This is a genomic window from Kitasatospora brasiliensis (genome assembly GCF_032654805.1).
Taxonomy (GTDB): Bacteria; Actinomycetota; Actinomycetes; order Streptomycetales; family Streptomycetaceae; genus Kitasatospora; species Kitasatospora brasiliensis.
On sequence record NZ_JAUOOW010000001.1, the window covers coordinates 1,586,062 to 1,643,732 of the forward strand.

Below are 57,671 nucleotides of genomic sequence, written 5' to 3' on the forward strand. Positions count from 1 at the left end.
GGGCTGGGTGACCAGGGTGCCGTCGACCAGCCGGTAGCGCATGTCGATGCCGATCACCCCGCCCCAGGTGCGCACGCCGACCACCGGGCCGATGCCGAGCGCCTGGACGGCGGCGTTGACCACGTCGCCGTCCGAGCCGGTGAACTCGTCGGCGAGCGCGACCACCGGGCCGCGCGGGGCGTCCTGCGGGTAGGGCACCGGGTGGTCGGTGTCCCGGGCGACGGCCCAGCCGACGATCCGGCGGGCCAGCTTCTCGATCACCAGTTGGGAGGTGTGGCCGCCCCGGTTGCCCCGGATGTCGACGACCAGGCCCTCCCGGGCCATCTCGGTGCTCAGGTCGCGGTGCAGCTGCGCCCAGCCGGCCGTCTGCATGTCGGGCACGTGGAGGTAGCCCAGCCGCCCGCCGGACAGCTCGCGCACCGCGGCCCGCCGCCCGGCCACCCAGTCGTGGTAGCGCAGCGGCTCCTCGTCGGCGAGCGGGACGACCACCGGGTGGCGGCGGTCGGTGCCGTCCTTCCCGGCCACGGTGAGCTCGACCGGCTGCCCGGCGGTGCCGGCCAGCAGCGGGGCCGGGCCGCTGACCGGGTCCACCGGGCGGCCGTTGACGGCGAGCACCGCGTCGCCCGGGCGGATCGCGGCGCCGGGCGCGGCCAGCGGCGAGCGGGCCCGGGGGTCGGAGGACTCCCCGGGCAGGATGCGGGCGATCCGCCACCGCTCGCCGTCCCGGACCAGGTCGGCGCCGAGCAGGCCCTGGCGCCGGGCGGGCTCGGTGTACCGGCCGTAGGGCAGCACGTAGGCGTGCGAGGTGCCGAGTTCGCCGTGCACCTCCCAGAGCAGGTCGACCAGTTCGTCGTGCGAGCCGACCCGCTCGACCAGCGGGCGGTAGCGCTCCAGCACCCCGGCCCAGTCGACGCCGGAGAGGTCGGGGCGCCAGTAGTTGTCCCGCATCAGCCGGCCGTTCTCGGCGTACATCTGCCGCCACTCGGCGGCCGGGTCGACGGTCACCCGCAGCCGGGCGAGGTCGACGGTGGTCTCCTCGTCGTCGCCGCCCTTGTGGTCGGCCGGCAGGACCCGCAGCTCGCCCTCGTCCAGCACGGCCACCCGGGTGCCGTCCCCGCTGACCGCGAAGTCGTCCAGACCGTGCACCAGTTGCTCGACCCGGCGCTTGCGCAGGTCGAAGCGCTCCAGCACCGGGCGGGGCCGGTCGTCGTCCAACGAGGCGGCCTCGTCGCCGAGTTCGCCCAGCAGCGGGGCCCTGGTCCAGAGCACGCCGTCCTTGGCGGCGGCCAACTCCTCGAAGCGGCCGCCCTGGACCGGGAAGGGGACGATCCGGTCGGCGATGCCGTCCAGGTCGACCTTGGTGGCCGGCGCGGCGTCGGCGCCCGCCTCCTCGCCGTCCGCCTTCCTGGCCTTCGGCTCGTCCTCCTCGCCGCCGAGCGGGCGCCCGGCCCGCTGCGGGCCGAACGGGGAGGGGGTGTCGGCGGCCAGTGTGACCAGGTAGGGGCGGCAGCCGTTCGGGAAGGCCAGGTCGAAGGCGTGGGCGTCGTAGACCGGATCGAAGTTGCGCACCGACAGGAAGGCCAGGTAGCGGCCGTCCGCGGTGAAGGCGGGCGAGGTGTCCAGGAAGCGCGGCTGGGTGACCTCGCCGACCGTCCGGGTGGCCAGGTTGGCCAGCACGATCTGGCGCAGCGAGAACGGGCCCATCCCGCGCGCCGGGCGCGACCAGGCCAGCCAGGCCGAGTCGGGGCTGAAGGCCAGCCCGGAGACCTCGCCGTCGGCGCTGCGGTCCAGCTCGTGCACGGCGCCGTCGGCCAGCGCGACCAGCAGCACCCGGCCGTCGTGCACGCCGACCGCGGCCTGCTTGCCGTCCGGGGAGACCACCAGCGAGTTGACCCGGCCGAGCTGCCCGGCGGCCAGCCGGCGGCGCTCGGCGCCGTGCGGGTCGGGGGCGAACTCCAGGGCGTCCTCGCCCTCGGCGTCGGACACCCAGAGCACGCCCTGGGCGCCGTCCTCGCCCGGCACCACCCGCACCAGGCGCCCCCGCACGCCGGGGGTTTCGTCCAGCACCCGGGCCGGGCCCTCGCGGTGGGTCAGCCAGTGCACGCCGCCGCGCACCACCACGGCGCTGCCCCGGCCGGTGCGGTCGGGGGCGACGGACTCCAGCCAGTGCGCGGCGGGCACCGGGCGGGGGCGGCGCCCGGCCCGCGGGCCGGCCAGCCGGACGTCCAGGCGGCGCGGTTCGGCGCCCTCCAGGTCGTCCAGCAGCCAGAGGTCCCCGGCCCGGTGGAAGACCACCCGGGTGCCGTCGGTGGTGGCGCCGCGGGCGTAGAAGCCGTCCGGGTCGGCGGTGTGGCGGCGCAGGTCGGTGCCGTCGGGGCGGCTGGACCACAGTTCGCCGACGCCCTCGTGGTCGGACAGGAACGCGATCCTCCCTCCTTGCCCGCCATCGGGCAGGAGGGGCCCAGCCACCCACAGCGGCGAGTCCAGCTGGCCGTCCAACTCCGCGTGGACGCGGGCGAATTCGTCCCGGCCGAGCCACAGCCGGCCGGCCCGTCCGCCCCGGTAGCGCTTCCACCAGGCCGGGTCGCGGCCGTTGACGCTGCTCAGCAGCACCCGGTCCCCGCCGGGCTCGAAGGCGAGGCCGCCGACCGGCCCGTACGGCAGCCGCCGCGGCTCGCCGCCGTCCAGCGGCACGGCGTGCGCCCAGGTGCGGCGGAGATCGGCCTCGCCAGCGCTGGTGGCGGCGATCGGGTCGCCGTCGGCGGTCCAGCCGAGCACCCGGGTCTGGTGGCTGCCCCAGTGGGTGAGCCGGCGGGACGGGCCGCCGTCCACCGGCACCACGTGCACCTCGGGGGCGCCGTCCCGGGTGGAGGTGAAGGCGAGGTGCCGGCCGTCCGGGGAGAACCGCGGGTGGTGGACCGGCAGGTGGTCGGCGGTCAGCCGCCAGGCCCGGCCGCCGTCCAGCGGGGCGAGCCAGAGGTCGTCCTCGGCGACGAAGGCGACCAGGTCGCCGTGCAGGTGGGGATGGCGGAGGTAGGCGTTCGGCGGGGTGCTCAGAGAGTCCGTCACCCGGCCAGCCTAGGCAGCCGCCGGTACGATCCGTGCCGGTTTTCGAAGACTCCCGGCGCTGCCCGCGAACGGCTGCTAGGGGGTGTCAGGACCAGCGGCCGGTGCGCCCCAGCAGCAGCGCGCCGGCGGCCACCCCGGCGGTGGAGGTGCGCAGCACCGAGGGGCCCAGCCGGTACGGCTTCGCGCCCGCCTCGGCGAAGGCGGCCAGCTCCTCCGGGGAGACCCCGCCCTCCGGGCCGACCACCAGCACGATGTCCCCGCTGTCGGGCAGCGCGGCGTGCGCCAGCGGCTCGGCGCCCTCCTCGTGCAGCACGGCCGCGAGCGCGGCCTGCGCCAGGAGGGGGGCCAGCTGCCGGGTGGTCATCGGCTCGCGCACCTCGGGGAAGCGCACCCGGCGGGACTGCTTTCCGGCCTCCCGGGCGGTGGCCCGCCACTTGGCGAGCGCCTTGGCGCCGCGCTCGCCCTTCCACTGGGTGATGCAGCGCGAGGCGGCCCACGGGACGACCACGTCCACGCCGACCTCGGTCATGGTCTCCACGGCCAGTTCGCCGCGGTCGCCCTTGGGCAGCGCCTGGACGACGACGATCCGCGGCGCGGGCTCCGGCTCCCGGCGCACGGCGGCGACCGTCACGTCGATCGCGTCCTTGCCGAGCACCTCGGCGACCGTGCCGTCCACACCGAGCCCCAGGCCGTCGGCCAGGGTCACCGCCTCGCCCGGCTCCAGCCGCTTCACCGCGGCCGCGTGCCGCCCCTCCGGGCCGTCCAGGCGCACCACGGCCCCGGGCACGGCGGTGGCGATCCGCTCGGTCTCGACGACGAAGACGGGCGCGGTCATGACGGGGAACCTCCGGGAGTGGGACGAGAACACGGGAGGGGTGCCGGGGGCGGGCCCATCGTGCGGGCCCTGCCCCCGGCACCCCTCCGCGGACGGCTACCGGCCGTTGAAGGCGTCCTTGAGACGCGAGAACAGGCCCTGCTGGCCCGGCGCGAACTGGCCGGACGGCCGCTCCTCGCCGCGCAGCACCGCGAGGCGGCGCAGCAGCTCCTCCTGCTCGGCGTCGAGCTTGCTGGGCGTCTTCACCTCGACGTGCACTATCAGGTCGCCGCGGCCGCCGCCGCGCAGGTGGGTGATGCCCCGGCCGTGCAGCGGGATCGACTGGCCGGACTGGGTGCCGGGCCGGATGTCGACCTCCTCCAGGCCGTCCAGGGTCTGGAGGGGCACCTGGGTGCCGAGCGCGGCCGCCGTCATCGGGATGGTGACGGTGCAGTGCAGGTCGTCCCCGCGCCGCTGGAAGATGTTGTGGGTGGTCTCGGCGATCTCGACGTACAGGTCGCCGGCCGGGCCGCCGCCGGGGCCGACCTCGCCCTCGCCGGCCAGCTGGATCCGGGTGCCGTTGTCGACACCGGCCGGGATCTTGACGGTCAGGGTGCGGCGGGCGCGCACGCGGCCGTCGCCGGCGCACTCCGGGCACGGGGTCGGCACCACGGTGCCGAAGCCCTGGCACTGCGGGCAGGGGCGGGAGGTCATGACCTGGCCCAGGAAGGACCGGGTGACCTGGGAGACCTCGCCCTTGCCGCGGCACATGTCACAGGTCTGCGCCGTGGTGCCGGGGGCCGCGCCCTCGCCACTGCAGGTAGTGCAGGTGACGGCGGTGTCGACCTGGAGTTCCTTGGTGGTGCCGAAGGCGGCCTCCTCCAGGGTGATCTCCAGCCGGATCATGGCGTCCTGGCCGCGGCGGGTGCGCGAGCGCGGGCCGCGCTGGCCGGCCGCGGCGCCGAAGAAGGCGTCCATGATGTCGGAGAAGCCGAAGCCCGCCGCGCCGGCGCCGAAGCCGCCCGCACCGCCGCCGCTCGGGGAGAGCGGGTCGCCGCCGAGGTCGTAGACCTGGCGCTTCTGCGGGTCGGAGAGCACCTCGTAGGCGGCGTTGATCTCCTTGAACCGCTCCTGCGTCTTCGGGTCCGGGTTGACGTCCGGGTGCAGTTCGCGCGCCAGGCGCCGGAACGCCTTCTTGATCTCGTCCTGCCCCGCATCCCGTCGGACGCCGAGTACCGCGTAGTAGTCCGTGGCCACCAAATGCTCCGCTTGTTCCGCCTGTAGTAGTGCTGCGACTGGTTGGCCCTCCGCGGAGGGCCGCTTGCTAGGACTCGGCCAGGATCTGGCCCACGTACCGTGCCACCGCCCGCACCGCCCCCATTGTGCCCGGGTAGTCCATCCGGGTCGGACCGATCACACCCAGTTTGGCCACGCTCTCGTCGCCCGAACCGTAGCCGACCGAAACGACCGAGGTGGAATTCAGCCCCTCGTACGCGTTCTCCCGGCCGATCCGGACCGTCATCGCGGCGTCCCCGGTCTCGCCCAGGAGGCGGAGCAGGATGACCTGCTCCTCCAGGGCCTCCAGCACCGGCTGGATGGTGAGCGGGAAGTCGTGTCCGAAGCGGGTCAGGTTGGCCGTGCCGGCCAGCATGATCCGCTCCTCGTTCTGCTCGGCGAGCGTCTCGAACAACGTCGCCAGGACCGTGCTCACGGTCGGCCGGTCGACCTGCTCGAACAGCGCCGGCAGCTCCTCCAGCAGCCCCGGGACGTCCGGGAGGCGCTGGTTGATGGCGCGTGCGTTGATCCGGCCGCGCAGGTCCGCCAGGAGCGTCTCACCGACCGTGCCGGGGCAGTCGACCATCCGCTGCTCGACCCGACCGGTGTTGGTGATCAGCACCAGCATCACCTTGGCCGGGGCCAGCGCCACCAGCTCGATGTGCCGGACGGTGGAGCGCGTCAGCGAGGGGTACTGCACCACCGCGACCTGCCGGGTCAGCTGGGCGAGCAGCCGCACCGTGCGGGCCACCACGTCGTCCAGGTCGACCGCGCCGTCCAGGAAGTGCCGGATGGCCCGGCGCTCGGGGGCGCTCATCGGCTTGATCTCCGCGAGCTTGTCGACGAAGAGGCGGTACCCCTTGTCGGTCGGGATGCGTCCGGCGCTGGTGTGCGGCTGGTGGATGTAGCCCTCCTCCTCCAGCGCCGCCATGTCGTTGCGCACGGTCGCCGGCGAGACCCCGAGGTTGTGCCGGTCCACCAGGGCCTTGGAGCCGACCGGCTCCTCGGTGCCCACGTAGTCCTGCACGATCGCGCGGAGCACGGCGAGCTTGCGTTCGTCCAGCTGGCGGACCTCACCGGCCATGGGGCACGCACCTCCGTCTTCGCACGTCGTCCGTCTGTATGCCTTGCTGCGGGCCGCTCCGAGAGGGCCCCGGCCTTGGCACTCTGAACGCCCGAGTGCCAGATCCGTACCTGCCAGTGTAAGGCCCGGGTCCTACGGCAGGAACGGCCCGACCGGGGTGATCCTCCCCGCAGTTCCGCACCGGCCCACGCGGGCCCGGCAGTTCGATCCTCCCGGCGCCGGGGTGGTGCCGGGAGGCCGTCCGGGTGGCAGCATCGAAAGCGACGGCGAACGGAGGAGCAAGCGATGTCGAGCTCGGGCCAGCACACCCGTTTCGCGCCCGACCGCGGCCTGACCGGCCGCATGGTCGCGACGATGTTCGTGATCGGGCTGCTGTACGTCGGTTTCACCGGCCTGCTGATCGCGCTGCTGCGCGGCGCCTGGCCACTGATCGTGCTGATCTCCGGCGGGCTGTTCGTGGCCCAGTTCTGGTTCAGCGACAAGATCACCGAGCGGGCGATGGGCGCCCACCAGGTGTCCCCGGAGCAGTTCCCCCAGCTGCACGGCACCGTCGACCGGCTCTGCGCGCTGGCCGACATGCCCAAACCGCGGGTGGCGGTCGCCGACAACGACATGCCGAACGCCTTCGCCACCGGCCGCAACCCGCAGAACGCGGTGGTCTGCGTGACCACCGGGCTGCTGCGCCGGCTGGAGCCGGAGGAACTGGAGGGCGTCCTCGCCCACGAGCTGTCGCACGTCGCCCACCGGGACGTCGCGGTGATGACGATCGCCGGGTTCCTCGGCGTCCTCGCCGGGGCGATGACCAGGATCGCGATGTACGGCGGATTCATGGGCGGCGGGCGCAACAACAACGACCAGAACGCGGCCATCCTGGCGCTGATCATCCCGCTGGTGTCGATCGTCGTCTACGCGATCAGCTTCCTGCTCACCCGGCTGCTGTCCCGCTACCGCGAGCTGGCCGCGGACCGGGCCGCCGCCCAGCTCACCGGCCGCCCCAGCTCGCTGGCCTCCGCGCTCACCAAGGTGACCGGGCAGATCGCGGCCATCCCCACCAAGGACCTGCGCAAGGCCCAGCCGTACAACGCCTTCTACTTCGCCCCCGCGCTGAGCGCCCGGGAGACCGCCTCGCAGCTGTTCTCCACCCACCCGACGCTGGAGAAGCGGCTGGAGCAGCTGGCGAAGATCTCCGAGCAGCTCGGCCGCTGAGCCGCTCGCGCACCGAAAGGACCGCCGTGGGATTCCTGGACACCCTGTTCGGCCGCAGCAAGCCCGTCAAGCCCGACCTGGACCAGCTGTTCGGCGTGCCGTCCGCCGCGCTCACCCTGGAGGCCGGGGCCGGATTCACCCCCACCGGGCTCGGCTCGGTCTGCTTCGCGGCCGTCGAGGGCGCGGCCTTCGTCCAGGTCGAGCAGCAGGTCCGGGCGCTGCTGGACGCCGACACCGAGCGCGGCGGCGTCCCGGTGGAGGCCTCCAAGGACGGCTACGGCTACTCCTGGCTGCTCGCCCGGCACCTGCCCGAGGAGCTGCCGGAGCTGGTGAACGACCTGCACGCCGTCAACAGCGAGCTGGAGGCGAACGGCTTCGGGCCGCAGCTGCTCTGCTCGCTGGTCGCCTTCCGACGGAACGAGGGGGGCGGCAGTCCGGAGGGGCAGTCGCTGGCCCTGGTCTACCTCTACAAGCGGGGTACTTTTTACCCCTTCGCCCCGATGCCGGGCGGCGGGGAGCGGCGCAACAGCCCGCTGGAACTCCAGGTCAACGCGATGCTGGCGAACGACCTGCGGCTGGAGAAGGACCTGAGCCGCTGGTTCCCGGTCTGGGGCGCGCCGGGCCTCTGACGCGCCGTCCGCCGTCCTTATGATCACCCGTATGCGCAGCCGCCCGTATGGACCCGACCTGACCCCGCCGTGGAAGAAGCAGGCCCCGGCCCCGGAGGTGCCCGCCGAGCGGGACCTGGTGGTCGAGGAGGCGGCGACCGGCTTCTGCGGGGCCGTGGTGCGCTGCGAGAAGACCGCCGAGGGGTTCACCGTCACCCTGGAGGACCGCTTCGGCAAGCACCGGGTGTTCCCGCTGGTGCCGCGCGGCTTCCTGCTGGACGGCAAGGCCGTCACCCTGGTCCGCCCGGCGGGCCCGGCCCCCTCCCGCGCCCCGGGCCGTACCGCCTCCGGCTCGACAGCCGTCCCCGGTGCCCGCGCCCGGGTGGCCCGCGAGTCCCGCATCTACGTCGAGGGCCGGCACGACGCGGAGCTGGTCGAGCGGGTCTGGGGCGACGACCTGCGGATCGAGGGCGTGGTCGTCGAGTACCTCCGGGGCATCGACGACCTGCCCGCGATCGTCGCCGACTTCGCCCCCGGCCCCGGCCGGCGCCTCGGCGTCCTGGTCGACCACCTGCTCCCCGGCACCAAGGAGCACCGCATCGCCGCCCAGGTCACCGGCGACTCGGTGCTGGTCGTCGGCCACCCCTACATCGACATCTGGCAGGCCGTGAAGCCGTCGAGCGTGGGCATCCCCGCCTGGCCCGCCGTCCCGAGGGGCGAGGACTGGAAGGAGGGCACCTGCCGCCGCCTGGGCTGGCCGGTGGACACCCCGGCGGCCTGGAAGCACATCCTGTCGAAGGTGAACAGCTACAAGGACCTGGAGCCCGCCCTGCTCGGGAGGGTCGAGGAACTGATCGACTTCACGGCCCTGCCGGGTCAGGAGTAGGTCTTGAACTCCGAGGTGTCGAGCGTGATGTCGAGCAAGTCCAGCGGGATCGACTCGCCGAACTTCGCGGTCCGCTCGACCGCATAGTCCGGCAGCCCGGACGCGGCCGCCCGACTCGGCTCGGTCAGCAGCACACAGACGCCCTTGAGCGGGTCGACGATCAGGTAGGCGGGAATCCGGCCCTGCGCGTAGAGCTCCCGCTTGGTCCGGTAGTCGCGCAGGGCGCTGGTCTTGGAGACGACCTCGACCACCAGCGTGACCGCGAGCGCGGGCAGCAGCCGGCCGCTCTCCTCCGCCGCCCCGCGCTCGAACACGACCAGGTCCGGCTGCGGCTCACTCGCCTCGCGGGGGAAGGCGACATCCTGCGTGGTCAGGGCGTTCCACCGGGCATACGGCGTCTGGTGCTGGATGGCCCGGATGATGAGGTTGTGGACCATGTCCGGCCCGGCCATCATCACGATTTCCCCCCTGATGAGCTCGGCCTTGAAGCCTTCAGGGACCTCCAGGTTCTCGAAGATCCTCGTCACCCGGTCATCGATGGCGGTCACTGCGCGCTCCCTCCGCCGGCTGACACCACGTTAACGACAATCAGTCCACCAGATCACGTACCACCGCGTCGGCCAGGAGGCGGCCCTGGAGGGTGAGGGCGGCGCGGCCACCGGCGTAGGGGGCGGGGGCGAGGAGGCCGTCGGCGAGGGCCCGGGCGGCGGCCTCGCGGCCGGTGTCGGTGAGCAGGTCGAGGGCGACGCCGTCGACCAGGCGCAGTTCGAGGAGGATGCGTTCGACGCGGCGGTCCTCGTCGGCCAGCACCTCGCGGGCCAGGGCCGGGGTGCGGTGCTCCGCCAGGGCCTGGGCGTAGGCGGCGGGGTGCTTGGCGTTCCACCAGCGGACGCCGCCGACGTGGCTGTGGGCGCCGGGGCCGGCGCCCCACCAGTCGGCGCCGGTCCAGTAGAGCTCGTTGTGGCGGCAGCGGCCCTCGGGGGTGGTGGCCCAGTTGGAGACCTCGTACCAGGAGTAGCCGGCGGCGGCGAGCGCCTCCTCGGCGATCAGGTAGCGGTCGGCGTGCACGTCGTCGTCGATCATCGGCAGTTCGCCGCGCTTGACCCGGGCGGCCAGCTTGGTGCCGTCCTCGACGATCAGCGAGTACGCGGAGACGTGGTCGGGCCCGGCGCCGATGGCGGCGTCCAGGGAGGCCCGCCAGTCGTCGTCGGACTCGCCCGGGGTGCCGTAGATGAGGTCGAGGTTGACGTGCTCGAAGCCGGCCGCGCGGGCCTCGGCCACGCAGGCCTCGGGGCGGCCCGGGGTGTGGTGGCGGTCGAGCAGCTGCAGGACGTGCGGGCGGGCGCTCTGCATGCCGAAGGAGATCCGGTTGTAGCCGCCCTCGCGCAGCTCGGCCAGGTACGCCGGGTCGACGGACTCCGGGTTGGCCTCGGTGGTGACCTCGGCGCCCTCGGCGAGCCCGAATTCCTCGCGGATCGCGGCGAGCATCTTCACCAGGTCGCGGGCGGGCAGCAGGGTCGGGGTGCCGCCGCCGAGGAAGACGGTCTCCACCGGGAGGTCCGCACCCCCCAGCACCTTCCGGGCGAGGCGGATCTCGGCGACCACGTTGTCCGCGTACGTCTCCTGCGAGGCGACGGTCCCGGAGGAGCGCAGCTCGGTGGCGGTGTAGGTGTTGAAGTCGCAGTAGCCGCAGCGGCTGGCGCAGTACGGCACGTGCAGGTAGAAGCCGAACGGCCGCGAACCGAGCCCGGCGAGGGCGGGCGCGGGCAGGGAACCGTCGGACGGCACCGGTTCGCCGTCGGGAAGTGCGGAGGGCATGAGCCCATTGTCCCGTACGGCTCGCCCGACCGGGTGAGCCGTACGGGAGCGGGCGGGCTCAGGCCTCGTTGGCGCCCGCGTACATCGCGCTCACCGCGTCCGCGTAGGTCCGCTCGACCACCGGGCGCTTGATCTTCAGGCTGGGCGTGAGCTCGCCGTGCTCGATGTCGAGGTCGCGCGGCAGCAGATGGAACTTCTTGATCGTCTGCCAGCGCTGGAGGCCGCCGTTGACCCGCTTGACGAAGCCCTCGATCAGCTCGTGCACGGCCGGCTCGGCGGCCAGCTCGGCGTAGGACTTGCCGGCCAGGCCGTGCTCGGCGGCCCACGGCAGCAGGACCGCCTCGTCCAGGCCGATCAGCGCGGTGCAGTAGTTGCGGCCGTTGCCGATCACCAGGATGTTGCTGACGAACGGGCAGACCGCCTTGAACTTGCCCTCGACCTCGCTGGGCGCCACGTACTTGCCGCCGGAGGTCTTGAACAGGTCCTTCTTGCGGTCGGTGATCCGCAGGAAGCCGTCCGGGGTCAGCTCGCCGATGTCCTCGGTGTGGAACCAGCCGTCCGGCTCCAGCACCTCGTCGGTCTTCTCCGGCAGGTTGTGGTAGCCGCGCATCACACCCGGGCCGCGCAGCAGGATCTCGCCGTCCTCGGCGATCCGCACCTCGGTGCCGGGCAGCGGGCGGCCCACCGTGCCGATCCGCACGTCCTCCGCACGGTTGACGCAGGAGCCGGCACTGGTCTCGCTCAGGCCGTAGCCCTCCAGGATCGGCACCCCGGCGCCGAGGAAGAAGTAGCCGATCTCCGGGGCGAGCGCGGCGCTGCCGGAGACCGCGCCGCGCAGCCGGCCGCCGAAGGCCGCCCGGATCTTCGCGTACACCAGCTTGTCGGCCAGCGAGTGCTGCGCCCGCAGGCCCAGCGGGGCGGACCCGGTGCCGGTGGCGACCCGGCTCTCCTGGACCACCCGGGCGTGCTCCCGGGCGACCTTGGCCGCCCACATGAAGATCTTGTACTTGGCGCCGCCCTCGGCCCGCGCCTTGCCCGCGATGCCGTTGTAGACCTTCTCGAAGATGCGCGGCGCCGAGGCCATGATGGTCGGCCGGATCACCGGCAGGTTGTGGATGATCCGGTCCACCCGGCCGTCCACCGCCATCACGTGCCCGGTGGCGATCTGCCCCGAGATCAGCGTCTTGCCGAACACGTGCGACAGCGGCAGCCACATGAACTGCACGTCGTCGGGGCCCAGCAGCCCGCTGGACTCCTGCGCCCGGCCCTCGTACGCCCAGCAGTCGTGCACCAGGCGCACGCCCTTGGGGCGGCCGGTGGTGCCGGAGGTGTAGATGAGGGTGGCCAGCTGCTCCTTGCCGAGCCCGTCGACGGTCTTCTCCACCGCGTCCGGGTGCTCCGCCAGGTACCGGGTGCCGCGCTCCTCCAGCTCGGCGAGGGTGAGCAGCTCCAGGCCGCCGGCCTCGGGGGCCTGCGCGGGCGCGTCGAAGAGGATCACGGTGCGCAGGTCGGGCAGCTGCTCAAGCTGCCCGACCGCCTTGGCCAGCTGGGCCTCGTTCTCCGCGAACAGCGCCCGGGAGCCGGAGTCGGAGAGGATGAACCCGGTCTCGTCCGCGTTGGTGCTCGGGTAGACGGTGGTGATCGCGGCGCCCGCGCACATGGCGCCGAGGTCGGCGACGATCCATTCGATCCGGGTCGAGGAGGCCAGGGCGACCCGGTCCTCCGGGTGGATGCCGAGCGACATCAGTCCGGCGGCCACCGCCTTGACCCGGGCCGCGGTCTGCGCCCAGGTGAGCGAGCGCCACTGCTCGGCGCCGGGCGCGCCGTCCGCGGCCTGCTCGTCCACGGGCGAGGGGTAGCGGTAGGCCTCGGCGTTCGGGGTCAGGGCGACCCGCTCCAGGAACAGGTGGGCGACGGAGGCGGGACGACCGGCGACCAGGTCGGGCCTGCCGGAGTCGATCAGGGACTGCGCGGAACTCAACGAGGACCTCCGGTGGCGGGTGGCCGTCTGAGGGATTGTCACGGCAGCCGTGGGGGCGGTCGCCGGGCCCCGGTTCACCGGCGCGATACCGGCCAGTAACAAGAGGGCATCAAGCAGCCTAGGGGGAAACCGGTCATTCCGTAAGGGGGCAACAGACCTACAGCACGCCGCCACCACGAGCGTGCCGGGCACGGTCCGGACCACGGCCGCACCCCTGCCGCGCCCCTGCCGCGCCCGCGCCGCAGCCGCGCCACACCCGCGCCGCACCCGGCCGTTCGGCAAAGGCCCGGCAATACCTCCGGCTCCCCCACCCCCAATGGCCTGTACGACGCTACAGAACACCGAGAATTGGGGTGCGAACCCGACCGGCGACGACAAGAGTGTGCTAGTGCTGATCAGACTGCTGAGGGCGTACCTGCGCCCGTACTCCCGACCGATCACCCTGCTGGTACTGCTCCAGCTGGTGTCCACCCTCGCGGCGCTCTACCTGCCGACGCTCAACGCCGACATCATCGACGACGGCGTGGTCAAGGGCGACACCGGCTACATCCTGCGCCTCGGCGCGGTGATGATCGGCGTGACCGTCGTCCAGGCCCTCTGCTCCATCGGCGCCGTCTTCATCGGCGCCCGCACCGCGATGGCCTTCGGCCGCGACGTCCGCGCCGCCGTCTTCGACCGGGTGCAGAGCTTCTCCGCCCGGGAGGTCGGCCAGTTCGGCGCCCCCTCGCTGATCACCCGCACCACCAACGACGTCCAGCAGGTCCAGATGCTCGCCCTGATGAGCTTCACGCTCATGGTCGCCGCACCGATCATGTGCGTCGGCGGCATCATCATGGCGCTCAACCAGGACGTCCCGCTGTCCGGCCTGCTGCTCGCCGTCATCCCCGCCCTCGGCGTCGTCGTCGTCCTGCTGGTCCGCGCGCTGCGCCCCAAGTTCCGCAGCATGCAGGAACGGATCGACACCGTGAACCGGGTCCTGCGCGAGCAGATCACCGGCATCCGGGTCATCCGCGCCTTCGTCAAGGACGACCACGAGCAGGCCCGCTTCGCCGGCGCCAACGAGGACCTCACCCAGGTCGCCCGCCAGGTCGGCCGGCTGATGTCCATCATGTTCCCCGCCGTCATGCTGGTCGTGAACGTCTCCAGCGTCGCCGTGCTCTGGTTCGGCGCCCACCGCATCGACGGCGGCGCCATGCAGATCGGCGCGCTCACCGCCTTCCTCACCTACCTGATGCAGATCCTGATGAGCGTCATGATGGCCACCTTCATGTTCATGATGGTGCCGCGCGCCGAGGTCTGCGCCGAACGCGTCCAGGAAGTCCTCGGCACCGACAGCAGCGTCGTCCCGCCCACCGCCCCCGTCACCGAGGCCCAGCGGCGCGGCAACCTCGAACTGCGCTCCGTCGACTTCCGCTACCCCGGCGCCGAGGCCTCGGTGCTGCGCGGCATCGACCTCACCGCCCGCCCCGGCGAGACCACCGCCATCATCGGCTCCACCGGCAGCGGCAAGTCCACTCTGCTCGGCCTCGTCCCCCGGCTCTTCGACGCCACCTCCGGCCAGGTCCTGATCGACGGCGTGGACGTCCGCGAACTCGCCCCCGCCGCCATCGCCGAGAACGTCGGCATCGTCCCGCAGAAGCCCTACCTCTTCTCCGGCACCGTCGCCAGCAACCTCCGCTACGGCCGGCCCGACGCCACCGACGAGGAACTCTGGCACGCCCTGGAGATCGCCCAGGCCAAGGAGTTCGTCGAAAAACTGCCCGAAGGCCTGGACGCCCCCATCGCCCAGGGCGGCGGCAACGTCTCCGGCGGCCAACGCCAACGCCTGGCCATCGCCCGGACCCTGGTCCGCAGGCCCGCCGTCTACCTCTTCGACGACTCCTTCTCCGCGCTCGACTACGCCACCGACGCCAAGCTCCGCAAAGCCCTGGCCCGCGAGACCTCCGACGCCACCGTCCTGATCGTCGCCCAGCGCGTGTCCACCATCCGCGACGCCGACCGGATCATCGTCCTCGACGAGGGCGCCGTCGTCGGCACCGGAACCCACCACGAGCTGATGGCCGACAATCCGACGTACCGGGAGATCGTGCTCTCCCAGCTCACCGAGCAGGAGGCAGCGTGAACGAGCGAAGCGAGCGAACCATCAAGAGGTGCGCGCGGGCGAACACCCCTGCCGAGCGCGGCGAGGTGGGCGCATGACCAGCCCCGGAAAGCCCGCGCCGAGCGGTTCCAAGCCCGACCTGAAGAAGCCCGACCTGCCCAGCGACTCGCAGGCCGCCGCCGCCCGCCGCGGCCCGGCCGGCCCCGGCCGCTTCGCGGGCGGCCAGGGCGCCGAGAAGTCCATGGACTTCAAGGGCTCCGGCAAGCGCGTCCTCGGCCTGCTGCGCCCCGAACGCAACACCCTGATCGGCGTCCTCGCCCTCGGCGTGCTCGGCATCGGCTGCGCCGTCATCGGCCCCAAGATCCTCGGCAACGCCACCGACCTGATCTTCGCCGGCGTCATCGGCGCCCGCTTCCCGGCCGGCACCACCAAGGACCAGGTCATCGACGGGCTGCGCGCCCACGGCGAGGGCGGCGTCGCCGACGTCCTCTCCGCCGTCCACTTCACCCCCGGCCAGGGCATGGACTTCGGCGCCATCGGCACCGTCCTGCTCTGGGTGCTCGGCGTCTACGTCGCCTCCGCCGTCTTCGGCATCTTCCAGGGCCGACTGGCCACCAAGGCCGTCCAGGCCGCCGGCTACCGGCTGCGCCAGGACGTCGAGGCCAAGCTCGCCCGACTGCCGCTCAGCTACTTCGACAAGCAGCCCCGCGGCGAGGTGCTCAGCCGCGTCACCAACGACATCGACAACATCGGCCAGTCCATGCAGCAGACCATGGGACAGGTCGTCAACTCGCTGCTCACCGTGGTCGGCGTGCTCGCGATGATGTTCTGGATCTCCCCGATCCTCGCCGCCATCGCGCTCGTCTCGGTGCCCGTCTCGGTGGTCGTCGCCGCCAAGGTCGGCAAGCGGGCCCAGCCCCAGTTCGTCCAGCAGTGGAAGTCCACCGGCCAACTCAACGCCCACATCGAGGAGATGTACACCGGCCACACCCTGGTCAAGGTGTTCGGCCGCCAGCACGAGGCCGCCGAGACCTTCCGCGAGCACAACGACGCGCTCTACCAGGCCAGTTTCCGGGCCCAGTTCATCTCCGGCATCATCCAGCCCGCGATGATGCTGATCGGCAACCTCCAGTACGTGCTGGTCGCCGTCGTCGGCGGCCTGCGGGTCGCCAGCGGCGCGCTGTCCATCGGCGACGTCCAGGCGTTCATCCAGTACTCCCGGCAGTTCAGCCAGCCGCTCACCCAGGTCGCCAGCATGGCCAACCTGCTCCAGTCCGGCGTCGCCTCCGCCGAGCGCGTCTTCGAACTGCTCGACGCCCCCGAGCAGAGCCCCGAACCCGCCATGCCCGAACGGCCCGACGTGGTGCGCGGCCGGGTCGCCTTCCAGGACGTGTCCTTCCGCTACGACCCCGACAAGCCGCTCATCGAGGACCTCTCCCTCAAGGTCGAACCCGGCCAGACCGTCGCCATCGTCGGCCCCACCGGCGCCGGCAAGACCACCATGGTCAACCTGCTGATGCGGTTCTACGAGATCAGCTCCGGACGGATCACCCTCGACGGCGTCGACATCGCCGCGATGTCCCGCGAGGAACTGCGCTCCGGCATCGGCATGGTGCTCCAGGACACCTGGCTGTTCGGCGGCAGCATCGCCGACAACATCGCCTACGGCGCCGAGTCGGCCACCCGCGAACAGGTCGTCGAGGCCGCCAAGGCCGCCCACGTCGACCGCTTCGTGCGCACCCTGCCGGACGGCTACGACACCGTCATCGACGACGAGGGCACCGGCGTCAGCGCCGGAGAGAAGCAGCTGATCACCATCGCCCGGGCGTTCCTCGCCCAGCCGTCCATCCTGGTCCTGGACGAGGCGACCAGCTCCGTCGACACCCGCACCGAGGTGCTGATCCAGCGGGCCATGGCCCGGCTGCGCACCGGCCGCACCAGCTTCGTGATCGCCCACCGGCTCTCCACCATCCGGGACGCCGACGTGATCCTGGTGATGGAGAACGGCTCGATCGTCGAACAGGGCTCGCACGACGACCTGATCGCCGCCGACGGCGCCTACGCCCGGCTCTACCAGGCGCAGTTCGCCGAGGCCGCGGTCGAGGTGGACTGACCGTGCGTCAGGCGAAGGGCCGGGGCACGGACTTGCCGCCCCGGCCCTTCGCGTTCCCGGCCCTTCGCTTCGGCACCCCCGCGCGCTACCTTGGGCCGGTGATCGACGACCAGGAGCCGCACGCGCCGGGCGCCCCCGACGCCTTCGAGGCGAACCGCCGCTACCTCGGATCGGTCGCCTACCGGCTGCTCGGCTCCTTCACCGACGCCGAGGACGTCCTCCAGGACGCCTGGCTGCGCTGGCAGGCCGCCGACCGCACCACCGTCGCCGACCCACGCGCCTTCCTCACCACCGTCGTCACCCGGCTCTGCTACGACCAGCTGGGCTCCGCCCGCGCCCGCCGCGAGGCCTACTACGGCGAGTGGCTGCCCGAACCGTCCGTCTCCTACGCCGACGGCCCCGACTCCCCCGCCGAACTGGCCGAACGCGGCGAGTCCGTCTCCCTCGCCCTGCTCACCGTCCTCGAACAGCTCACCCCCGCCGAACGGGCCGCCTTCGTCCTGCACGACGTCTTCGCGGTCGACTTCGAGGAGATCGGCACCTCCCTGGAGCGCACCCCCGACGCCGCCCGCCAGCTCGCCTCCAGGGCTCGCCGCCGGATCAGGGCCGGCGGCCGGCACCCCGGCGACACCGACCCGGGCGCGCACCGCCGGGCGGTCGAGGCCTTCGCCGCCGCCAGCACCCGCGGCGACATCCTGGCCCTGATGGACGTCCTCGACCCGGACGTCGCCTGGCACGCCGACGGCGGCGGCATCGTCCGCGCCGCCGCCCGCACGGTCCACGGCGCCGACCGGGTGGCCCGCCTGGTGGCCGGCATGGTCGCCAAGTGGTTCACCCCCGACGCGGCCATCGCCACCGCCGCCGTCAACGGCGAACCCGGACTGCTCTGGTACGACCGGACCACCGGCACCGTCCACGGCGTCTTCGCCTTCACCGTCACCGACGGCAGGATCACCGCAGCGTACGTCGTGGTGAACCCCGAGAAGCTCGCCCGGATCCACCCGCTCCCGGTGTGACGCGGCTCACCGTCACACCCCGACCGGCCACGTCGTCCCCTTCCCGAACAGCGCTCCACCGGAGCGCCCTCGCGAGGAGGCGGACGAGATGAGCAGCACCACCACCGGACAGCGGATCGTCGTACTGGGCGCCGGATACGCCGGGCTCACCGCGGCCAAGGGCGCCGGGCGGCGGCACACCGTCACCCTGGTCGCCCCCGAGGCGCGGATCCTGCACCGCATCCGCCAGCACGAGACCGCCGCCGGCCACGGCCGCGACTGGCCCACCATCGGCGACCTCACCCGCGGCCGCCGGATCACCCACCGCCGGGCCAAAGCCGTCGGGATCGACCCGGCCGCCCGCACGGTCCGACTGGACGACGGCACCACCCTGGCATACGACACCCTGGTCCACGCCCTCGGCAGCCGCACCGCCTGGCACGGCGTCCCCGGCGCCGAACAGCACGCCTACTCGGCCGAACGCGCCGACGAACTGCGCCGCCGGCTCGACGCGCCCGGCCGGCCCGACACCCTGGCCGTGGTCGGCGGCGGCGCCACCGGCATCGAACTGGCCACCGAACTCGCCGAGGCCCACCCCGGGCTGCGGGTGCGGATCGTCGCCTCCGGCCTGGTCGGCGGCGTCTACTCGGACCAGGGCCGCACCCACGTCCGGCGCGTCCTCGACCGGCTCGGCGTGACCGTCCACGAGCACGCCACCGTCACCGAGGTCACCCCCGACGGGCTGCGCACCACCGCCGGCCCGATCGAGGCCGGCCTCACCGTCTGGGCCGCCTCGCTGGAGCCGCACCCGCTGGCCGCCGAGGCCGGACTGGCCGTGGACGAACGCGGCCGGGCCCTGGTCGACGACCACCTGCGCTCGGTCTCCCACCCGGACGTCCACGTGATCGGCGACGCCGCCGCCGTCACCGTCCCGGGCGTCGGCACCCTGCGGATGGGCTGCGCCACCGCCCTGCCGCAGGGCCAGTACCTCGCCAAGCTGCTGGACGGGCGCACCACGGGACCGTTCGCCTTCCGCTACCTGGTGCAGTGCGTGAGCCTCGGCCGGCGGGACGGGCTGCTCCAGGTCGTCCGCCCGGACGACTCGATGCGGCCCACCGTGCTCACCGGCACCGCGGGACGCCTGGCCAAGGCGGCGATCTGCGCCGTGGTCCTCAAGAGCCTGAGGTAGGGCCGAGGGACTGAGGCAGGTAGGGCCGAGGGTCCGGAGCAGGGCCCCGAGGGCACCCCCGGACATGCGGAAGGGCCCGGGCGGCTGTCGCTGCCCGGGCCCCTCCTGCGGTCACGGACCGCCTGCCGCCGTTACTTCTTCTCCTTCGGCGGCTCGGCGTCGGTGGACAGCGCGGCGATGAAGGCCTCCTGCGGGACCTCCACGCGGCCGACCATCTTCATCCGCTTCTTGCCTTCCTTCTGCTTCTCCAGCAGCTTCCGCTTACGGGAGATGTCACCGCCGTAGCACTTGGCGAGGACGTCCTTGCGGATCGCGCGGACCGTCTCACGGGCGATCACCCGGGAGCCGATGGCCGCCTGGATCGGCACCTCGAACTGCTGGCGCGGGATGAGCTTCTGGAGCTTGCCCGCCATCATCACGCCGTAGTTGTAGGCCTTGTCCTTGTGGACGATCGCGGAGAAGGCGTCCACCGCGTCGCCGTGCAGCAGGATGTCGACCTTCACCAGCTGGGCGGACTGCTCGCCGATGGGCTCGTAGTCCAGCGAGGCGTAGCCGCGGGTCTTGGACTTCAGCTGGTCGAAGAAGTCGAAGACGATCTCCGCGAGCGGCAGGGTGTAGCGCAGCTCGACCCGGTCCTCGGACAGGTAGTCCATGCCCTGGAGGTTGCCGCGGCGGGACTGGCAGAGCTCCATGATCGCGCCGACGAACTCGTTGGGCGCCAGGATGGTGCCGCGCACGACCGGCTCGAACACCTCGGCGATCTTGCCGGTGGGGAACTCGCTCGGGTTGGTGACGGTGTGCTCGGTGCCGTCCTCCATGACCACCCGGTAGACCACGTTGGGGGCGGTGGAGATCAGGTCGAGGTTGAACTCGCGCTCCAGGCGCTCCCGGATGATCTCCAGGTGCAGCAGGCCGAGGAAGCCACAGCGGTAGCCGAAGCCGAGCGCGACCGAGGTCTCCGGCTCGTACACCAGGGCGGCGTCGTTGAGCCGCAGCTTGTCCAGGGCGTCGCGCAGCAGCGGGTAGTCCGAGCCGTCCAGCGGGTAGAGGCCGGAGAACACCATCGGACGCGGGTCCTTGTAGCCGCCCAGCGGCTCGGTGGCACCCTTGTGCATCGAGGTGATGGTGTCACCGACCCTGGACTGCCGGACGTCCTTCACACCGGTGATGATGTAGCCCACCTCGCCGACGCCGAGGCCGTCGGCGACCTTCGGCTCGGGCGAGATGACGCCGATCTCCAGCAGCTCGTGGGTGGCGCCGGTGGACATCATCGAGATCCGCTCGCGCTTGGTGAGCTGGCCGTCCACCACTCGGACGTAGGTGACCACGCCGCGGTAGGAGTCGTACACCGAGTCGAAGATCATCGCGCGGGCCGGGGCGTCCTTGACGCCGACCGGGGCCGGGATGGTGTTGACGATGTGGTCCAGCAGGTCCTCGACGCCCAGACCGGTCTTGGCGCTGACCTGGAGCACGTCGCTCGGGTCGCAGCCGATGATGTGGGCGATCTCGGCCGCGTACTTCTCCGGCTGGGCGGCCGGGAGGTCGATCTTGTTGAGGACCGGGACGATCGTGAGGTCGTTCTCCAGCGCCAGGTACAGGTTGGCGAGGGTCTGCGCCTCGATGCCCTGGGCCGCGTCGACCACCAGGATGGTGCCCTCGCACGCGGCGAGGGAGCGGGACACCTCGTACGTGAAGTCCACGTGGCCCGGGGTGTCGATCATGTTGAGGATGTGCGTCGTCCCGGCTTCCGGACCGGTCTTCGGCGCCCACGGGAGGCGGACCGCCTGCGACTTGATGGTGATGCCGCGCTCACGCTCGATGTCCATGCGGTCGAGGTACTGAGCACGCATCTGCCGGGGGTCGACCACGCCGGTGATCTGGAGCATCCGGTCTGCGAGCGTCGACTTGCCGTGGTCGATGTGGGCGATGATGCAGAAGTTGCGGATCAGCGCCGGGTCGGTACGGCTGGGCTCTGGCACATTGCTGGGGGTCGCGGGCACCTTGGTCCGATTCTCCGTTGGTCCGGGGCCGGGGGTGTCCGGGTCATCGCTGACCGGTTTCCCGGAGACCGGACAGTCTCGTCCGATCGAAATAGTTCCTCCCATCCTCCCACGACCGCGGACCGGGCTGCCGTTCGGGCACCGCCCATGCCTTCCCCTCCCCGCCCCCGGACGGCAGGATGGCCTCCCATGGTCCTCGAAAACGCCCTGCTCGACGTCCTGCCCGGCCGGGAGGACGAGTTCCTCGCCGCCTTCGCCGAAGCCCGCCCACTGATCACCGTCCAACGCGGCTTCCGCTCGCTGCGGCTGCGGCGCTGCCTGGACGAGGGCCGCGGCTCGCGCTTCCTCCTCCAGGTGGAGTGGGACACCCTCGCCGACCACACCGAGGGCTTCCGCCGCTCCCCGGAGTACCGGCGCTGGCGTGAGCTGCTGCACCACTTCTACCGGCCGTTCCCGGAGGTCGAGCACTACGGCGAGGCGCTGATCGAGACGCTGATCGAGACGCCGGTCGAGACGCCGGTCGAGGCGTAGCGGCGCCCGGACGGACTCCTCGTGGCCACGTCCGGGCTCACACGAGGCCACCCGGTCATACGATCCGTAAGCTAACCTGCCCAGCCGTGAAACGCATCGAACTGAGCCGCGTACCCCGCGGAGCCCGGACAAGACAGCAGGGCAAGGCCGAAGTGGCCCCGGCACGGCTCGGCTGGCTCGACGCGCTGCGCGGCCTCGCCGCCCTCGCCGTGGCACTGCACCACTTCGGACTGCGGTTCTTCGTCCCGCACGGCGAGGCACTGACCCACCGCTTCGACCTCGGCCTGTTCGGGGTGATGCTGTTCTTCCTGGTCAGCGGCTACATCGTGCCCGCCTCCCTGGAACGCCGGGGCGACATGCAGGCGTTCTGGGTCGGCCGGGTGTTCCGGATCTACCCGGCGCTCATCGTGGGATTCGTCGCCGCGCTGGTGATCCTGCCGCCGGGACACAACCAGATGATCGACCCCGCCGTGTTCGATCACCCGCTGCTCTCACTGGGAGCCAACGGGCTGCTGCTCCAGGACCTGCTGGGCGTGCCGAACGCCATCAGCATCATGTGGAGCCTCACCTACGAGATGGTCTTCTACTACTTCGTGTCCGCCCTCTTCGTGCTCCGCAAGCACCGGCAGAGCGGGCCGATCGCGGTGGGCTTCGCGACCTGCGCGGTGCTGCTCGGCGGCGTGCTCACCCCGGCGAGCCTGGCCCGGCAGGGCCTGTCGACCCAGAACCTGATCCTGGCCGCCGGCCTGGTGGTGGCCATGGGCCTGTTCTGCGCCGTCAGCGGCAACCCGCAGCTCACCCGCACCGGGGCCCTGCTGCTCGGCGCGCTCGGGTTCGTGCTGACGTTCGGCAGCAGCCGGTCCGCCATGTTCGAGACGCTGATGATCTTCGCGACCATGTTCGCCGGAACCGTCGTCTACCGCGCGGAGCACGGCCAGATCGACCGCCTTCAGGCCTACGCCTACTGCGGCTTCGTCTTCCTCGCCGGGGTGTTCGGCGGGCGGATGTACAACCACGGGGACGCGCTGTGGCGGACCTGGACCACCAGCTGGATGGCGTGGTCCTTCGCCTACGCCGGGGCCTGGATCGTGCTCGTCCTGGGGATGGCGCTCAGGAAGCGGCGGTTCCCGAAGGCGCTCACCTGGCTGGGCACCGTCAGCTACTCGGTGTACCTGCTGCACTGGCTGGTCATCGACGGCATGGACTGGCTCTACGGCATGCCCTGGCTCTTCCAGGGGGCGCCGGCGCCGAAGTCGACCAAGTTCGAGATCGTCTTCACCCTGACGTTCCTGGCCGCCACGCTCGTGGCCGGCTACCTGATGTACCGACTGGTCGAGGTGCCGTTCCAGAAACTCGGACGGCGGTTCCTGGCCTGGCTCAAGCGCCGCACCGGCGGCCCGGCCGACGCCCGCGGGGCCGGCGCCCCGCTCCCCGCCCAGGCCGCCCCGGCGATCGCCGCCCCCGTCGCCCCTGCCGTCCCCGTCGCCCCCGCCGTCCCCGGCCCCGTACCGCCGGGTCACTGAGACGGCCGGTTTGGGACGGGCGCGCGGCCCCTGGTAGCGTGGGGTGCTGCACCCGGCATCGGCATGCCCTCTCAGCAGGTCCGATCGCCGCCTGGTGCCAACCTTCCCCCAGCCTCCGGCCGGGGGTGCCCCCGTAATCTTTAGACAGACTGAGGCTCCTTCGTGGCGAACATCAAGTCCCAGATCAAGCGCAACAAGACCAACGAGAAGGCGCGCCTGCGCAACAAGGCCGTCAAGTCCTCGCTGAAGACCGCTCTGCGCAAGGCCCGTGAGGCCGCTGCCGCCGGCGAGACCGAGAAGGCCGTCGTGCTGGCCCGCGCCGCCTCCAAGGCGCTGGACAAGGCCGTGAGCAAGGGCGTCATCCACGCCAACCAGGCCGCCAACAAGAAGTCGGCCATCACCAAGCGCGTCAACGTGGCCGCCCAGGCCTGACGCCCCGGGGGCCACACGGCCCCCACCGCTTCGGGACGACCCGGCCCTCTACCCGGACCCCCGAGGCGCGCGAGACTCGCACCGCACGCGGCCTGCGTTCGCCACGCGGGTGCGGTGTACGAAGCAGTACGGCAGGCGTCGCAGTCGGCCTCCTCCCCGGAGACCACTGCGGCGCCTGTCGCGTTCCACGGTCCGGCCGCTATGGTCGGTCGGGTCCGACGCGGCGTGGGGAGCGCCCCGACGCCAGGCCCAGGGGGGACTTTCCATGACGATGCCACCGCCGCCACCGGCTTCCGGGCCGGGGTACGGCTTCCCGCAGCAGCCGGGGATGCCGGGGCCCGGCCAGGGTATGCCGGGGTTCGGGCCGCCCGGTCCGCCTTTGCCTCCGGCGGTCGGCGCGCCCGGCGCCTCCAAGCAGGCCAAGGGCAACCTGCGCCGCAACGCCGTCTGGGCCTTCGTCGGCGCCCTGACCGTCTCGGCCGGCTGGACCGCCGCCGTGCTGCTCGTCCCCGGCATGGTCAGCAGCAGCTCCTCGCCGCGCGGCCTGAACGGCTACCACCTCTCGGACGACTTCTGCGTCACCGGGAAGCCCACCAAGCTCCTCCAGACGTACTCCGTCTCGGACAGCTCCGCGCCGACCCACCACACCGACCGGTTCTCCGCGCTGGACAGCATGAACTGCTCGATGTCGCTCAAGCGCACCGGCGGCAACAGCGACAGCGAGTACGCCAACGTCTACATGCGCGCCGACCTGCACAAGGCCGTCAACCCGGCGCCCGAGCTGGAGGCCAACAAGGAGCTCTACCGGGCGCGCGGCTACCAGGTCACCGACATCCCGGGGATCGGCGACAAGGCGTACTTCCTGTACAAGGACGACGGCTCGGACCAGTACCACAGCATCTACGCCGAGCTGGACATCCTCGACGGCGGGATGACGTACTACATCAACTACACGGCCAGCTACAGCGCGGGGAAGAGCAAGCCGCCGTCCAAGGACGAGTTGCGCAGCACCCTCCAGTCCGACGGCCAGGACGCCGTCCGGGCGATGAAGAAGTAGGCCCGGCGCCCTTCCGGGGCATTGGGCCGCTCCGTGTCGCCGGGGGCCGTCAGTACGCCGGGGCCGTCAGTACGCCGGGGCCGTCAGTACGCCGGGCGGGACCCGGCTCGGGCGGCCCGGGCGACGGCGACCACCGCGCGCTCCAGGGCGAAAGCCGGGTCGTCCGAGCCGCCCTTGACGGCGGCGTCGGCCTGGGCGATCGCGGTCAGCGCGGTCGCCACCCCGTCGCCCGTCCAGCCGCGCATCTGCTGACGGACCCGGTCGACCTTCCACGGCGGCATGCCCAGCTCACGGGCCAGGTCCCCGGGGCGCATGTTCCGGGCACTCGCCAGCCGCCCGATGCTGCGCACCCCGGAGGCCAGCGCGTAGGTGATGCCGGTCGGCGGCTGGCCGACGGCCAGCGCCCAGCGCAACCGCTCCAGCGCCTCCGCGGCGCGGCCGGTGACCGCCAGGTCGGCCACCTCGAAGCCGGTCGCCTCGGCCCGGCCGCTGTAGTAGCGGGCCACCACCGTCTCGTCGATCGCCCCCTCGACATCCGAGGTCAGCTGGCCGCACGCGGCCGCCAGCTCGCGCAGGTCGCTGCCGAGCGCGTCCAACAGCGCCTGACAGGCCTCCGGGGTCGCGGAGCGGCCCAGGGTGCGGAACTCGCCCTTGACGAAGGCCAGCCGCTCGCTCGCCTTGGCCAGCTTGGCGCAGGCCACCTCGCGCCCGCCGGCCTTGCGCCCGGCGTCCAGCAGGCCCTTGCCCTTGGCGCCGCCGGCGTGCACCAGCACCATGATCACTTCCTCGGCCGGTGCCTCGATGTACGCCTTGACCTCCTTCACCGACTCGGCGGAGAGGTCCTGCGCGGCCCGGACCACGATCACCTTGCGCTCGGCGAACAGCGACGGCGTGGTCAGCTCGGCCAGGCTTCCGGGCTGCAGGCCGCCGGGCGGCAGATCCCGCACATCGGTGTCCGGGTCCACCGCCTTCGCCGCCGCCACCACCTGGGCGACCGCGCGGTCCAGCAGCAGCTCCTCCTGGCCGACCGCGAGGGTCAGCGGGGCGAGCAGGTCGTCGGGTGCACTCTTCCTGGCCATCGCGTACCAGCATCCCACGGGTGGCGGACACTCCCGGCCTCCCGGCCTCCCGGCCTCCCGGCCTCCCGGTGTCCCGGCGTCCCGGCCTCCCGGCCTCCCGGCGTCCCGGCCTCCCGGTGTCCCGGTGTCCCGGTGTCCCGGCCGATGGAGCGGGCGGCCCGGCCTGGACAATGGCCGGGTGACCGAGAACCACACCACCGACCTCCCGGACGTCGACGACCCGTACGCCCGGCAGCTGCTCGTCCTGCCCGACCGTGACACCGCCGAGGAAGCCGCCGAGGAACTCGCCGCCGCCCAGCCCGACCTCGGCGAGCTCGAAGTCGTCCGCGACGCCCTCGCGGGCGAGGACGACGCCGAGGACGCCCAGTGGCTCGTCGTCGCCGAACCCCCGGAGACCGGGTGGACCCCGGCCCTGCTGCACGCCCTCGACACCCTCGTCTCCGGCTACGACGGCTGGCGCGAGGAAGCCTGAGGCCACGCCCGGCCTTGTCTGAAGCCCGGGTCCAGGCCCCTCCGGCCTGTCGTGGTGCTCTGCCTCTTGCCTGTACGGGGTGCGGGCTTCTTCGCGGCGCGCTCCGGGCCGGGCCCGGAGCGGGCCGCAACCGCCTTCCCTGGCCTCCTCGCCAGGCCCTGCGGCACGTCGATGTGGGCTATCCGGGCCACCCTTCTCCCGGAGCTTGTGGCACCGGCGCGCTCCGGGCTTGCCCGGAGCGCGCCGGAACGTTTCTGCTGGCCCCGCGCCCGCACCTCTCCACTCCTCCCACAACCCCCTACCCCTTTCCCTGCCCCACGTGGTTGGTGGGAGGAGGAGAGCACGGGGATCACACGGGCGGGGCCCGCGGGGAGGCTGGGGTCTGCTCGGGGAGGGCTTCGCGGGTTGAGTGGGCGGGGCGGACGGGGCGGGCATGGTGGGCGTGATGGGCGGGCTGCGGGTGGACGGCCACGCCGAGGGTGGCCTGGGAGTCGCCCGTCACCGCGATGTCCCCTTCCCGGTCGGTGCGCAGCACGGTGGCCCCGAGTGCGCGCAGGTGGTCGACCGTCCTCGGGGACGGGTGCCCGTAGGCGTTGCCCTCACCGCAGGAGATGAGGGCCAGCCGGGGCCGCAGGGCTCCGGCCAAGTCCCAGTCCTGATGGGCCGATCCGTGATGCGCCACCTTCAGGACGTCCACCCTCGCCACCCGGCCCAACAGTGCCGACTGGGCCTGCGGTTCGAGATCTCCGAGCAGTGCCATCCGTAGTCCTCCTGCCAGTGACACCATCAATGCGACGCTTGCGTTGTTCGGGCCGGGCGCTTCCACGGCCGCACCGGGAACGGGCCACACCACGTCCCACGCCAACTCCACTCCGGCTGAACGTCGTTCACCCCGGCCGGCTCTGATCAACGGGACGCCGGCACCTGCGGCCCAGCCCGCCACCCTGGCCGCCTCACCCGGGGGGTCGTCCAGCGTGGTGCCCTCGATCGCCCCGACCCTCCGGCCCCGCAGCACTCCCGGCACGCCCTCGACATGGTCGGCGTGGAAGTGCGTCAGCAGCAGTAAGGGAACCGATGTGATGCCGAGGTCGCGCAGACACCTGTCCGCGGCGTTCGGATCCGGCCCGGCATCGATCACCACCGCGCTGCCCGGGGCCCCCGTCGCCAGGGCCAGCATGTCCCCCTGCCCGATGTCGCACATCACCAGTCGCCACCCCGGCGGTGGCCAGCCGGTGGCGATCCGGGTGAGCTGCGGTGGGCGCAGCAGCACGGCCAGCAGGACTGCCGTCAGCACCCCCGCCACCAGGGCCCGCGTCCAATGGCGCCGCACGGGTGCCGGGCCTCCCGGCGCGGCCCGTCGGGGCAGTAGGAGCGGCGCCGCCCAGCAGGCTGCCAGGACAGCCAGTGCGACCGTCACCGTCCCGAACCACCCTCCTGGCCACGCCAGTTGACCGCCGGGCACTTCGGCGCCGCGTCGCGCCACCAGGGCGAGCCAGCCGGCCGGGGCTCCGGCCGGCTCCGCGAGCAGGCGGGCCAGAGCCGGGAGGAGCGGATGCAGGGCGAGCACCCCGAAGCCGAGCAGCGTCGCCGGCGCCACCGCCAGCTCGGCCAGCAGGTTGCAGGGGATGCCGACCAGGCTGATGTGCCCGGACAGCACCACCGTCACCGGTGCGCACAGCGCCTGGGCGGCCGCCGTGGCCGCGAGGGCGCCCGCCAGGTGGTGTGGCCAGCGGCGGACCCGCAGGGCTTCGGCCCAGTGCGGACCGAGGACGAGCAGCCCGGCGGTGGCGAGCACCGAGAGCAGGAAGCCGAACGAGCGTGCCAGGAACGGATCCAGCAGGACCAGCACCAGGACCGCTCCGGCGAGTGCCGGCACCGCCCGGCGGGGACGGCCGGTGGCCAGGGCAAGCATGCCGATGAGCCCCGTCCCGGCGGCCCGCAGCACGCTGGGTTCGGGCCGGCAGACGGTGACGAAGGCCAGTGTCAGCGCGGTGCCGAGCAGCGCGCCGGTGCGCAGCGACAGCCCCAGTACCGCCGCCAGTCCGCGACGCTCCGGGGTGCCGGCCTGCCCGGGCGCGCCCAGCAGCGCGCCGAGGACGATCGCCAGGTTGGCCCCGCTGACCGCCACCAGGTGAACGAGGTCGGTGGCCCGGAAGGCGTCGTCGAGGTCGTCGGGCAGTCGCGAGGTGTCGCCGACGACCAGCCCGGGGAGCAGTCCGCGCGCATCCGCCGGAAGTCCGTCGGTAGCCGTGCGCAGGCCTTCGCGCAGCCGGCCGGCGATCCGCTGCGGCAGGCTCGGCGGAGCCAGTTGCCGGGGCAGGCCGTGGACGATCAGCAGTGCGGCGGACTCGGTGTCGTGGCCCTCCCCCGCCGGCCGCACCTCGGCCTCCGCGGCCACCTTCTGGGACGGGAGTAGCCGTTGCCAGGGCTCGCTCTCCGTTCCCCTGGCCATCACGGTCACCGGCGTACGAGTACGGGTGGTCCGCCTGTCCGGGAGCGGGGTGACGCGGTCGGCCACCGCGTCCACGGTGACGAGCGTCTGCCCGCCGACGGTGCCGCCCCGGGAGAGGTGGGCCTTCGGGTCTCCCGTGACGGTCAGCTCCACCTCCACCACCGGGGAGGCCGCACCCGGTTCGGCGGCGGCGGACGCCCGGACGAGGTCCGGCAGCGGCCCCCGGTGGAGGTCGGCGGTGTGCAGCGGGGTGGCGATCGCGGCCGCCGCACCGGTGAGCAGGACGGCGGCCAGTGTCGCCGCGGACCCGCGTCGGCGCAGGACGCCCGGCCGGGTGAGCAGCAGGATGCCCGCGAACGCGGCGACGACCGCCGCGGTGAGGACGAGGGCCCCGTACCCCGGCTCCGAGCGCAGGAGTACCGCCGAGACCGCCCAGGCCGAGGCGGCGGGCAGCAGCAGGCGGAAGTCGGCGCCCGGGGGGCGGGGCGGAGCGGTCGAAGCGGCCGGCGCGGTGGCGACGGACATGGCGGTGCCTCCTTTCGAAGGCCGGTGCAGCGAACAGGGGACCCGGCGGATAGGAACAGCGGCGGTGGATGGTCAGAGGGTGAGCAGCGGACGGAGCTCCGCGTATGTGCGGGCACCGATGCCGCTGACCTGCCGAAGCTGGTCGAGGGAGCGGAAGGAGCCGTGCGAGGTGCGGTAGGCGAGGATGCGCTGGGCGAGCGTGGGGCCGACGCCGGGAAGGGCGTCGAGCTGTTCGAGCGTGGCCCGGTTGAGACTGACGGGTGGTCGGGGTGCGGCCGGGCCCGGAGGTCCGTTCCCGCTGCCGACGGCCGGGGCGAGGGCGGGTGCCTGTTCGCCGACCAGGATCTGCTCGCCGTCCGTCAGGAGGCGGGCCAGGTTGAGGTTCCTGGTGTCCGTCTCCGGTAGTGGACCGCCCGCCGCCCGCAGGGCGTCGGCCACCCGGGAGCCGCCGGGCAGGGTGTGCAGGCCCGGGAGGTGGACCCGCCCGCCGATGTCCACCACGACGGCCGCCACGACCCCGGGGGCGGCTTCGGTACCGACGCCGGGCCCGGCTCTGGAGGCGGCGGCGTCGGCAGGAACGGACGGGTCGGCCTGCGCCGGTGCCGCGACCGCCGCCAGCGCGGGCACGGCGACAGTCTCCGGCCGGGCCAGCCAGAAGTGCTGCACGGCGTAGCCGACCGCGAACAGCAGCAGGATGGTCAGGCCGGCCACCGCGCGCCGGTCGAGCGCCAGAGCCGAGGCGAACGAGGGGAGGGAGGTGGCTCTCGAACGCACGGCTTCGTCGGGATCATCCGCACCACCCACGGTCGGCAGCGGCGGCGGCGCGGCCGGCGGCGACCCGGTGGCAGGCACCGGCCGCTCGCCCACCGGCGGCGAGGCGGCCCCTGGCAAGCCCTCACCCGAGTCACCCGAGCCGCCCGAGCCGCCCGACGGCTCGTCATCCGTCGGCAGCAGCGCGGCCATCCGCAGCCGCACCGTCTCGTTGATCGCGTGGCGCTTCGCCGCGCCCAGGCCCATGGTCGTCATGCCGAGGACGGTAGGAGTCCTCCGGCGATCGCGCGGAAATCGACGAAACCCTGTGGATAACCCGGGGGTTGTGGACAAAAAGCGTCACTCACACGAGCGAGCAAGACCGCGCCGAGTTGACCACCACCCGCCTCCCCTCAGCGCGGCGCGACCACCACGGCGAGCAGTCCCGGTCCGACGTGCGCGCCGATCACCGCCCCCACTTCGCCGACGTACAGCTCCCGCAGCCCCGGCACCCGCGCCCGCAGCCGCTCCGCGAGCGGTTCCGCCCGCTCCTCGGCCGCCAGGTGGTGCACGGTGATGTCGACCTCCCGCTCCCCCGACCGCTCGACCGCGATCTCCTCCAACCGCGCGATCGCCCGCGAGGCCGTCCGCACCTTCTCCAGCGGCTCGATCCGCCCACCGTCCAGGTGCAGCAGCGGCTTGACCGCCAGCGCCGAGCCGAGCAGCGCCCGCGCCGCCCCGATCCGGCCGCCGCGGCGCAGGTGCTCCAGGGTGTCGACGTAGAAGAACCCGCTGGTCCCGGACGCCCGTCGGCCCGCCGCCTCGGCCGCCTCCGCCAGGCCCTGCCCGGCCGCGATCGCCTCGGCCGCCGCCAGCACCCCGTACCCGAGCGCCATGCCGACCAGTCGGCTGTCCACCACCCGAACCGGTACGGGTGCATCGGCGGCGGCCAGCCGGGCGGCCTCGACGGTGCCGGACAGTTCGCCGGAGATGTGCACCGAGACGATCCCCGCGGCCCCGGCCTCGGCGGCCGCCCGGTAGGTGGCGGCGAAGGTCTCCGGGTTCGGCCGGGAGGTGGTCACGCGCTGCTTGCCGCGCAGCGCCTCGGCGACGTCCTTCGGGAAGATCTCGACGCCCTCGCTCAGGACCGAGTCACCGACCGCGACGCTCAGCGGGACCACCGTGATCCCGTGCCGGTCGAGGGCCTCCTGCGGCAGATAGGCCGTGGAATCGGTGACAAGTGCGAGGTCGGAGGGCATGAGCCGGAGGTTACCCCCCGTCGGTCCGGGAGGACAGCGCCCGCTCCCGTGCCCGGTCCGAAGGCCCCGCGGCGGGTCGGCGGGCTCAGCCGGCCGAGGGTCCGGCCGAGGGCTCGGCGGACGGCTTGCGCAGCCGCTGCGCCAACTTGGCCAGCGGATCGGCCAGCCCGAGCAGCTCCTCCGCGCTCGGCCGCCCCTTCCCGTCGGTCAGCCCGGCCCGGGCCGCACCCCCACCCGTGCCGGCCGAGCCCGAGGCACCCGTCCAACCCCCAGAACCGGGAGACCCGGCGGCACGCGAAGAACCCGAGGAACCCGAGGCCCCCGCCCCGTCCCAGTGCCGCAGCGCCCCCGCCTCGCTCTCGCACTCCTGGCTCAGCCGGCTCAGCTCGTCGTCCGCGAACCGGTGTGCCCGGTCCTGCGCCGCCCAGCGCATGGTCTCCGCCGCGTGCGTGATCCGCTCCGCCCGCTCCCGCAGCTCCGGCAGCTTGGCGGCGATCCGCGCGGTGTCCGGCTCGCGCTCCAGCATCCGCAGCTCGCCGTCGAGCTCGGCGGCGTGCGCGTCGAGCCGGTTCAGCAGGGCGAGCGCCTCGCCGAGCTGGCCGTCCTGCCCGACGCCGCCCTCCAGCACCTGCCGGGTGCCGTCGAGGGAGGTCCGCAGGCCCAGCCGGACGGCGGCGATCTGCGCGGGCGGGCCGACCTGGGTGTACTTCTTCGCCTTGAGCGTGGCGGTCTCCACGGCGCGCCGGGCGCTGGCCTCGGTCTTCTCGATCTTCGCGCCGACGGCCTTGACGGCCTTGACCGTGCCGACCACGGCCAGGACCATCACCGCGACTCCGAAGAGCAGGGCCAGACCGATCATCACGCCGAACACGTCCATCGCGCGCCACCTTCCGCCGCCGTTCCGGCCCCACCGGGCCCAACGCGGGCCGCATCACCGAGAGTTCCACGGTAGCCGTCCGACCCGGCCCGAGGCAGGCCGGAGCGGTCCCGGCGGGCGGAGATCAGGGTCAGATCCGGGATCTCCCCGAGGGACCTGGATCACCGCGGACCTCGCAGGACAACGGACGCAACATCCCTCAAAGACACCGGACGCAACACCCCTCACAGGCCGCCCGGAACGTTCCTCACAGCGCCGCCCGGAACGCCGAACGGGCGGCCGCCCCGAAGGACGCCCGCCCGCTCACTCCCGCGACAGCCGCACTCAGCCGGTGACGATGTTCACCAGCTTCGGCGCCCGCGCGATCACCTTGCGCACCTCGGCCCCGCCGATCGCCGCGACGACCACCGGCTCCGCCAGCGCCAGCGCCTCCAGCTCGGCGTCCGAGATGCCCGGCGAGACCTCCAGCCGCGCCTTGACCTTGCCCTTGATCTGGACCACGCAGGTCACCGTCTCGTCCACCACGTACGCCGGGTCGGCGACCGGGTAGTCGGTGTGCGCCAGCGAGTCGCCGTGGCCCAGGCGGCGCCACAGCTCCTCGGCGATGTGCGGGGCCAGCGGCGCGACCATCAGCACCAGCTGCTCGGCCACCGCCCGCGGCGTGGAGCCGCGCTTGACCAGGAAGTTGTTCAGCTCGATGGCCTTGGCGACGGCCGTGTTGAAGCGCAGCCCGGCCATGTCGCCGCGGATGCCGTCGATCGCCTTGTGCAGGGCGCGCAGCGTCGCCTCGTCCGGCTCCTCCTCGGTGACGACCAGCTCGCCGGTGGCCTCCGAGACGACGTTGCGCCACAGGCGCTGGAGGAAGCGGTACGAGCCGACGACGGCGCGGGTGTCCCACGGGCGGGAAACGTCCAGCGGGCCCATCGACATCTCGTACAGGCGCAGCGTGTCGGCGCCGTACTCGTCGGCGATGTCGTCCGGCGCGACGGCGTTCTTCAGGGACTTGCCCATCTTCCCGGCCTCGCGCTTGACCGGCTCGCCCTGCCAGGAGTAGGTGCCGTCGCGCTCCTCGACCTCGGCGGCGGGCACCGGGAAGCCGCGCTCGTCGCGGTAGACGTCGGCGGTGATCATGCCCTGGTTGAACAGCTTGTGGAACGGCTCGACGGACGAGACGTGGCCCAGGTCGTGCAGCACCTTGTGCCAGAAGCGCGCGTACAGCAGGTGCAGCACGGCGTGCTCGGCGCCGCCGACGTACAGGTCGGCGCCGCCGGCCGGCTTGTTCTCCGTCGGGCCCAGCCAGTACTTCTCGTTGGCCGGGTCGACGACCGCCGAGGAGTTCGCCGGGTCGACGTAGCGCAGCTCGTACCAGCAGGAGCCGGCCCAGTTGGGCATGGTGTTGGTCTCGCGGCGGTACTTCTTCACGCCGTCGCCCAGGTCGAGTTCGACGTTGACCCAGGCCTCGTTGCGCGACAGCGGGGTCTCCGGCGAGGAGCTGGAGTCGTACGCGTCGAAGGTGCGCGGCGAGTAGTCGTCGACCTCGGGGACCTCGACCGGCAGCATCGACTCGGGCAGCGCGTGCATGACGCCGTCCTCGTCGTAGACGATCGGGAAGGGCTCGCCCCAGTACCGCTGGCGGCTGAACAGCCAGTCGCGCAGGCGGTAGTTGACGGTGCCCTCGCCGATGCCGCGCTCGGCCAGCCAGGCGGTGGCGGCGGCCTTGGCGTCGACGACGCTCAGGCCGTCCAGGGACAGGTCCCCTTCGGAGCGCGCCGAGTTGACGATGACGGAGTCGTAGGTGTCGAAGGCGTCGTCCCACTCGGCCGGGTCCGAGCCGCGCCCGTCGGTGGGCTCGACGACGCAGCGCATCGGCAGCGCGAAGGCGCGGGCGAAGGCGAAGTCGCGGTGGTCGTGGGCGGGGACGGCCATGATGGCGCCGGTGCCGTAGCCCATCAGCACGTAGTCGGCGATGAACACCGGGACGGGCGCGCCGCTGACCGGGTTGACGGCGTAGGCGCCGGTGAAGACGCCGGTCTTGACCTTGGCCTCGACCTGCCGCTCGACGTCCGACTTGGCGGCGGCCGTGGCGCGGTAGGCGGCGACGGCCTCGGCGGGGGTGGCGGCGCCGCCGGTCCACTCGGCGGGGACGCCCTCGGGCCAGGCGGCGGGGACGATCGAGTCGACCAGGCCGTGCTCGGGGGCCAGCACCATGTAGGTGGCGCCGAACAGGGTGTCGGGCCGGGTGGTGAAGACGGTGATCTTCCGGTCGCCGGGGGCGGCGAAGTCGACCCGGGCGCCCTCGGAGCGTCCGATCCAGTTGCGCTGCTGGAGCTTGATGGCCTCGGGCCAGTCCAGCAGGTCCAGGTCCTCGATCAGCCGGTCCGAGTACGCGGTGATGCGCATCATCCACTGGCGCAGGTTGGACTTGAACACCGGGAAGTTGCCGCGCTCGGAGCGGCCGTCCGCGGTGACCTCCTCGTTGGCCAGCACGGTGCCCAGGCCGGGGCACCAGTTGACCGGCACCTCCTTGGCGTACGCCAGGCGGTACTCGCCCAGTACCTCGTCGCGCTCGGCGGCGGACAGCTCGGCCCAGGCGCGGCCGCCCGGCACCTCGCGCTCGCCGGACTCGAAGGCGGCGACCAGTTCGGCGATCGGACGGGCCTTGCGGGCGGCCTCGTCGTACCAGGAGTTGAAGATCTGGAGGAAGATCCACTGGGTCCAGCGGTAGTACTCCGGGTCGATCGTGGAGATCGAGCGGCGCGGGTCGTGGCCCAGGCCCAGCCGGCGCAGCTGGTGGCGCATGTTGGCGATGTTCGCCTCGGTGGAGACCCGCGGGTGGGTGCCGGTCTGCACCGCGTACTGCTCGGCGGGCAGGCCGAAGGCGTCGTAGCCCAGCGTGTGCAGCACGTTGTGGCCGGTCATCCGCTGGTAGCGGGCGAAGACGTCGGTGGCGATGTAGCCCAGCGGGTGGCCGACGTGCAGGCCCGCACCCGAGGGGTACGGGAACATGTCCATGATGAAGCTGTGCGGCTTCGCGGCGACGTCACCGGCCGCCGGGTCCGCCAGCGCACCGGTGGGGTTGGGGGCGTGGAAGGTGCCCTCCTTCTCCCAGATGTCCTGCCAGCGGGACTCGATCTCGGCCGCCAGCGCGGCGCTGTACCGGAACGGCTCGGTCGCGGTCTCGGCCGCGCCGGAGGCAGGGGTCGTCTCGCTCATGGTCCTTCAAGCTCCATCGATGTCGGTTGGCGAACCGCACAGGCGGCCGGCCCGTGGACCCGGCCCGGGACGGGGGCGGGGCGGAAAACAAAAAATCCCCTCGCAGGAGGGGACGCCACGCCGACTCCGGCACCGCCCGAGGGCGCAGCCGGTCCTGGTCAGCGCGGCCGGCTAAGGAGCAGGCGCACGGTTCGCATGGGCTCAGGGTACCGCAAGCCGCTCGGCGGGCTGCGGGGCGGACCTCGGCGACCGCCGCACGGGGCCGGGCAGGGCCGCACCAGGCCGTACGGGCCGCACAGGGCGCACCAAGAACCCCACCGCGCACGCCAGGGGCCCTATCGCCCCGCGGCCCGCCCCGCCGCGTCGAACTCCCGCAGCGCCTTCGCCAGCCGCTCGGACTGCATCCCCGCCGCGAGGGAGCGCGCCAGCGCCGCGGTGCGGGCCGCCTCCCGCTGGTCGCCGAGCCTGCGGTGGGCCTCGGCGAGGCGCACCATCAGCAGCGCCTTGGAGCGGGCCCGCCCCGGCCCGAGCCCGGCCACGGCCTCGGCGAGCAGCACCTTGGCCAGCCGGTGCTGGCCGAGCGCCAGCCGCCCCTCCCCCACCATTCCGGCGAGGTCGGCCCGGGCCTCCTCGGTGCCGGGCAGGCCGTCCAGTTCGGCGAAGGCCCGGGCGGCGGCGGCCTCGGCCTGCGCGGCCTCGGCCCGGCGGCCGTAGGCGCGGGCGAGCCGGCCGAGCTGCCGGGCCCGGGCGGTGGGGCTGAGCGCGGCGCCGTGGGTGTCCAGGGCCTTCGCGAGGGCGGAGACGGCGTCCAGTCCGCGCCCGCCGGGGCCCTGGGTGGCGAGTACGACGAGCGCGCCGAGCACCGCGACGCCGAGCCGGGCGTCGCCGCTGACGTGGGCTGCGCGCAGCGCGGCGACGAAGGCGCGCTGGGCGGCGGCGTCGTGGCCGAGGTCGTACGCGGCCCAGCCGGCCAGCCGGGCGAGTCTGCTGGCGGTGCCGTACAGCTCGCGGCCGAGTCGTTCGTCGTACGCGCCGAGTTCCAGCAGCTTGGCCAGCATGGCGAGTTCGGCCCGGGCGGGGCCGAGGACGAGGCCGCCGCCGCAGGAGCGTTCGAGTTTCTGCTTGCTGCGGTAGGACAGGCCGAGTTCACCGACGAGTCCGGGTTCGACGCGCAGCGCGCCCTCACCGCCGCCGACGGGTGGTGGCGGGGAGTCGAGGCGGGCGGCGGCCTGGTCGAGGTCGGCACTGCGGAACAGGTCGGTGAGGCGGACCGGGCCGGCGTCGGTGGCGGCCTCGCGCAGCGCGGTCTGGGCGGTGTCGGCGGTCCACGGGTCGGTGAGCAGCCGGGGCGAGAGGATCTTGGCGCCGCGGTGGCCGCCCATCCGGCCCCAGAGCTGTTCGTAGGTGACGGCTATGCCGAGGGTGCGGCTGAGCACTTCGCAGACGGCCTGGTCGTGCGGGCTGCGCGGCACCATGCCGCGGTCGCGCCACTTGTACGGGGCGGTGGAGCTGATGGCCAGGCCCGGCGGCAGGGCGAGGCTCACCTCGCGGGCGAGCCGTTCCGGACTCCAGCCGAGCTGGTGGAGTATCCGGGCCAGTTCCTCGTTCCGCCTTCGCTCCAGATCGGCCATGGCACGACGGTAGCGGGATTCAGGGCGCTTGGACCGGTGGCGCGTGCAGAACGGCGAAGAGCCGCCCCCCGTTTCCGGGAGGCGGCTCTCGACTGCTGTGGAGCTATGGGGAATTGAACCCCAGACCTCTTGCATGCCATGCAAGCGCTCTACCAACTGAGCTATAGCCCCTTGACCTGCTTCGCCGCCGTGGTTCCCGGTTGTTTCCGGCCGTTTCCCTCGGCGACATCGACTACTTTACACGGTCCGGGGCGTGCTTCTGAAATCCGCGCCCCCGAGGCCCCGTCAGGGCTCCCCCGGGGCCCGTCCCGCACGCCTCGCACGCCTCGCGCACCCCCACCGCCCGACCACCGAAGCGCCGGAACACCGAAGCGCCGAAGCCTGGAAGCACCCGACCGCCCACGCCCAAACGCCGGAAGGCCGCCACCCCTTGGGTGACGGCCTTCCGAACTGCTGTGGAGCTATGGGGAATTGAACCCCAGACCTCTTGCATGCCATGCAAGCGCTCTACCAACTGAGCTATAGCCCCGCGACACGGACGACCCTGGCTGACCACGACCGCCGATGCGGAGTGGAGCTATGGGGAATTGAACCCCAGACCTCTTGCATGCCATGCAAGCGCTCTACCAACTGAGCTATAGCCCCGCACTCACCGGATCTCCCGCTTCCCTTTCGGGCCGCGTTCCTTCCCTGCGAACAAGGAAGACTTTAGCTGGTCAGAGCCGGAACTGTGAAATCCGCTCCCCCGGGCCCCGCCGAGGGCCCCTGAGGGCCCCCGGCACCCGGTGCCGCCCGAGCCGGTTCGACCCGGGTCAGGTGTCGTCGCCGATGACCGGCTGCGGGAGGGTTCCCGCGTTGTGCTCCAGCAGGCGCCAGCCGCGCGAGCCGTGGCCGAGCACCGACCAGCAGCAGTTGGACAGCCCGCCGAAGCGCTCCCAGTGGGCCGGCTCCAGGTCGAGCAGCCGCCCGAGCATGGTGCGGATCGTCCCGCCGTGGCTGACCACGACGAGCGTGCCGTCCTCCGGGAGCTTGGCGACGGCCTCCAGCACCACCGGCACCGAGCGGTCGGCGACCTCGGTGGCCAGCTCGCCCCCACCGCCGCGCCGCACCGGCTCGCCGGCCGACCACGCCTCGTACTCCTCCGGGAAGCGCTCGCGGATCTCGGTGTGGGTCAGGCCCTGCCAGGAGCCCGCGTAGGTCTCCCGCAGGCCCTCGTGGTGCTGCACGTCGAGCCCGGTGACCTCGGCCAGCTCGGCGGCGGTGCGCCGGGCGCGCTGGAGGTCCGAGGAGATCAGCAGGTCCGGACGGAGCCCGGAGAGCAGCCGGGCCGCCCGCTGGGCCTGGAGGACGCCCTGGCCGGTCAGCTCGATGTCCGTGGTGCCCTGGAAGCGCGATTCGAGGTTCCAGGAGGTCTGGCCGTGCCGCCAGAAGACGATGCGCGGACCGCGCGGACCCCGGCTCAGTGCAGGTCCTCGGGCTTGCCGAAGTCGTCGGCGGGGGCGTCGACGGGGGCGATGGCGTTGCCGGCCTCGTCGGTGTGGGCGTCCGGGCGGTTGCGCGACTCCAGGGCGTCGGCGGGCAGCGGCAGCTCGGGGCAGTCCTTCCAGAGCCGGTCCAGCGAGTAGAAGGAGCGCTCCTCGGAGTGCTGGACGTGCACGACGATGTCCAGGTAGTCGAGCAGGATCCAACGGCCCTCGCGCTCGCCCTCGCGGCGCACCGGCTTGATGTCCAGCTGCTCGCGCAGCTGGTCCTCGATCTCCTCGGCGATGGAGCGGACCTGGCGGTCGTTGTTCGCGGAGGCGATCAGGAAGGCGTCGGTGATCGACAGCACCTCGCTGACGTCGAAGGCGATGATGTTGTGCGCGAGCTTGTCGGCCGCCGCCTGCGCGGCGACGGTGATGAGCTGCTGGCTGTGGTCGGTGACGGTCACGGTGTTCTTCCGGCTCGGCGGCTTTGGGGCGCCCCGGCGCGCGGCCGGGGTCGCCTTCCAGGATCTCACGCCGCTCGGGCGGCCCAGGAACCGTTTTTTCCACGCCCCCGGGGGCCGCCACGGGCCCCCGGGGGCGTCCGCCGCCGTCCTACTGGTTCTTCGGCGGCTGGTAGTCCTTGCCGAGCACGACCAGCAGGTCCGCGTTCTGGGTGTCGCCGGTCACCTTCTTCACCGCCGTCTCCGGCAGCCCGAGGCTGGTCGCCAGGGACTTCGCCGCGCCCTGCCGGGTGTCGTCGGTGTAGCGGATCTCACTGGTGGCCTGCGGGGCCGCCTTGGTCCCGCCCGGGATGAACGTCAGGCCGGAGTTGACGATCTGGACCTGCGCGGCGGCGGCCGCCGCGTCGTTGCCGCCGGCGTCCTGGAGCGCGACCCGGGCCGGGGCGTCGCCGGCGGCCGCGGACTTCACGGTGCCACCCAGGACGTCCTTGACCTGCTTGCCCGCGGTCGCCTCGTCCAGGCTGCCGTCCGGCTTGACGGTCAGCGCGGTGGTGCCGAAGTGGCCGTCCTTCGCCAGCTGGGCGAGCTGGGCGAGCACCCCGGCGAGGGCGTCCTCGGGCAGGGACGGGTCGAGCACCGCGTTCATCCGGTGCACGTCGTCCTTGGCCTCCTTGAAGTCGGTCGGCATGGTGCGCACCACCGCGTCCATGACCTGACCGAACCGGGCCAGCTGGGCGTCCCGGTTCTCGCCGGGCGCCTGCCAGGTGGCGTACGCGACCGCGGCCTTGCCGCTGAGCAGCGTGTTCTTCCCGGAGGCGGACAGCAGCTTGCCATCCGGCTTGCCACCCTCGTGGGTCTCGGCGTTGGTGTCCACCCGGACGCCGCCGAGCTGGGAGACCAGCAGTTCCAGGTACGGGGTGTCCAGCCGCCAGGTGCCGGCGACCGGGGCGCCGAGCACGGTGGACAGGCCCTCGCGGGTCGCCGAGGCGCCGACGCCGTCCATGGCCTGGCCGATCGTGGTGACCGGCGGGTCGCCGGGGCCGGGCAGCCGCAGGTTGTCGGGCAGCAGCAGCACCGTGCCCTTCTTTCCGGCGGCGTCGTTGACCAGCAGCGCGCTGGACACCTTGCCCTGGAGGTCGCGCAGGTGGACGACGCTGACCTGGCGCTTGCCGGCCGCGGCGGCGGCGGTGGTCGGCTTGCCGCCGGTGAGGAACAGGTAGCCGCCGACACCGCCGGCCGCGAGCGCCACCACCACGCCGAGGCCGATCAGCCGGTTGCGCAGCTTGCGGCGGCGCTCGGCGCGCACCTCGCTGCGGGACTCGGCGAACTTCAGCCAGTCGATGACGTCCTCGGTCTCCTCCGCCTCTTCGTCGACGAAGGTGAACTCACCCGTGGTGTAGCTGTCCTTGGGCGCCTTGCTCCCGGGCTTCCCGGCCCGCGCCCCGGCGACCTGCTCGGACGGCGGCTCGGCCTTGGCCGGCGCCGCCTCGGCGGGCCTGGGCACCCGGGGCCGCGACGGCGCGGGGTCGGGGGCAGTGGGAGCGGCGGCCTCGGCAGGCGCCGACGGCTCGGCGACGGCCGGGGCGGCGGCCTGGTACGGCTGCGGCTGCTGGTAGCCCTGGTACCCCTGCTGCTGGTAGCCGTACGGGTCCTGCCCGTAGACCGGCTGCCCGTACTGGTCGTACTGCTGCGGCTGCTCGTACGGCTGGGTCTGCTGCGGGAACTGCGGGAACTGCCCGGTCTGGCCGCCCTGTTGGTACCCGTCGTACCCCTGGTACCCCTGCTGCTGGTAGCCGTACGGGTCCTGCCCGTACACCGGCTGCCCGTACTGGTCGTACTGCTGCGGCTGTTGTTGCTGCTGCTGGTGGTCCTGGTACGGCTGCTGGTACTGCCCGGTGGACCAGTCCTGCGGCTGCCGGCCGTCGCTGCGATCAGTCATGCACCGCTCCTGGATCAGTCCCCGTGCGGCGCGTACAGCGCCCGCTTGTCGATGTAGCGGACCACGCCGTCCGGGACGAGGTACCAGACCGGCTCGCCCTTGGCGACGCGGTTGCGGCAGTCCGTGGAGGAGATGGCCAGCGCCGGGACTTCTATCAGGGAGACCCCGCCCACCGGAAGCCCGGCGTCCGTCAGGGTGTGCCCGGGGCGGGTGCATCCGATGAAGTGGGCCAGCGAGAAGAGCTCGTCGGAGTCGTGCCAGGAGAGGATCTGGGCGAGCGCGTCGGCGCCGGTGATGAAGAAGAGGTCGGCGTCCGGGTGCAGGGCGTGCAGGTCGCGCAGGGTGTCGACGGTGTACGTCGGGCCCTCGCGGTCGATGTCGATCCGACTGACCGAGAACTGCGGGTTCTCGGCGGTCGCGATGACCGTCATCAGGTAGCGGTCCTCGGCCGCGGTGACGTGGCGGTCGGTCTTCTGCCACGGCTGCCCGGTCGGCACGAAGATCACCTCGTCCAGGTGGAACGCGCTCGCGACCTCACTGGCGGCGACGAGGTGGCCGTGGTGGATCGGGTCGAAGGTGCCGCCCATCACGCCGAGGCGCTTCTTCACCGGTTCCGGTCCGCCGGGATTCCCGGCCTGCTCTCCCATGCCGCCACACCTTACGCGACGCCCGTTACGGTGCGGGAACGCCCGGGTGGGGGTCCTCCGCAGACCTGGTGGGGGTTGTCCGCAGACGCGTGAGGGAGCGGCCGGCCGGGTGGGCCGGACGCTCCCCGAGCGGTCCCAGGAGCCGGCTCAGCGGTCCCGGTTGAAGCGGGTGGTGATGAAGAGCAGGACCAGCAGGATGACCAGCGCGGCGCCACCGGTCAGGGCCGGGTTCAGACTGTCGTGGTTGCCCCCCTCGCCCTCGGCGAGCAGGTTCAGAACGGGGAGTGCGGCAGCAGTGCTCATCATGGTCGGCGGGACCTTCTCGGCTCGGTGGGACGGACCTGGGGTTCTTCCGGGCCGGTGAGGGCCCACCCGTCATCGTACGGGGGGTTACACCGCAACCGCTCGGCGGCCCACCGCCGCTGACCGGGTGTGAGCAGGGGCCGGGAGAAGGCCGCCGCGGGGCCCGGACTAGTCCTTCTTGAAGGCGCGGGCCATGATCCAGACCAGCAGGCCGACGCCCACGAAGGACGCGACCACGATGATCCGCAGGAACAGGCCCGGACCGGACTCGTCGGAGATGGGCGCGGCCAGGCTGACAAGCGCGTCGGTGGACATCTGCGGGGGCTCCTAGAACTGCTCGGTACCGCGGCCGGGTCCGGTCTCGGTCATCCAGGCCTCAGGGTAAACCGGCTTCACACCGGCGGCGCCCACCGGCCCCGGGTGGCGCACCGCGCCCGCCTCGAAGCGACGGAACCGCAGGTACCGGCGGGTGCGCGCCCGCGCGTACGCTGGCTCCGGGGACGAGTACGCAACCACGGACGTTGCACAGACAGTCGTTGCAGGCGAAGACCAGCGGGGGGCGGGCCAGCGGGCCGCGGCCGCCGTCGACCAGGAGGTACTCAGACCATGACCGACACGACCGCCAAGGCCCCGAGCCGCCGCCGCCAGCGCTTCCCCGACATCTCCACCCGGGCCTGGGAGCACCCCGCGGACCGCTCCGCCCTGGTCGCGCTGCGCAAGCTGACCGGCTTCGACGACATCCTGAAGAAGCTGGCCGGCCTGGTCTCCGAGCGGGCGATCCGGCTGATGTTCCTGGCCACCGCGGTGAAGACCTCCGAGCGCCAGTTCCCGGAGCTGCACGACATGGTCCGCGACGCCGCGTACGCGCTCGACCTGGAGAAGGTCCCGGACCTGTACGTCACCCAGGACCCGGCGGTCAACGCGTTCTGCATCGGCATCGACACCCCGATCATCGTGATCACCAGCGGCCTGATCGAGCTGCTCGACGAGGAGGAGCTGCGCTCGGTCATCGGCCACGAGGTCGGCCACGCGATGTCCGGCCACGCCGTCTACCGGACGATGCTGATGATCCTCACCAACATCGCCACCCGGATCGCCTGGGTGCCGCTCGGCAACCTGGCGATCACCGCGATCATCACCGCCCTCAAGGAGTGGTTCCGCAAGGCGGAGCTGTCCAGCGACCGGGCCGGCCTGCTCGCCGGGCAGGACCTCCAGGCGTCCATGCGGGCCCTGATGAAGCTGGCCGGCGGCCACAACCTGGCCGAGATGAACGTCGACGCCTTCCTGGAGCAGGCCGAGGAGTACGAGAGGGCCGGCGACCTGCGCGACGGCGTGCTCAAGGTGCTCCAGCTGCTGCCGCAGACCCACCCCTTCGCGGTGGTCCGGGTCGCCCAGCTGAAGAAGTGGTCGGAGAGCGACGACTACCGCTCGATCATGGCCGGCGCCTACCCGCGCCGCTCGGACGACCCGGACGCCTCGGTCGGCGAGCAGTGGAAGGCCGCCGCCGAGCACTACACGACCTCCGTCAAGGAGAGCAAGGACCCGCTGATGGGCCTGATCCGGGATGTCGCCGGCGGCGCCGCGACCGTCGGCGGCAAGCTCCGCGACACCTTCACCGGTGGCGGCAACAACCGCGGCGGCTCCTCGGGCAACGGCTCCTCGGAGCACGACGGCAGCTGACCCGCCGCTCCCGCGACGGCGGCCGGCGCCCACCCCGGGCACCGGCCGCCGCGTCGTCGCGGGCCCGACGGCCCCGGCCGCCTCCTCAGCTGCCCGCCAGCACCCCGCACACCTGCCAGCCGGGCCTGGCGTGGTTGCCCGGGTCCACCGGCGCCGGCTGCGCGACCGCCGCGCCCTGGGCGGTGGCCAGCACCGGTTGCAGGTAGCCCGCCGTCGAGGTGCCGCAGGGCTCAGGCCCGGCCTCCACCACCGAGTCCACCAGCCGCAGCTGCCCGGAGGCGAGGTCGGCCCGGTCGAACTCGAAGGTCAGCTGGCGCCGGACCGTCTCCAGGGTGACCGGCGCGCCGGCCGGGGCACCGGCCGGCTTCAGCGCGTAGACGAAGGTGTGGTCGGTGGTGATCTGCAAGGTCCCGCTGTCCGCCTCGTCGATCCGCATCGCGCCGGCCACCTTCACGGTGTTCGAGGCCAGCGCGACCTGTGTCGGGTCGAAGCGGACCATCCAGCCGGTCGCCGCGTGGTGCCGGTCGTCCACCGGCTGCGCCACGCTCGCGTCGAACTCGGCCTGCTCACCGGGCGTGACGAATTCCCGTACGCCCGCGGTGGCGCCCTGGACCAGCGTGGCCGGGGACAGCGAGGAGGCGACCAGGTAGCGCTGGACGGTGTCCAGCGCCTTGGCCACCTCGACCCGGCTGAAGTTCCCGGTGGCGGTCGCCGTCGGGGTGTTCAGCCCGATCGTGCCCTCCCCGTAGCCGGTGGCCAGCGCGGCGAACGGGTCCGCCGGGTCGGCGACCGGGTGGACGGCCGAAGCCGGGGCCAACGCGACCAGGCTGACGGTCAGTTGGCTGCCCTCGGGCCGCACCGCGGTGCCCTTCGGCGAGTTCACCCCGAAGTACACCGCCGTCCCGAGGGCGAGCAGGATGAGCAGCAGCAGCGCGAGCGCCTGGCGCGGGACCGTGCCCAGCGGACCGAGCCGCACCCGTGCCCGGGTGGCCTTGCCGTACGGGCCGGCCAGCCGCTCCCGGGCGGACAGTTCCTGGATCCGGGCAGCCCGCACGAACGATTCGTCGAACACGACGGACCGGAATTCGTCCTCGTTGCCGGAACCGCCCTCGGGCGTACCCTCAGGAGGCTCTCGCGGGTCACCCACACCACCAGGGTAGGCGGACACCAGCGCCACCACGAGGGGCCGGAACGCACATTCCCGGGAACGCTCCGTGACCGCGCGCCCGGGGCGTGCGCCGGCGCTAACCGGCCGGTGCGGTGACCACCAGCGGCGGCTCGGCCGGAGCCTGTCCCGGGTCGGCCCCGACGCTGCTGCTGCCGGACTCGGGCCGCCGGGGCGTGCCCGAGGAGCCGCCCACGCCCTGGTAGACCGCCGCGACGGCGACCGCCACCAGGCTCACGCCCATGATCACCGCGAGCACCCAGGCCACCGGCCGGTGCCAGCGCTGCTGCGCCACGTACCGGCCGCGGGCGCGCACCGGATCGTAGCCGCGCCGCCACCGGCGCCGACCCGGGCGGTCGCCCGCCCGATCCGGCCCCGACCAGGGATCGGGGTAGAGGTGGTCCGCGTCCAGTCCGCTCGGGTACGGGCGCAGCTCCAGCGGCACCCCGTCCCCGGCGGGGGCGTCATAGCCCCAGCCCGGGCCCGCGGCGTCCGGCTCGAACCGCGCCTCGGCGGCGGCGAGTCGCCGCTCCTTGGCGGTCGGCTCGTGCACGGCGGCGGACCGGACGAAAGCCTCATCGAAGACCACGGTGGCGAACTCGTCGTCCGCACCACCGTGGTCGGCGCCGTCGGGGTACGGCAAGCCCCCCACATCCTCAGCCACGGGATTCAGCGTATTACCGGCCGGGCGATTTGTCTGTGGCTCCTGCCAGTTGGTCCATCACACGTGTGACGGCCACCCCTGGGCCGTGGTTCAGCGCCCGGCCGCGTCCCCGCCCACGGTCTGCGTCCGCTCGCCCCGCACGTGCCCGTCACCAGTGACGATGTACTTGGTGCTGGTCAGCTCGGGCAGGCCCATCGGGCCGCGGGCGTGCAGCTTCTGGGTGGAGATGCCGATCTCCGCGCCGAAGCCGAACTCACTGCCGTCGGTGAACCGGGTGGAGGCGTTGACGGCCACCGTGGTGGAGTCCACCAGCTGGGTGAAGCGGCGGGCGGCGGCCTGCGAGGTGGTGACGATCGCCTCGGTGTGGCCGGAGGACCAGCGGCGGATGTGCGCGACGGCGGCGTCCAGCGACGGCACCACGGCGGCGGCCAGGTCCAGCGAGAGGTACTCGGCGCCCCAGTCCTCCTCGGTGGCCGGCAGCACGGTGGCCGCGCTGCCCTCAGCGGCCTTCAGCACCGCCTCGTCGCCGTGCACGGTCACCCCGGCCTCGGCGAGCGCGGCCAGCGCGAGCGGCAGGAAGGCGTCCGCGACGTCCTGGTGGACCAGCAGCGTCTCGGCCGCGTTGCAGACGCTGACCCGCTGCGCCTTGGAGTTGAGCAGGATGCCGACGGCCATCGCCAGGTCCGTCCGGGCGTCCACGTAGACGTGGCAGTTGCCGGTGCCGGTCTCGATCACGGGGACGGTCGAGCCCTCGACCACGGTGCGGATCAGCGAGGCGCCGCCGCGCGGGATCAGCACGTCGACGTAGCCGCGGGCACGCATCAGCTCCCGCACCGAGTCGCGGCTCTCCCCCGGCACCAGCTGGATCACGTCGGCGGGCAGCCCGGCCGCGGCGACGGCGTCGCGCAGCACGGCGACCAGCGCGGTGTTGGAGCGGTAGGCGGAGGCGGAGCCGCGCAGCAGCACCGCGTTGCCGGACTTGAGGCAGAGCGCGGCGGCGTCCGCGGTGACGTTCGGGCGGGCCTCGTAGATGATGCCGACCACGCCGAGCGGCACCCGGACCTGCCGCACGTCCAGGCCGTTGGGCAGGGTGTAGCCGCGCACCACCTCGCCGACCGGGTCGGGCAGGCCGGCCACGTCGCGCACGTCGGAGGCGATCGCGGCGACCCGCTCGTCGGTCAGGGTCAGCCGGTCGATCACCGACTCGGGCGTGCCGGCCGCGCGGGCCCTGGCCACGTCCTCGGCGTTGGCCGCGACGATCTCGGCGCTGCGGGCCACCAGCGCGTCCGCGATCGCCAGCAGCGCGGCGTCCTTGGCCCCGCGCGGCAGCGGGGCGAGCGCGGCGGCGGCCTCCCGGGCTCGGCGCGCTACGGCGAGGACGGGGCTGTCGGTGGCGAGATCGCTGGTCATGCGGCCTAGGGTAGCGACGCACCCGGCCCGGCCGTGCCGCATTTCGCCCGGTGAGACGCCGCCCCGTCGGCGCGGCTCAGTACGGGTGCACCCCGCCCAGGTGCGGCGGCGGATCGCCGAAGCCCTCCGCCACCCGCTTGTGGTATGTCGCCCGGTCGACCACCTCCAGCCCGACGATCTCCCAGGGCGGCAGGTTCGCGGTGACCTTGTGCTCGCCCCACAGCCGCAGCGCGATGGCCGCCGCGTCGTGCAGGTCCCGGGCCTGCTCCCAGTAGCGGATCTCGGCGTGGTCGGCCGCGTAACGGGCGGTCAGGAAGAACGAGTGGTCGTACGCCAGCTGCTCCAGCGAGGCGCGCAGCGAGGGCAGCGGGGTGACCTGCCCGGACACGCTCAGCACCACGTGCCACAGCCGCGCCTGCTCGGGGACGGTGGGCGGCTGGGGCGCCCGGTCGCGTTCGGGCCGCAGCCTGCGCACCCCGCCGGGCCTCTGCGGCGGCGGACCGGCCGGCTCGGCGGGCCCGTCCCCGCGTCCGCCGTCGATGCTGGTCAGCCGCCGGCCCGCCGTCCCTGCGGTCAGCGCTGCCTCGCGCCTGCGTTCCACCGGCGGCCTCCTGTTCGGCGATGTCCTGTCGTCCCCACCGGCCCCGCCGGCCCTCGGCCGACGGGGTGCGGCTGCGCCCCTCCTCGACCGCGGCCGGGCCGCTCCCGGCCGGAGCGGCCCGCCGTGCGCACCGCGCCGATCGGCCGGGCTGCCGGTGCCCGGCTGGCCGGCCCGGTCAGCCGCGCAGAACGACCAGGTCGTCGCGGTGGACGACCTCGCGCTCGTACGCGGCGCCGAGCTCCTGGGCCAGGTCGCGGGTGGACCGGCCGAGCAGGCGGGGCAACTCCCTCGCATCAAAGTTGACCAGTCCGCGAGCCACGATGTGGCCGTTTTCGCCAAGAAGGTCCACCGGATCACCCGCGGCGAACTCCCCGTCGACCTTGGTGACCCCGGCCGGCAGCAGCGAGGCGCCGCCGGAGACGACGGCCCGCACGGCGCCCTCGTCCAGGTGCAGCGACCCGCGCGGGCTGCTGGCGTGGGCCAGCCAGAGCAGCCGGTCGGAGGTGCGGCTGCCGGTGCGCAGGAAGAGCGTGCCGGTGGGCCGGCCGGCCAGCGCGTCGGCGGCCTGGCTGGCGGCGGTGAGCACCACCGGGATGCCGGCGCCGGTGGCGATCCGGGCCGCCTCGACCTTGGTGACCATGCCGCCGGTGCCGACCCCGGCCTTGCCGGCGCTGCCGATCTCGATGCCGTCGAGGTCCTGCGGGCCGCGTACCTCTGCGATCCGGCTGGTGCCTGGGCGGGAGGGGTCGCCGTCGTAGAGGCCGTCCACGTCGGAGAGCAGCACCAGCAGGTCGGCGCGGACCAGGTGGGCGACGAGGGCGGCGAGCCGGTCGTTGTCGCCGAACTTGATTTCGGCGGTGGCAACGGTGTCGTTCTCGTTGACGATCGGCATCGCGCCCATCGCCAGCAGCTGGTCCAGGGTGCGGTAGGCGTTGCGGTAGTGGGCGCGCCGGCTGGCGTCCTCGGCGGTGAGCAGCACCTGGCCGACGCGGATGCCGTACCGGGCGAAGGAGGCGGTGTACCGGGCGACGAGCAGGCCCTGTCCGACGCTGGCGGCGGCCTGCTGGCGGGCCAGGTCCTTGGGCCGGCGGTCCAGGCCGAGCGGGGCGAGGCCGGCGGCGATGGCGCCGGAGGAGACGAGCACGACCTCTGGCGCCTCGGGGCGGGCGCGCAGCTTGGCCAGCGCGTCCACCAGGGCGTCGACGCGGTCGGCGTCCAGGCCTCCGGCCGCCGTGGTCAGGGAGGAGGAGCCGACCTTGACAACGATCCGTCGTGCGGTCAGCACTTCCTCGCGCAGTGAGTCCTCGCTCATCTCGCTGTACGCCCTTCCGGTGTGGTGCGGGTGCGGCGGGCCGAACCCGGTCGTCGCCCCCGAAATCTACGCGATCCGCGCAGGTCACCCGTGGGGTGTTTCACCGGCTGGACCCGGGCTGGTCACGGCCTTGCCACAGCCGGTCGGGTCATCCGGATGGCTGGTATGGTCCCTGACCACAAGCCAGATCGGGGGACGGCTTCTTGCCCGCTGTGCCCGTGTCTTCGACCCTTCCTGTCACGACGGGTGGCGCCGCACTGGGCAAAGGCCGGCAACGGTCGCGGCCGCGCGCCCAGGAGAAAAGCGCATCATGCGTTCGTACACCACCAAGCTGACCGTCGCCGCGCTCGCCGCGGCCACCGCCCTGTCGCTCGCGGCCTGCGGCCCGGACAACGCGGACTCGGACACTCCGGCCGGTACCGGCGGCGCCGCCGGCGCGGCTCCGGCCGCGACGGGCGCGGCTCCGACCCAGAGCGGTGCGGCCCCGGGGGCCACCGCCGGCGGCGCGGCCGGCGGTTCGACCGCGGCCCCCTCGGGTGCGGCCTCTTCGGGTGCGGCGACCGGCGGTGCGGCCGGTGCCGCGGGGGGCGGCGCCGGGGGCGGGGCCGTTCCGGCGGCCACCACCAGCGTGAAGTTCGGCCAGAGCGCCACCGTGGACTTCGCCGACAAGACCTCGAAGGTCGCCACCAAGCTGGAGATCACCGTCACCGGGGTCGAGGTCGGCTCGCTCCAGGAGCTGACCGCCGCCAAGGTCACCACCGCCGGCCTGGAAGGCCGCACCCCGATGTACGTCAGCTACACCATCAAGAACCTCGGGGACGCGAGCCTCTCCTTCACCGCTCCGGACTCGAAGTTCGTCCTCTTCGACAACACCGGCAAGAAGGGCATCAACGCCGCGACCGCCGCCACCCCGCTGCCCAAGTGCACCGGCGCGAAGTTCCAGGGTGTGACCAAGGGCACCGAGGTCAAGGGCTGCACCATCATCGCCACCACCGGGACCGCCCCGGTCGCGGTCGGCTACACCGACCTGACCGACCTGCTGAAGCTCCAGGCCTCCTGGGCGAAGTGACGCCCCGTCACCCCTGAGCGCGCGGACGGCCCCCGCCACCTGTCGAGGTGGCGGGGGCCGTCCGGTGTGCGGCGCTCAGCGCGCTCAGTCGTCCTCGTCGTCGCCCTCGATGGCGGCCGGGCGGCTGCTGGAGAGCGCCTCGAAGGCGAGGAACTCGGCCTCGGCCGCGTCCCGGCCCTTCTGCTTCTCGCGGCGGCGGTCGACCGCCGGGCGCGGGCTCTCGAAGCGGTGGTCCTCACCGCGGCGGCCGAGCATCTCGGCGCCGGCGGCCATGGTCGGCTCCCAGTCGAAGACGACGGCGTTCTCCTCGGGGCCGATGATGACGGTGTCGCCCTCGTGCGCCCCGATCTTCCACAGCTCCTGCTCGACGCCGAGGCGGGCCAGCCGGTCGGCGAGGTAGCCGACGGCCTCATCGTTGCTGAAGTCGGTCTGGCGGACCCAGCGCTCCGGCTTGACGCCGCGGATGTGGTACGCGCCGTCCTCCTCGGTGATGGTGAAGCCCGCGTCGTCGACGGCCTTGGGCCGCAGCACGATCCGGGTGGACTCCTCGGCCGGCTTGGCGGCGCGGGCCTCGGCGACGATTCCGGCCACCGCGAAGCTCAGCTCGCGCAGGCCCTTGCGGGAGGCGGCGGAGACCTCGAACACCCGGAAGCCGCGCTCCTCCAGCGAGGCGCGGGTCAGGTCGGCGATGTCCTGACCGTCCGGGACGTCCACCTTGTTGAGCGCGACCAGGCGCGGGCGGTCTTCCAGGCCGCCGTACTCGGCGAGCTCGGCCTCGATGGTCTCCAGGTCGCTCAGCGGGTCGCGGCCGGGCTCCAGGGTGGCGCAGTCCAGCACGTGCACCAGCACCGAGCAGCGCTCGACGTGCCGCAGGAACTCCAGGCCGAGGCCGCGGCCCTGGCTGGCGCCCGGGATGAGACCGGGCACGTCGGCGATGGTGTAGACGGTGTCGCCGGCGGTGACCACGCCGAGGTTGGGGATCAGGGTGGTGAACGGGTAGTCCGCGATCTTCGGCTTGGCGGCGGAGAGCACCGAGATCAGCGAGGACTTGCCGGCGCTCGGGTAGCCGACCAGGGCCACGTCGGCGACGGACTTGAGTTCCATGACGATGTCACGGGCCTCGCCGGGCTCGCCGAGCAGCGCGAAGCCGGGCGCCTTGCGGCGGGCCGAGGCCAGCGCGGAGTTGCCGAGGCCGCCGCGGCCGCCCTGGGCGGCGACGAAGCTGGTGCCGTGCCCGACCAGGTCGGCCAGCACGTTGCCCTTGCGGTCCAGCACCACGGTGCCGTCCGGCACCAGCAGGACGAGGTCCTCGCCGTCCGCGCCGGTGCGGTGGCCGCCCGCGCCGGGCTTGCCGTTGGTGGCCTTGCGCTTGGGCGAGTGGTGGTATTCGAGCAGGGTGGTGACCTGCGAGTCCACGGTGAGGATGATGCTGCCGCCCTCACCGCCGTTGCCGCCGTCCGGGCCGCCGAGCGGCTTGAACTTCTCGCGGTGCACGGAGGCGCAGCCGTGGCCCCCGTTACCCGCGGCGACGTGAAGTTCGACGCGGTCCACGAAGGTGGTCATGGGTGTGCCTCCAGTGCGCGAGAGTCTGCTTACTACCTGCGTAAAGCGTGAAGGGTGGACCGGAGAATTCCGGCCCACCCTTCACTGTGAGTCTTGTCAAACCCGGGTGGATCTTCTCAGACTCGGGAGTCCGCGGGGACTCAGGCCTCGACGGCCACGATGTTGACGACCTTGCGGCCGCGACGGTTGCCGAACTGGACCGCACCGGCGGTCAGCGCGAACAGGGTGTCGTCGCCACCGCGACCGACACCGGCACCCGGGTGGAAGTGGGTGCCGCGCTGGCGGACGAGGATCTCGCCGGCGGAGACGACCTGGCCGCCGAAGCGCTTCACGCCGAGGCGCTGGGCGTTCGAGTCACGGCCGTTACGAGTAGAGCTTGCGCCCTTCTTGTGTGCCATTTTTCGCTATCCCCTTACTTGCTGACCGAGTCGATGCTGGTGATGCGCACCGCGGTGTGCTGCTGACGGTGACCCTGACGGCGGCGGTAGCCGGTCTTGTTCTTGTAGCGCAGGATGACGATCTTGTCACCCTTGGTCTGGTCGACCACCTCGGCGTGAGCCTTCACGCCGGCCAGGACCCACGGGTCGGAGGTGACAGCGTCACCGTCGACGACGAGGATGGTCGAGAGCTCGACCGAGTCACCCGGCTTGGCCTCGATACGGTCGATCTCCAGCACGTCGCCGACGGCGACCTTGTGCTGGCGGCCGCCTGCGCGAACGATCGCGTACATGCGGTACCTGCTTTCCTTGCTCGGTCGGAACCCCCGACGCCAGCCACCTGGGTACGGACACAGGAGCCTCTCCCCGGCCCTCCGCGCGGACGCGGTGACCTCGGGAAGGTGATGTGCTCGGGAGCAATGGCGTAGACACGCCGATGGTCAAGAATACGGACCGGCCGCCTCAGGGGCAAACCGGCCCGTACGGCCCGGGGCGGGATCGCTCCCGCCCCGGGGCGTGGGCACTACTCGGCTGCCGTATCACCCTCGGCGGCCGCGGCCTTCTTGGCCGCCGCGCTCGTCCGCTTGGTCGCGGTCTTGCGGGCGGTGGTCTTCTTGGCCGCCGTGGTGGTCTTCTTGGCGGCGGTCTTCTTCGCGGCGGTCTTGCGGGCGGCCCGCTTCTTCGGCGCCGGCGCCTCCTCGGCGGGAGCCTCCTCGGCGGGTGCCTCGGGGGCCTGCTCGGCGGCCTCGGCCGGGGCCTCGACGACCACGGCCTCCTCCGCGACCACGACCGGCTCGGCCGGCGCCTCGGCGGCGGCTTCGGCGGCCGGGGTGGCGGCCTCCAGGGCCGCCGCCAGCGCGGCCTCGGCCTTGGCCTGGAGCACCACGATCTCGGCGTTGTCCGGCGAACCGGCCGGAGCCGTCGCCTTGCGCACCGCCCGGCGGCGCGGACGGCCGGCCGGAGCGGCCGCCGGAGCCTCGACGACCGGAGCCTCGACGACGGGGGCCTCCACGACCGCCTCGGCCGGCGCCTCGACGCCCGGGACCTCCAGGGCCAGCTGGCCCTCGATCTCCTCGCGCACCGGCTCGGCGAAGGCCTCCACCGGCTCGGCCACGGCGGTCACCGCGGTCTCGACGGCCTGCGGCTCCTCGTGGCCCGCGCCGCCCTTGCCCCGGCGACGGCGCTTGCCGCTGCCCGAACCGGCCTCGCCCGCCGCCACGGGGGCGTGGACGTGGGTGCTCGGCTGCTCCATGTGGACGATCACGCCGCGGCCGTTGCAGTGCACGCACGGCTCGGAGAAGGACTCCAGCAGGCCCTGGCCGACCCGCTTGCGGGTCATCTGGACCAGGCCCAGCGAGGTGACCTCGGCCACCTGGTGCTTGGTCCGGTCCCGGCCCAGGCACTCCAGCAGGCGGCGCAGCACCAGGTCGCGGTTGGACTCCAGCACCATGTCGATGAAGTCGATCACGATGATGCCGCCGAGGTCGCGCAGCCGCAGCTGGCGCACGATCTCCTCGGCCGCCTCGATGTTGTTCCGGGTGACCGTCTCCTCCAGGTTGCCGCCCTGGCCGACGAACTTCCCGGTGTTGACGTCGATGACGACCATCGCCTCGGTGCGGTCGATCACCAGCGAACCGCCGCTGGGCAGCCAGACCTTGCGGTCCAGTGCCTTCATCAGCTGCTCGTCGATCCGGTAGGTGGCGAACACGTCCACCTCGGAGGTCCAGCGCTGGAGCCGCTCCGCGAGGTCCGGGGCCACGTTGGAGACGTACTCGTGGATGGTCTTCCACGCCTCGTCGCCGGAGACGATGACCTTGGTGAAGTCCTCGTTGAAGATGTCGCGGACGACCCGGACGGTCATGTCCGGCTCGCCGTACAGCAGCGCCGGGGCGTTGCCGGTCGCGGCCTTCTTCTGGATGTCCTCCCACTGCTGCTGGAGGCGCTGGACGTCGCGGGTCAGCTCCTCCTCGGAGGCGCCCTCGGCGGCGGTGCGCACGATGACGCCCGCGTCGTCCGGGACGATCTTCTTGAGGATCTGCTTCAGCCGGGCGCGCTCGTTCTCCGGGAGCTTGCGCGAGATGCCGGTCATCGAGCCCTCGGGCACGTAGACCAGGTAGCGGCCGGGCAGCGAGATCTGGCTGGTCAGGCGGGCGCCCTTGTGGCCGATCGGGTCCTTGGAGACCTGCACCAGCACGGACTGGCCGGACTTCAGCACCGACTCGATCCGGCGCGGGCCGCCGTGGCCGCCCAGCGCGCCGAAGTTGACCTCACCGGCGTAGAGCACCGCGTTGCGGCCCTTGCCGATGTCGACGAAGGCGGCCTCCATCGACGGCAGCACGTTCTGGACCTTGCCCAGGTAGACGTTGCCGACGTACGAGGTGGCCTGCTCCTTGTTGACGTAGTGCTCGACCAGCACGCCGTCCTCAAGGACACCGATCTGGGTGCGCTGGCCGTTCTGGCGCACCACCATGACGCGCTCGACCGACTCACGGCGGGCCAGGAACTCGGCCTCGGTGATGATCGGCACCCGGCGGCGGCCCAGCTCGCGGCCCTCGCGGCGGCGCTGCTTCTTGGCCTCCAGACGGGTCGAGCCCTTGATGGACTGCACCTCGTCCGGGTCGAAGGACGGCTCGGTGGAGCGGCGGCGCGGCTCGCGCACCTTCACCACCGTTCGGACGCCGTCCTCGGTGGTCTCGGCGGTCTCGACGGCGCCGGCCTCACCGCTGCGGCGGCGACGGCGGCGACGGCGGCGCGACGAGGACAGGCCGGCGGCCAGGTCGTCGTCCTCCTCGCCCTCGTCCTCGGCGGCCTCGGCCGACTCGTCGGTGACGGGCTGCTCGGTCTCGACGGCCTCGGCGGCCTCGAACTCCTCGGCCTCGCCACGGCGACGGCGGCGGCCGCCCCGGCGACGACGCCGGGAAGGACGGCCGTCCTCCCACTCGTCCTCGGTCTCCGGACCGGCGGCGGGGGCCTCCACGGCGGGGGTCTCGACAGCCGGCGCCGCGACGACGGGCGCGGGCGCCGGAGCCTGGGCCTGGGCCTGGGCCTTGGCCTGAGCCTTGGCGGCCGACTTGCGACGGGTCGGCTCGACCCGGGCACGGACCCGGCGACGGCGGCCGACGCCGCTGTACTCGTACTCGTCCTCTTCCTCGCGCTCGGCCACGGCCGGGGCCTCGACCGGCGCCGGGGCGGCGGCGGGCTGCTGCGGCGCGGCCGGGGCCTGGGCCTGCGCCGGGGCGACGAAGGGGGCCGGCTCCTGGAACACCGGGGCCTGGAAGACCGCGGTGGCCGGACGGACGGCACGGCGGCGCACCCGGTGGTGCGGCTCGGCCTCGGCGACCGGGGCGGGGGCCTGCACAGCGGGGGCCGCGACGGCCGGCGCCTCGGCGGCGGGGGCCTCGGCGGCCTCCTCCTCGGGCTCCTCCGCGACGGCGGGCTCCTCGGCCTTCGGCTCCTCGACGACCGGCGCGGCCTCGACCACGCGACGGCGGCGGGGGCGGCGGGCCGGAGCGGCGGGGGCCTCCTCGGCCACCGGCTCGGCGGGGGTCTCGACGGCCGGCGCCTCGACGGCGGGGGCCTCGGCGGCAGGGACCTCGGCCTCGGCGGGGGCACCGGCGGGCGCCTCGGCGCGCTTGCGGGTGCGGCGGGCCCGGACGGGCTTCTCGGCCTTCTCGGCCTTCTCGGCCTTGTCCGCCTTCTCGGCCTTGTCCGCCTTCTCGGCCTTCACGGTGACCTCGGCCACCGGGGCCTCGGCGGTCTCCGGCGCCCCGGCGGGGGCCTCGGCACGCTTGCGGGTCCGGCGGGCCCGGACGGGCTTCTCGGCGACCGGCTCGGCGGAGGCCTCGGCGGCCTCCACGGCCGGAGCCGCGGCGGCCTTCGGCGTCTCGGCCGGCAGAACAGTCTCGGCCGCCTCGGTGGCGGCACCCTGCGGGGCGCCGGCCGGGCGGGACACCGCGCGGCGACGGCGACGCGGGGGCGCGGCGGACGCGCCCTCGCCACCGGTGGCGGCGGTTTCGTTCTGTTCCGTGGCCGCAGTCTGCGGATCGGTGTTATCGAGCATGCGGGTGGATCTCCCGTCAGGCCCCCGGGCTCCACATCCGGGCACGGCGCGGCACCGGTGGGCGGCCGGCATCGCGACGATGCCCGGACCGCACCTTTGGACGGTGCCGCCGCGCGGACGCGAGGCCGCACAGGGGCTCGTAGTCTCGCTCGGCGCCCCGCGTTCGGCGGGGTGTCGAAAGTCTTCTGGTCTGACCAGTCTTCTGAGGTTTTCCCAAGCTGCGCCGTCCCCCAACCCCGGGTGGCTCCCGGACGGGGTCCCGGACCCGCCGACCTTCCAGGTCGGCAGGCCCCGGGTGGCAGGCCTGCGCTGCGACGACGCTCGCTCCCCTGGGGAGCCGCGGGAACCTTGGAGGACCGTCGGGCCCAGTGAGGCACTGGACCCGGCCTCCCCCCGCTAGGCGGACGCGGTAGCGTGCGGCCCTGCGGTCGGCTCCGAGCCGACCGGAGCCGCCGCGCGGTCGAGCGCCAGCGGGTCGGTCACCGTGCCGGCCTCCTCGTCGAGCGGCCCCTGCGCCAGCCTGGTCACCTCTGCGGGGACCGGCGGCGCCAGGTCGGCCGTCGCACGGAGACCGGACAATACGTCGTCGGGTCGTACGGCGGGTGTGGCGTGTCGTACTACCAGGCGCAGTATCGCACAGGGACGGCCGGTCCGAACATCGTGGCCCGTTCCGGTCTCGGCGTCCGCACCGGCCTCGACCTGCGTCGGGACGGCTTCCAGCGCCGCCACCGCACCCCGCGCGTCGAAGACGCGCAGGCCGTTCTTGGTCCGGCGCTCGACCTCGACCCGCTCGGCGGCGAGGAAGCGCGCGACCGCCTGGGCGGCCGCGTCCGGCTCGACGCCGTCCAGCCGCACCAGCCACTCGGAGGCTTCCAGGCGCTCCACGAAGTTCGGCGTCCGCACCTCGACCGCGTCGATCACGTCCAGGCCGGCCGGCAGCGACTCGTCCAGCTGCGCCCGCAGCTGCTCGGGATCGCGGACGGCGGCCAGGCCGATCTCCAGGTACTCCGCCTCGCTCGCCACCCCGGTCGGGGCCGCGTTGGCGTAGGAGACCTTCGGGTGCGGGGTGAAGCCGGCCGAGTAGGCCATCGGAACGGCGGACCGGCGCAGAGCGCGCTCGAAGGCGCGCTGGAAGTCGCGGTGGCTGGTGAAGCGGAGCCGGCCGCGCTTGGTGTAGCGGAGACGAATCCGCTGCACCGTCGGCGCGGGCGGCGGACCGTCGGGCGTACGGCGTGCCAGGGTCGCTCAGTCCTTAGTCAGTTGTCCCCGTCCGGCGTGGCGTCTTCCCGCCACTGTCCGGACTCTGTCACCTCAAAGGGTACGCGCCCCGCCACCCCCCTCGCTCCGCCCCTGGTCAGACACCCCTCCACGGCACACCGCGACCCCCGGCCGAATCCTCCCGGCCAGGGGTCGCGCATGTGACACACGCTACGTCGTCACCGGGGCCGATCGGGGTGTGTGTGTCCATCTGCGTGCACACACCGCAGTCGACCCGCGGAATTCGGACGCGCTACTTGTTGACGACCGTCAGCGGCAGCATCTTCTTGCCGGTCGGGCCGATCTGGATGTGGGTGTCCATCTGCGGGCACACGCCGCAGTCGAAGCACGGGGTCCAACGGCAGTCGTCGACCTCGACCTCCTCCAGGGCGTCCTGCCAGTCCTCCCAGAGCCAGTCCTTGTCGAGGCCGCTGTCCAGGTGGTCCCAGGGCAGCACCTCCTCGTAGGAGCGCTCGCGGGTGGTGTACCAGTCGACGTCGACGCCGGTGCCGGCCAGGCCCTTCTCGGCGCAGAGCATCCAGCGGTCGTACGAGAAGTACTCGCGCCAGCCGTCGAAGCGGCCGCCGTCCTCGTAGACCGCGCGGATGATCGCGCCGACCCGGCGGTCGCCGCGGGAGAGCAGTCCCTCGACGATGCCCGGCTTGCCGTCGTGGTAGCGGTAGCCGATGTTCTTGCC

Annotated in this window: 46 protein-coding genes and 3 tRNA genes (2 of these 49 only partly in view); 14 read left to right on the plus strand and 35 right to left on the minus strand. The window is 73.1% G+C overall.

What is annotated here, in order from left to right; genetic code table 11:
• The 4 genes from QWJ13_RS07290 to hrcA form a co-directional block, all read right to left on the minus strand.
• A protein-coding gene (locus QWJ13_RS07290; RefSeq protein WP_316521350.1) for a S41 family peptidase crosses the window boundary here: on the minus strand, positions 1-3,069 show its 5' portion. 195 nt of this gene lie to the left of the window's left edge; only the first 3,069 of its 3,264 coding nucleotides appear in the window; its start codon is at positions 3,067-3,069; its stop codon lies off the left edge, out of view.
• An 85-nt stretch (positions 3,070-3,154) separates the two neighbouring features.
• On the minus strand, positions 3,155-3,904 hold the full coding sequence (locus QWJ13_RS07295) for a 16S rRNA (uracil(1498)-N(3))-methyltransferase (protein ID WP_316521353.1): 750 nt from the start codon (positions 3,902-3,904) through the stop codon (positions 3,155-3,157).
• A 96-nt stretch (positions 3,905-4,000) separates the two neighbouring features.
• Positions 4,001-5,140 (minus strand): molecular chaperone DnaJ, encoded by a 1,140-nt coding sequence (gene dnaJ, locus QWJ13_RS07300; protein WP_316521356.1) that lies wholly within the window; start codon positions 5,138-5,140, stop codon positions 4,001-4,003.
• Between the two features lie 67 nt (positions 5,141-5,207).
• A complete protein-coding gene (gene hrcA, locus QWJ13_RS07305; RefSeq protein WP_316521357.1) occupies positions 5,208-6,242 on the minus strand; it encodes a heat-inducible transcriptional repressor HrcA in 1,035 nt (344 codons plus the stop codon).
• Positions 6,243-6,527: 285 nt separating this feature from the next.
• Here hrcA and htpX point away from each other — a divergent pair, with 285 nt between their 5' ends.
• The 3 genes from htpX to QWJ13_RS07320 are packed head-to-tail and all read left to right on the plus strand — an operon-like array spanning position 6,528 to position 8,942.
• A complete protein-coding gene (gene htpX, locus QWJ13_RS07310) occupies positions 6,528-7,448 on the plus strand; it encodes a zinc metalloprotease HtpX (protein WP_316521358.1) in 921 nt (306 codons plus the stop codon).
• Positions 7,449-7,474: 26 nt separating this feature from the next.
• Positions 7,475-8,077, plus strand: coding sequence for a PspA-associated protein PspAB (gene pspAB, locus QWJ13_RS07315; protein WP_316521359.1), 603 nt, complete (start codon positions 7,475-7,477; stop codon positions 8,075-8,077).
• Between the two features lie 31 nt (positions 8,078-8,108).
• A complete protein-coding gene (locus tag QWJ13_RS07320; protein ID WP_316521361.1) occupies positions 8,109-8,942 on the plus strand; it encodes a DUF3097 domain-containing protein in 834 nt (277 codons plus the stop codon).
• Here QWJ13_RS07320 and QWJ13_RS07325 read toward each other — a convergent pair.
• The 3 genes from QWJ13_RS07325 to QWJ13_RS07335 are packed head-to-tail and all read right to left on the minus strand — an operon-like array spanning position 8,933 to position 12,741.
• The gene (locus tag QWJ13_RS07325; protein ID WP_316521363.1) at positions 8,933-9,490 is read right to left on the minus strand and encodes a Uma2 family endonuclease; all 558 of its coding nucleotides are present in this window, start codon (positions 9,488-9,490) and stop codon (positions 8,933-8,935) included. The two genes, QWJ13_RS07320 and QWJ13_RS07325, sit on opposite strands and share 10 nt — an antisense overlap.
• Positions 9,491-9,530: 40 nt before the next feature.
• Positions 9,531-10,760, minus strand: coding sequence for a radical SAM family heme chaperone HemW (gene hemW, locus QWJ13_RS07330; RefSeq protein WP_316521366.1), 1,230 nt, complete (start codon positions 10,758-10,760; stop codon positions 9,531-9,533).
• 58 nt (positions 10,761-10,818) lie between these two features.
• Positions 10,819-12,741: an AMP-dependent synthetase/ligase gene (locus QWJ13_RS07335; RefSeq protein WP_316521367.1), complete on the minus strand. Its 1,923-nt coding sequence runs from the start codon at positions 12,739-12,741 to the stop codon at positions 10,819-10,821.
• A gap of 388 nt (positions 12,742-13,129) precedes the next feature.
• Between QWJ13_RS07335 and QWJ13_RS07340 the strand changes: the two genes are divergently transcribed.
• The 4 genes from QWJ13_RS07340 to QWJ13_RS07355 all read left to right on the plus strand — a co-directional run bounded on the left by QWJ13_RS07340 (position 13,130) and on the right by QWJ13_RS07355 (position 19,139).
• On the plus strand, positions 13,130-14,863 hold the full coding sequence (locus QWJ13_RS07340; RefSeq protein WP_316521368.1) for an ABC transporter ATP-binding protein: 1,734 nt from the start codon (positions 13,130-13,132) through the stop codon (positions 14,861-14,863).
• 73 nt (positions 14,864-14,936) lie between these two features.
• The gene (locus QWJ13_RS07345) at positions 14,937-16,955 is read left to right on the plus strand and encodes an ABC transporter ATP-binding protein (RefSeq protein WP_316521370.1); all 2,019 of its coding nucleotides are present in this window, start codon (positions 14,937-14,939) and stop codon (positions 16,953-16,955) included.
• Between the two features lie 98 nt (positions 16,956-17,053).
• On the plus strand, positions 17,054-17,971 hold the full coding sequence (gene sigJ / locus QWJ13_RS07350) for an RNA polymerase sigma factor SigJ (protein WP_316521373.1): 918 nt from the start codon (positions 17,054-17,056) through the stop codon (positions 17,969-17,971).
• 88 nt (positions 17,972-18,059) lie between these two features.
• Positions 18,060-19,139, plus strand: a complete 1,080-nt coding sequence (locus QWJ13_RS07355; protein ID WP_316521376.1) for an NAD(P)/FAD-dependent oxidoreductase — start codon at positions 18,060-18,062, stop codon at positions 19,137-19,139.
• A 131-nt stretch (positions 19,140-19,270) separates the two neighbouring features.
• On the opposite strand, the gene lepA is transcribed toward QWJ13_RS07355, so the two are convergent.
• Complete coding sequence (gene lepA / locus QWJ13_RS07360; RefSeq protein WP_316521378.1) at positions 19,271-21,139, minus strand: translation elongation factor 4; 1,869 nt, start codon at positions 21,137-21,139, stop codon at positions 19,271-19,273.
• A gap of 189 nt (positions 21,140-21,328) precedes the next feature.
• On the opposite strand from lepA, the gene QWJ13_RS07365 reads away from it, so the two are divergent.
• The 4 genes from QWJ13_RS07365 to QWJ13_RS07380 all read left to right on the plus strand — a co-directional run bounded on the left by QWJ13_RS07365 (position 21,329) and on the right by QWJ13_RS07380 (position 24,682).
• Positions 21,329-21,670: an antibiotic biosynthesis monooxygenase family protein gene (locus QWJ13_RS07365; protein WP_316521381.1), complete on the plus strand. Its 342-nt coding sequence runs from the start codon at positions 21,329-21,331 to the stop codon at positions 21,668-21,670.
• Between the two features lie 152 nt (positions 21,671-21,822).
• Positions 21,823-23,193, plus strand: coding sequence for an acyltransferase family protein (locus tag QWJ13_RS07370; RefSeq protein WP_316521383.1), 1,371 nt, complete (start codon positions 21,823-21,825; stop codon positions 23,191-23,193).
• A gap of 162 nt (positions 23,194-23,355) precedes the next feature.
• Positions 23,356-23,625, plus strand: a complete 270-nt coding sequence (gene rpsT / locus QWJ13_RS07375) for a 30S ribosomal protein S20 (protein WP_316521387.1) — start codon at positions 23,356-23,358, stop codon at positions 23,623-23,625.
• A 379-nt stretch (positions 23,626-24,004) separates the two neighbouring features.
• Entirely contained in the window at positions 24,005-24,682 is a 678-nt protein-coding gene (locus QWJ13_RS07380; RefSeq protein WP_316521390.1) for a hypothetical protein, read from the plus strand.
• A gap of 83 nt (positions 24,683-24,765) precedes the next feature.
• Here QWJ13_RS07380 and holA read toward each other — a convergent pair whose 3' ends face one another.
• A complete protein-coding gene (gene holA, locus QWJ13_RS07385; RefSeq protein ID WP_316521392.1) occupies positions 24,766-25,761 on the minus strand; it encodes a DNA polymerase III subunit delta in 996 nt (331 codons plus the stop codon).
• Between the two features lie 178 nt (positions 25,762-25,939).
• Here holA and QWJ13_RS07390 point away from each other — a divergent pair, with 178 nt between their 5' ends.
• The gene (locus tag QWJ13_RS07390) at positions 25,940-26,233 is read left to right on the plus strand and encodes a hypothetical protein (RefSeq protein WP_316521394.1); all 294 of its coding nucleotides are present in this window, start codon (positions 25,940-25,942) and stop codon (positions 26,231-26,233) included.
• A 349-nt stretch (positions 26,234-26,582) separates the two neighbouring features.
• Here QWJ13_RS07390 and QWJ13_RS07395 read toward each other — a convergent pair whose 3' ends face one another.
• The 15 genes from QWJ13_RS07395 to QWJ13_RS07465 all read right to left on the minus strand — a co-directional run bounded on the left by QWJ13_RS07395 (position 26,583) and on the right by QWJ13_RS07465 (position 42,071).
• On the minus strand, positions 26,583-29,210 hold the full coding sequence (locus QWJ13_RS07395) for a ComEC/Rec2 family competence protein (protein WP_316521397.1): 2,628 nt from the start codon (positions 29,208-29,210) through the stop codon (positions 26,583-26,585).
• Positions 29,211-29,282: 72 nt separating this feature from the next.
• Positions 29,283-30,236, minus strand: a complete 954-nt coding sequence (locus QWJ13_RS07400; protein ID WP_316521398.1) for a ComEA family DNA-binding protein — start codon at positions 30,234-30,236, stop codon at positions 29,283-29,285.
• Between the two features lie 137 nt (positions 30,237-30,373).
• On the minus strand, positions 30,374-31,219 hold the full coding sequence (locus QWJ13_RS07405; protein ID WP_316521401.1) for a DegV family protein: 846 nt from the start codon (positions 31,217-31,219) through the stop codon (positions 30,374-30,376).
• An 85-nt stretch (positions 31,220-31,304) separates the two neighbouring features.
• On the minus strand, positions 31,305-32,096 hold the full coding sequence (locus QWJ13_RS07410; protein ID WP_316521403.1) for a hypothetical protein: 792 nt from the start codon (positions 32,094-32,096) through the stop codon (positions 31,305-31,307).
• 324 nt (positions 32,097-32,420) lie between these two features.
• Positions 32,421-35,309 carry a leucine--tRNA ligase gene (gene leuS / locus QWJ13_RS07415; protein WP_316521405.1) on the minus strand — a complete coding sequence of 963 codons (2,889 nt, stop codon included), beginning with the start codon at positions 35,307-35,309 and terminating at the stop codon, positions 32,421-32,423.
• Between the two features lie 335 nt (positions 35,310-35,644).
• A complete protein-coding gene (locus QWJ13_RS07420; RefSeq protein ID WP_316521407.1) occupies positions 35,645-36,940 on the minus strand; it encodes an NsdA family TPR-like regulatory protein in 1,296 nt (431 codons plus the stop codon).
• 98 nt (positions 36,941-37,038) lie between these two features.
• Positions 37,039-37,111 (minus strand) — tRNA-Ala (locus QWJ13_RS07425).
• A 285-nt stretch (positions 37,112-37,396) separates the two neighbouring features.
• Positions 37,397-37,469 (minus strand) — tRNA-Ala (locus tag QWJ13_RS07430).
• A gap of 43 nt (positions 37,470-37,512) precedes the next feature.
• Positions 37,513-37,585 (minus strand) — tRNA-Ala (locus tag QWJ13_RS07435).
• A gap of 167 nt (positions 37,586-37,752) precedes the next feature.
• Complete coding sequence (locus QWJ13_RS07440) at positions 37,753-38,403, minus strand: histidine phosphatase family protein (RefSeq protein WP_316521726.1); 651 nt, start codon at positions 38,401-38,403, stop codon at positions 37,753-37,755.
• Complete coding sequence (gene rsfS, locus QWJ13_RS07445) at positions 38,400-38,870, minus strand: ribosome silencing factor (RefSeq protein WP_316521411.1); 471 nt, start codon at positions 38,868-38,870, stop codon at positions 38,400-38,402. Before rsfS ends, QWJ13_RS07440 begins: the two co-directional genes overlap by 4 nt.
• 148 nt (positions 38,871-39,018) lie before the next feature.
• Entirely contained in the window at positions 39,019-40,806 is a 1,788-nt protein-coding gene (locus QWJ13_RS07450; RefSeq protein WP_316521413.1) for an LCP family protein, read from the minus strand.
• 14 nt (positions 40,807-40,820) lie between these two features.
• Positions 40,821-41,453, minus strand: a complete 633-nt coding sequence (gene nadD / locus QWJ13_RS07455; RefSeq protein ID WP_316521417.1) for a nicotinate-nucleotide adenylyltransferase — start codon at positions 41,451-41,453, stop codon at positions 40,821-40,823.
• Between the two features lie 147 nt (positions 41,454-41,600).
• Entirely contained in the window at positions 41,601-41,759 is a 159-nt protein-coding gene (locus QWJ13_RS07460) for a hypothetical protein (RefSeq protein ID WP_316521419.1), read from the minus strand.
• A gap of 165 nt (positions 41,760-41,924) precedes the next feature.
• Positions 41,925-42,071, minus strand: a complete 147-nt coding sequence (locus QWJ13_RS07465) for a hypothetical protein (protein ID WP_316521422.1) — start codon at positions 42,069-42,071, stop codon at positions 41,925-41,927.
• Positions 42,072-42,362: 291 nt separating this feature from the next.
• Between QWJ13_RS07465 and QWJ13_RS07470 the strand changes: the two genes are divergently transcribed.
• The gene (locus QWJ13_RS07470; RefSeq protein ID WP_316521424.1) at positions 42,363-43,436 is read left to right on the plus strand and encodes a M48 family metallopeptidase; all 1,074 of its coding nucleotides are present in this window, start codon (positions 42,363-42,365) and stop codon (positions 43,434-43,436) included.
• A gap of 85 nt (positions 43,437-43,521) precedes the next feature.
• On the opposite strand, the gene QWJ13_RS07475 is transcribed toward QWJ13_RS07470, so the two are convergent.
• The 5 genes from QWJ13_RS07475 to proB all read right to left on the minus strand — a co-directional run bounded on the left by QWJ13_RS07475 (position 43,522) and on the right by proB (position 48,588).
• Positions 43,522-44,583: an SCO2583 family membrane protein gene (locus QWJ13_RS07475; protein ID WP_316521426.1), complete on the minus strand. Its 1,062-nt coding sequence runs from the start codon at positions 44,581-44,583 to the stop codon at positions 43,522-43,524.
• 97 nt (positions 44,584-44,680) lie between these two features.
• A complete protein-coding gene (locus QWJ13_RS07480) occupies positions 44,681-45,265 on the minus strand; it encodes an SCO2584 family spore wall biosynthesis protein (RefSeq protein ID WP_316521429.1) in 585 nt (194 codons plus the stop codon).
• A 90-nt stretch (positions 45,266-45,355) separates the two neighbouring features.
• Entirely contained in the window at positions 45,356-46,675 is a 1,320-nt protein-coding gene (locus tag QWJ13_RS07485) for a glutamate-5-semialdehyde dehydrogenase (RefSeq protein WP_316521430.1), read from the minus strand.
• Positions 46,676-46,751: 76 nt separating this feature from the next.
• Positions 46,752-47,276, minus strand: a complete 525-nt coding sequence (locus tag QWJ13_RS07490) for a DUF8830 family protein (protein WP_316521432.1) — start codon at positions 47,274-47,276, stop codon at positions 46,752-46,754.
• Between the two features lie 175 nt (positions 47,277-47,451).
• On the minus strand, positions 47,452-48,588 hold the full coding sequence (proB, locus tag QWJ13_RS07495) for a glutamate 5-kinase (RefSeq protein WP_316521435.1): 1,137 nt from the start codon (positions 48,586-48,588) through the stop codon (positions 47,452-47,454).
• A gap of 310 nt (positions 48,589-48,898) precedes the next feature.
• On the opposite strand from proB, the gene QWJ13_RS07500 reads away from it, so the two are divergent.
• Positions 48,899-49,657 carry a hypothetical protein gene (locus QWJ13_RS07500; RefSeq protein ID WP_316521436.1) on the plus strand — a complete coding sequence of 253 codons (759 nt, stop codon included), beginning with the start codon at positions 48,899-48,901 and terminating at the stop codon, positions 49,655-49,657.
• Positions 49,658-49,741: 84 nt separating this feature from the next.
• Here QWJ13_RS07500 and obgE read toward each other — a convergent pair whose 3' ends face one another.
• The 6 genes from obgE to QWJ13_RS07530 form a co-directional block, all read right to left on the minus strand.
• Positions 49,742-51,220, minus strand: coding sequence for a GTPase ObgE (gene obgE / locus QWJ13_RS07505; RefSeq protein WP_316521439.1), 1,479 nt, complete (start codon positions 51,218-51,220; stop codon positions 49,742-49,744).
• A gap of 140 nt (positions 51,221-51,360) precedes the next feature.
• Entirely contained in the window at positions 51,361-51,618 is a 258-nt protein-coding gene (rpmA, locus tag QWJ13_RS07510; protein WP_030058248.1) for a 50S ribosomal protein L27, read from the minus strand.
• Positions 51,619-51,632: 14 nt separating this feature from the next.
• On the minus strand, positions 51,633-51,950 hold the full coding sequence (gene rplU, locus QWJ13_RS07515; protein ID WP_045696828.1) for a 50S ribosomal protein L21: 318 nt from the start codon (positions 51,948-51,950) through the stop codon (positions 51,633-51,635).
• A gap of 230 nt (positions 51,951-52,180) precedes the next feature.
• A complete protein-coding gene (locus QWJ13_RS07520) occupies positions 52,181-55,717 on the minus strand; it encodes an Rne/Rng family ribonuclease (protein ID WP_316521454.1) in 3,537 nt (1,178 codons plus the stop codon).
• Positions 55,718-56,113: 396 nt separating this feature from the next.
• A complete protein-coding gene (locus QWJ13_RS07525) occupies positions 56,114-56,914 on the minus strand; it encodes a TIGR03936 family radical SAM-associated protein (RefSeq protein ID WP_316521457.1) in 801 nt (266 codons plus the stop codon).
• Between the two features lie 313 nt (positions 56,915-57,227).
• A protein-coding gene (locus QWJ13_RS07530; protein WP_316521460.1) for a TIGR03960 family B12-binding radical SAM protein crosses the window boundary here: on the minus strand, positions 57,228-57,671 show its final stretch. The gene runs 1,485 nt beyond the window's last position; only the last 444 of its 1,929 coding nucleotides appear in the window; the start codon falls outside the window, past its right edge — the gene reads right to left on this strand; the stop codon is at positions 57,228-57,230.

Excerpts from the sequence above, each read along its gene's own strand:
- QWJ13_RS07295 (WP_316521353.1), bottom strand. The coding sequence starts at position 3,904 with ATGACCGCGCCCGTCTTCGTCGTCGAGACCGAGCGGATCGCCACCGCC.
- hrcA (WP_316521357.1), bottom strand. The coding sequence starts at position 6,242 with ATGGCCGGTGAGGTCCGCCAGCTGGACGAACGCAAGCTCGCCGTGCTC.
- htpX (WP_316521358.1), top strand. The coding sequence starts at position 6,528 with ATGTCGAGCTCGGGCCAGCACACCCGTTTCGCGCCCGACCGCGGCCTG.
- QWJ13_RS07320 (WP_316521361.1), top strand. The coding sequence starts at position 8,109 with ATGCGCAGCCGCCCGTATGGACCCGACCTGACCCCGCCGTGGAAGAAG.
- hemW (WP_316521366.1), bottom strand. The coding sequence starts at position 10,760 with ATGCCCTCCGCACTTCCCGACGGCGAACCGGTGCCGTCCGACGGTTCC.
- QWJ13_RS07345 (WP_316521370.1), top strand. The coding sequence starts at position 14,937 with ATGACCAGCCCCGGAAAGCCCGCGCCGAGCGGTTCCAAGCCCGACCTG.
- QWJ13_RS07355 (WP_316521376.1), top strand. The coding sequence starts at position 18,060 with ATGAGCAGCACCACCACCGGACAGCGGATCGTCGTACTGGGCGCCGGA.
- QWJ13_RS07365 (WP_316521381.1), top strand. The coding sequence starts at position 21,329 with ATGGTCCTCGAAAACGCCCTGCTCGACGTCCTGCCCGGCCGGGAGGAC.
- holA (WP_316521392.1), bottom strand. The coding sequence starts at position 25,761 with ATGGCCAGGAAGAGTGCACCCGACGACCTGCTCGCCCCGCTGACCCTC.
- QWJ13_RS07395 (WP_316521397.1), bottom strand. The coding sequence starts at position 29,210 with ATGTCCGTCGCCACCGCGCCGGCCGCTTCGACCGCTCCGCCCCGCCCC.
- QWJ13_RS07400 (WP_316521398.1), bottom strand. The coding sequence starts at position 30,236 with ATGACGACCATGGGCCTGGGCGCGGCGAAGCGCCACGCGATCAACGAG.
- QWJ13_RS07405 (WP_316521401.1), bottom strand. The coding sequence starts at position 31,219 with ATGCCCTCCGACCTCGCACTTGTCACCGATTCCACGGCCTATCTGCCG.
- QWJ13_RS07410 (WP_316521403.1), bottom strand. The coding sequence starts at position 32,096 with ATGGACGTGTTCGGCGTGATGATCGGTCTGGCCCTGCTCTTCGGAGTC.
- leuS (WP_316521405.1), bottom strand. The coding sequence starts at position 35,309 with ATGAGCGAGACGACCCCTGCCTCCGGCGCGGCCGAGACCGCGACCGAG.
- QWJ13_RS07420 (WP_316521407.1), bottom strand. The coding sequence starts at position 36,940 with ATGGCCGATCTGGAGCGAAGGCGGAACGAGGAACTGGCCCGGATACTC.
- QWJ13_RS07450 (WP_316521413.1), bottom strand. The coding sequence starts at position 40,806 with ATGACTGATCGCAGCGACGGCCGGCAGCCGCAGGACTGGTCCACCGGG.
- nadD (WP_316521417.1), bottom strand. The coding sequence starts at position 41,453 with ATGGGAGAGCAGGCCGGGAATCCCGGCGGACCGGAACCGGTGAAGAAG.
- QWJ13_RS07460 (WP_316521419.1), bottom strand. The coding sequence starts at position 41,759 with ATGATGAGCACTGCTGCCGCACTCCCCGTTCTGAACCTGCTCGCCGAG.
- QWJ13_RS07465 (WP_316521422.1), bottom strand. The coding sequence starts at position 42,071 with ATGTCCACCGACGCGCTTGTCAGCCTGGCCGCGCCCATCTCCGACGAG.
- QWJ13_RS07470 (WP_316521424.1), top strand. The coding sequence starts at position 42,363 with ATGACCGACACGACCGCCAAGGCCCCGAGCCGCCGCCGCCAGCGCTTC.
- QWJ13_RS07485 (WP_316521430.1), bottom strand. The coding sequence starts at position 46,675 with ATGACCAGCGATCTCGCCACCGACAGCCCCGTCCTCGCCGTAGCGCGC.
- proB (WP_316521435.1), bottom strand. The coding sequence starts at position 48,588 with ATGAGCGAGGACTCACTGCGCGAGGAAGTGCTGACCGCACGACGGATC.
- QWJ13_RS07500 (WP_316521436.1), top strand. The coding sequence starts at position 48,899 with ATGCGTTCGTACACCACCAAGCTGACCGTCGCCGCGCTCGCCGCGGCC.
- obgE (WP_316521439.1), bottom strand. The coding sequence starts at position 51,220 with ATGACCACCTTCGTGGACCGCGTCGAACTTCACGTCGCCGCGGGTAAC.
- rpmA (WP_030058248.1), bottom strand. The coding sequence starts at position 51,618 with ATGGCACACAAGAAGGGCGCAAGCTCTACTCGTAACGGCCGTGACTCG.
- rplU (WP_045696828.1), bottom strand. The coding sequence starts at position 51,950 with ATGTACGCGATCGTTCGCGCAGGCGGCCGCCAGCACAAGGTCGCCGTC.
- QWJ13_RS07520 (WP_316521454.1), bottom strand. The coding sequence starts at position 55,717 with ATGCTCGATAACACCGATCCGCAGACTGCGGCCACGGAACAGAACGAA.